Raw genomic sequence first — 57,671 nt, 5'->3', positions numbered from 1 at the left:
TTCAGCGATGATGTTAACTACGTCACCCTGACCACGACTTCGTCGGTCGGTCGGGTGGTAAACAGCAACATCATCAACGGGGTTAACTTCTACTCGGTATTTGGTCGCCTGAACTACATCTTCAATGATAAATATATCGTAACGGGCGTGGTTCGGCGCGACGGTTCGTCACGGTTCGGGGCGGCCAACCGCTACGGAGTGTTCCCGGCGTTCTCGGCTGCCTGGCGGATTTCCGGCGAAGAGTTCATGAAAGGTGTAACGTTTATCACCGACCTGAAACTGCGCGGGGGCTGGGGCCAAATGGGGAACTCCAACAACGTTGATCCCAACAACCAGTACAGCCTGTTTGCCACCAGCGTAGCCAACTCCTACGACATCAGCGGCAGCAACAGCACGGTTGATCCTGGTTACTTCCGGAGCCGGATTGGTAACCCGAACGCCAAATGGGAAACCAGTACGACGACCAACCTCGGGATCGACGCCACCTTCCTCAACGGCAAGCTGGATTTAGTGTTCGATATCTGGCGGAAAGATACCAAAGACCTGCTGTATCAAGTCCCCATTCCGGGGGTAATCGGGATCCGGGCCACGGCCCCGTCCGTCAACATCGCCGGCATGCGGAACCAGGGGATCGACCTTCTGCTCGGCACAAAAGGCCGGTTGAGCAGCGATGTTACCTACGAAGTTAACCTGACGGGTAGCGTACTGAGCAACCGCATCCAGTCGCTGGCCCCGGGCGTTCCTTACTTTGATGTCGCTCCTTCATCCAACCGGTTGAGCCTGCCCGCTACGCGGAACCAGCCCGGTCAGTCGATTGCGTCCTTCTACGGTTTCCAGGTGATTGGTCTCTTCCAGAATCAGGAAGAAGTGAAAGCCGCTCCGGCGCAAACCGGTGCCGGTATTGGTCGCTTCCGGTTTGCCGATATTGACGGCAACGGAACCATCGACAACAACGACCGCACCTTCATTGGTAGCCCGGTTCCGAAATTCACGGGTGGTCTAAACATTCAGTTGAACTACAAAGGCTTCGATTTTGCAACCTATCTGTACTCATCGCTGGGGAACAAAATCTTCAACCTCTCGAAATGGTATACGGACTTCTATCCGTCGTTCCCCGGTGCTGCCGTTAGCGCGCGGGTGAAAGACTCCTGGTCGCCCTCGAATACGGGAACCTCACAGCCGATTTTCGAAGACGTTTCGAACTTCAGTACCAACACCCAGCCGAACTCCTTCTACGTCGAAGATGGTTCGTACCTGCGGATGCAGAACATCACCATCGGTTACACCATCCCGGCAGCGGTGTTAAGCAAACTTCGGTTGAATCGGGTCCGGTTCTCCGCTTCCGCGAACAACATCTTCACGATCACGAAATACCAGGGCTTAGACCCCGGTGTTGGTGGAGCTGCTGACCAGAACTTCGGTATCGATGTGGGTAACTATCCCTTAACCCGCAGCTATAACTTCGGTCTTAGCCTGGCCTTCTAATTTCAACCAACCGAATACGAACTTTTTAGAAAATGAAAGATATAGTCACAAGAGGAACACTACTGGCGCTGGTTTTTACCTGCTTCACACTGGCCTGTAAAGACAGCTTCTTAAATGTGCAGCCGACGGGTACGCTGACCAGTTCCCAGTTAAATACCAAGGCGGGTCTGGAAGGGTTGCTGATCAGCGCGTACACGGAACTCAACGGCCGGGGCTTCAGCCAGACAGCCAGTTCGACCAACTGGATGTACGGTAGCATCATGGGGGGCGAAGCCAACAAAGGCTCCAATGCCGGGGACTTTAACTCCATTACCCCGTTCCAGCGGTACGAAATGCTGGCTTCCAGTGGTGAACTTACCGCCCGCTGGCAATGTATGTACGAAGGGGTCAGCCGGGCCAACTCGGTGCTGCGCCAGTTGAAAACAGCCGACGCTACCGTATCGGAAGCGGATAAGGCCCGGATCGGAGCCGAAGCCAAATTCCTGCGCGCCCACTACTACTTCGAACTGAAGCGAACCTTCAACATGGTGCCGTTCATCGACGAAAGTGTTGATTACGCGGCCGGGATTACGGAGGTCACTAACAGCACCGATATCTGGCCAAAAATTGAAGCCGACTTCAAAGCCGCTTACGATGTCCTGCCCGAAACGCAGAGCGCCATTGGCCGGGCCAACAAATGGGCGGCTGCTTCTTATCTGGGGAAAACGTATCTGTATCAGAAAAAATACGCCGAAGCAAAGACGATTTTTGATGCGGTGATTGCCAGCGGCAAAAACTCGGCGGGTGTTAAATACGCCCTGTATCCGACCTACTGGGAGGTCTTCAGCGCCGACAATGAGAAAAACACCGAAATTATTTTCTCGACGCAAAACGTCGCCAATGCCGGGAGTTCCGATGCGGCTTCGGGTGACTTGAACCTGAACTGGCCTTATAACACCGGTCCGGCGGGTCCGGTCGGTTGCTGCGGTTTCTTCCAGCCAAGCTTCGAACTGGCCAACTCGTTCCGGACAGATGCCAAAGGGTTGCCCCTGCTGGATGGCTCCTACAATGTTGGCGCAAATCAGTTGAAAACCGATCAGGGTCTGGCTTCGTCAGCCGCCTTTACGCCGGATGCCGGCAACCTCGATCCGCGTCTCGACCATTCGGTTGGCCGTCGGGGGATTCCGTATCTGGACTGGCAGGTTTTCCCGGGTCAGGACTGGATTCGTGACCAGGCTTTCGGTGGTCCGTATGCGCCCAAAAAATACATCTATACCAAGGCCCAGGAAGCCCGGATTGCCGACGTTTCGAACTGGACCAAAGGCTGGACCGGTATTAACGTGATTCTGATTCGTTACGCCGACGTGCTGTTGATGGCGGCCGAAGCCGAAATCGAAGTGGGTAGTCTGGAAAAAGCCCGTGAGTATGTCAATCTAGTTCGGACCCGGGCTGCGAACCCGGCCGGTTTCGTGACGATCGGTGGCAAACCGGCTGCCAACTACGTGATCAGTACCTACTCGACCCCCTGGACCGACAAAGCAGTAGCCCGTACGGCGGTGCAATTTGAACGGAAACTGGAACTCTCCGGCGAAGGTCACCGGTTCTTTGACCTCGTTCGCTGGGGAACGGCCGCTACGGTGCTGAACGCTTACCTGACGTACGAAGGAGCTAAACTGAGCAACGCCTTGGGAGGAGCGAAGTTCACGCCGAACAAAAATGAATACATGCCGCTGCCCCAACGGGAAATCGACTTGCAGGGTACTACCGTGCTGAAGCAGAACCCCGGTTATTAATTTTTAACTACCAATCTCTATAATCACAGCGGTGGGGCCGGTTGCTCCACCGCTTTTTTTGTGCTTTCCGGCGAAATGACAAAATCCTGTACAGGAACCCAAAATCCTGTACTTGTTTTTTCTCCCCCTATCCGCTACTTTTGACCCGTCATGAATCGCACTCTCGTCAAATACGTTAACCTCCTGATGGCCTGCATCGTGCTGCTGAGCAGTACAGGTTTTGGCCTGATTGAGCACACCTGCCAGCTGCGCGGGAAGAGAGTGTCGATGGTTATTCATCAGGAGTCAAAATCGACCTGTCCGGTTCACAGCAAAAAGTTTTCGGTCTCCAATCAGCGTTCCATCGGGCCGGTTTTGAAACGAACCGACTGCTGCAAGGAAGAGCAGAAATACGAAAACGTCGATTTTTCGTCGTCGCTGACCCAACTGGTGGCGAAGTTTCTCAAATCGGTGACCGATGTGGCCGGTGCCGGCATGGCAACGCTGATCAGCTGGCTGCTCAACGATCTGTTTCCAGTGGTCACCGAGTCAGTAACAATCCGGACCGATTCCCCTCCCCTGCATTACGGGCGCAGCCTGCTCTCGTTTGTCCAAAGTTTCCTGCTATAGAATCCGTTTTGTGCTGAATCTGGGCTGTGCTTTCGAAGCATGGGCTATTTCGTTCTATCACCACCAAACGACTTTTATGGATCCACATTCCACCTTTAAAAAGGAGGTAGCGGTGTTTACCTTCTTCATTTTCGCTTCCCTACCAATACACGCGCAAACCATCAGCGGTACGGTTTCGGAGCGCGTCACGAATCAGACGGTTCCCCTCACCGGCGTTACGATTTACTGGGCCGGAACCGCCGTATCGACCACGTCCAACCCGCAGGGGCGGTTTGAAATCGCACGATCCGGGGCAACAAACCGGCTGGTTTTTAGCTTCATCGGCTTCAAACCCGACACGATTACCATCACGGATCAATCATCCGTAGACGTGATTCTGACCAGCCAGAACACCTTGCAGGAAGTGACGGTGCAGGGCGCATCGTCGCAGATCGACCGGATGTCCCCCATCCAGAACGAAATTCTGACCACCCGAACCCTGGCCAAAGCCGCCTGTTGCAACCTCTCGGAGTCATTCGAAACCAATGCGTCGGTCAACGTTTCCTACAGCGATGCCGTCACCGGTGCCAAACAAATCCAGATGCTGGGGCTGAGCGGCAATTACGTCCAGACCAATGTCGAGAATATCCCAACCATTCGTGGGCTGGCTTCAACCTTCGGACTGAATTTTGTGCCCGGCACCTGGATTTCGTCCATCGACATCGGGAAAGGCGCGGGGTCGGTCGTCAACGGGTACGAGAATATGGCGGGCGCCATCAACGTTGAACTACAGAAACCGGATGCCCAGGAACGCGTGTTTGCCAATGCCTACGCCAACAGTTTCGGCCGGTTTGAGGGCAACCTGAATCTCTCGCGCCCGCTAAACGAGAAGTGGAGCATCGGTTTTCTGGGGCACGCCAGTACGCTGCAAAACCGCATTGACCAGAATGGGGACAACTTCCTGGACTTACCGCTGTTTACGCAGTACAACGGAATTGTTCGCGCCAAATACGGAACCGAGCGGTTCATGACGCAATTTGGCGTCAAAGCCCTGTACGAAGACCGAACGGGCGGACAAGCGACTGAAAACCCGGGGGCCAGTCCCACGTACCGATTTACGAACCTGACGAAGCGGGTTGAAGTGTTCTCCAAAACCGCCCGTCTGTATCCCGAAAAACCGTACCGGGGGTTAGGGTTGATTCTGAACGCGGCCAATCACGAGCAGACTTCGAAGTTTGGGTTTATTCCGTACAACGGGCGGCAGCAGACACTGTACGGCAACCTGATTTACCAGTCGATCATCGACAATACAAACCATTCGTTCAAGATCGGGGCCAGTTTTCTGCTCGACGATTACCGCGAACAATACCGGGACACCCTGATGACGCGCACGGAATCGGTGCCGGGTGTTTTCGGCGAATACACCTATTCGTATCTGGAGAAACTAACGTTGGTAGCCGGGGCCCGACTGGATTTCCACAATCTCTTCGGAACGCAGTTTACCCCCCGGATTCACGCCAAATACGATCTCACCGACAACCTGACGCTCCGGGCGTCGGCCGGCCGCGGGTTCCGAACTCCCAATGCACTGGCCGAGAACTATGGGTACCTGGTCAGTTCGCGGTCGGTTATTTTCGATGACAAACTACAGGCGGAGGTCTCCTGGAATTACGGAGCCAGTCTGGCGCAGGACTTCAACCTGTTCGGACAGAAAGCGTCGCTGGTGCTGGATTATTACCGGACCGACTTTCAGAACCAGTTGATCGCCGATCTGGAACACCCCCGCGAACTCCATTTTTATTACCTCTCGAGCCGGTCGGCACCCGGTCTGAAAAGCCGCTCGTTTTCCAACAGCTTCCAGGCCGAACTGAACTACCAGCCCATGCGTCGTATGGAAGTCAAACTGGCCTACCGGCTTTTCGACGTTCGGCAAACCATGGGGATGACCTTCGGGGAAAGTCTATTGCTGCCGCGCATGATGGTCAGCCGCGACCGGGTATTGTTCAACGCGGGCTATGCCCTCCCTTACGACAAATGGAAGTTTGATTTTACGGTCCAGTGGAACGGTCCGCGCCGGATTCCGTACCTGCGCGAAGGGTACGTGCATACCAGTTACCAGAACATGCCCCGCGAAACCGCTCCCGGTTTTTACAATCTTAATGCGCAGGTTAGCAAGGCTTTCCGGTTGTGGGAAATTTATCTGGGCGGTGAAAACCTGGGCAATTTCCGGCAGAGCAATCCGATTGTTGGCGCGAAGGATCCGTTCGGTCCGGATTTCGACGCAGCGGCCCGCGTCTGGGGTCCCATCACCGGCCGCATGATTTACGCCGGTTTCCGGTATAAACTTAAAATCTAATCGCAGAACCGGGGTTTCAGGGATTAGATATGATTCGCAGGTTAGTTACTCTCAGGTAATCTTTTAATCCGTGGAATCCCCGTTCGAAACGCGTACAGGCATGAAACTATTCATCAAACATATGGTCTGCGGGCGGTGCAAGCGCGTCGTTCGGGAAATTCTGGAGGAACGGGGAATGACCGTCCAACGCATCGAACTGGGTGAAGTCGAAATTAGCGAACTCCCCGAAAACGTTTCGCTGGACGACCTTCGCCGGGTGCTGGCGGAGAATGACTTTGAACTGCTGGAAGACCGGAAAACCGTGCTGGTCGAACAAATCAAGACGCTTATTATCAACGAAATACACCACGATCGTCGCGAACGCCCGGAACACCAGAACCTGTCGGATTTCCTAACGCAGAAAATGGGCTACGACTATTCGTACCTGAGCCACCTGTTCTCGGCCATCGAAAGCCTGACGATTGAGAAGTACGTCATTGCGCAAAAAATCGAGAAAGTAAAAGAATATTTGCGCTACGGCGAGTTATCCCTCAGTGAGATTGCCTGGCGACTGGGTTACAGCAGCACCCAGCATCTCTCGAACCAGTTCAAGCAGTTGGTGGGCCTGACACCGAGTGATTTCAAACGAACCGGCCTCGAATACCGGACCGAAATCGACAAGATCGGTACCGCCAAATGATACACAACAGGGACGAAGTTTTATACGTTTAAAATCGGGCAGCCCACTAGTTTTGCTTCAACACCGTAACGAAACCCGTTAATAACCGATTGTTCAACAATTTAACTGATTAATTACGTTATGGAATCGATGCAACACCACGAACAGCATGTTCAGCTCTGTTTTGATTGTGCAGCCGCCTGCGAACGCTGCGCGACGGCCTGTCTGCGGGAAGACCACGTCATGATGATGCGCGAGTGCATCCGGCTCTGCCGCGATTGTGCCGATTTTTGCCGGATGTGCGGTAGCTTAACCGCCCGCGACTCCGCGTTTATGATGCCGTTTATGGTCCTTTGCGCCGACGTGTGCGACGCTTGTGCCGACGAATGCAGCCAACACGATCACGAACATTGCCGGGCCTGCGCCGAAGCCTGCCGCCGTTGCGCCGACGATTGCCGTCGCCTGTCAGCGACGGCCTGATGGTTGCCGTATTGATGAATTGTATTGGCCATGAATACACCGAAAAAAACGTTACTTGTACTGCTTTTTTGCGGCCTCCTGGGTTCCGCCCGGGCCGACAGCTTTCCCCCTGACACCAGCCGGAAAGCCCGCCTGCCTTCGGCAAAGGGGATGATGCGGCAGGACAGCCTGAACCATGCCGCCATGGGGCACGCCATGCACGATATGATGCAAATGCAGCAGAGCGTGTCGATGATGTCGCACCTTTACTCCCGGAACCTACCCATGAACCGGAATGCCTCCGGAACCGCCTGGCATCCCGATCACACGCCGATGTACATGTACATGTCGCATCCCACCGGGCCATCGGGCAAACCCTGGATGACGATGCTGCACTACAGCCTCTTTATCCGCCACACCAACCAGAATTTTAACAATCCCGGCCAACGCGGCCGGGCAACGGCCTTCGATGCGCCCAACTATGTGATGGGAATGGCCCAGCGACAAGTCGGTCGCCGGGGGTTGCTGGCCTTGAAAGCAATGCTTTCACTCGATCCGCTGACGGTGGGCAACAACGGTTATCCGCTGCTGTTTCAATCCGGTGAAACCTACAAGGGCGAACGGCTGGTGGATCGGCAGCACCAGCACGATCTGTTCTCGGAATTGTCGGTCGGTTATTCCTATGCGCTGTCCCGCAACGCCGATGTCTTCGGGTACGTCGGTTATCCGGGTGAACCGGCCCTGGGACCACCGGCGTTTATGCACCGGATTTCGTCGTTTAACAACCCGGATTCGCCCCTGGGCCACCACTGGACGGATGCCTCGCATATTACCTATGGCGTGGCGACGGCGGGTTTTCGGTATAAAATCACGAAATTGGAAGTGTCCAGTTTTACGGGGCGCGAACCGAACGAAAACCGCTTTGGGTTCGACCGACCGCGTTTCGACAGTTATTCCTACCGGCTGTCGGTCAATCCGTCGCCCTCACTGGCCCTTCAGTTTTCGCAGGGATTTCTCAAAAGCCCGGAAGCTATCGAGCCGGATCATAACGTCACCCGGACCACGGCCTCCCTCTTGCACAGTAAACCGCTGGGGCGCCCCGACAGGTACGTATCTTCCGCCCTGGTCTGGGGTATGAATTCGCACGACAGGCAAAACGAAAGTGCCTATCTGGCCGAAAGCAGTCTGCAACTGGGGCGAATGGCGTTGTTTGGGCGGTTTGAGAACATCACCAAATCAGTTGATGAACTCGGACTTCACTCGTATTTTTTCGATTATGATACCGACGAAACACTGCTGGCTACCATCAACAGCCTGACGCTGGGCATGAATTACCGCCTGGTCCAGCTGGCGCAGACGGATCTGACACTCGGTGCGCAGCTTACCGGCCATTTTCCCGGCAAGACCCTGGAACCGGTTTATGGCCAATTTCCGTTATCAGGACAAATCTACCTGCGCATCACCCCATCGCTTATGCCCATGAGGCTGCCTGGTAAGCACCATTAACCAACCATTTTGTAACCATACCTCGTAAACCATATATTGATGAAAAAGCACTTATTTGGCCTCCTTACCCTCGTTCTGCTCGCTTTCGGATTCACGGCCCAGGCTGGTGACGACAACGAAAAAGAAGTAAAAATCAAAACCTCCGCTATTTGCGAAATGTGCAAGTCCCGCATCGAGCGCAACCTGGCCTTCGAGAAAGGGGTTAAAGAATCGAACCTGGACCTGACCAACAAGGTCGTTACGGTAAAATACAATCCGAAGAAAACCGATGTAAACCGCATCAAAGCCACAATTTCAAAAACCGGCTACGATGCTGATGAAGTGACCGCCGACGAGAAAGGATACGCCAAACTCCCCTCCTGCTGCAAAAAAGGCGGCATGAAGCACCACTAGGAGGTAAGAATGAAGAGTTAAAAAGCTATGATTAGAAATTGGCGGCAGGTCTTTCGCCCGAAGGCTTCTATGGGATTCCAGCCGGATTCGGACCGAGCGCGTCAGACTCGAAATGTCGTCCAACGGAATAAACGTGTTCCGCATTAGCATACAGCTGGAATAGTTAAAAACAGTTAAACAACTATAAATATCGTTGCTTTTTAGAAAAAAATCTTTGTAACTTACTTTTCCTTCTAAATGAGCAAGATATGTTCCGGCTTCTCTTCTTTTTCGCCCTATTGGCAGGCATTGCCTACGGCCAAAAACCGGTTACCCGCTATACCATTACGGGGCATTTGAAGAATCTGAAGAACGGTCAGACGATTTACCTCATTCCCCGCGCCGAGTTGTTTGTGCCGAAATCGAGTCCACGCGCGCCCCAAATTGATTCGTGTGTAGCCAGCGAAGGACGTTTCACCCTGGAAGGCATGCTCGGCGAACCCAATTATTACGCTCTTGGCATCAAAGGACAGCCGCACGCCCGGTTCAGGTCGTTTATTCTGGATGGTCCGCTGATTTCCATTATTGGCGACGCCGATTCGCTGGAGCGGGCGTCGATCGTGGGTAGCACGTCCCTGCGGGATCAGGTCATTCTGGCCAAATCCGTCGAAGTGTACCTGAAGCAGCAGAAAATCCTCGAGTCTTTGCTCCGGAACGCCGAGCAAAAAGCTGATAAAGACAGTTTGTTCGTTCTTAACAACCAATACCAAAAATTGAGCAACGGTATTCTGGATGTAAAAGCCACTTTTATTGGCTTCAATCCCCGCTCGTACGTCAGTCTTTTTGCGTTACAGGAAATGCTGCCAGAACTGCCGAAGGAACGAGCCCGGTATCTTTTCAACCACCTTGATTACTCCCTGCAGCAGCATTCGGTCGGCCGACAGATTCGCGAACAGGTTTTTGAACGGGTGAAGCCAGTCCGTCAATACGCCCCCGATCTGGTGTTGGCCGACAAAAACGCAAAACCGGTGCATCTACAAGCGTACAAAGGGAGCGTCCTCCTGATCGACTTCTGGGCGAGCTGGTGCAGCCACTGTCAACGGGAGCAGAAACGACTCAAAACCCTCTACAAACAATACAAAAGCAAAGGCCTTGAGATCGTTAGCATTTCGGTGGACGAAGACCCCAAGGCCTGGAAGAAAGCACTTCAGAAAGCCGGTTTGCCGTGGCCCCAGCTTTCTGACCGGGTTGATGACCAGAACGCCGTTGGTACCCACTACGGGAACAATTCGATTCCGATGAATCTGCTGATCGACAAAGAAGGGTTTGTGATCCGTAAAGGACTCCACGGCGCCGAACTCGAAAAACAGTTGGCGGTGGTTTTCAGCAATCCGTAAACCGCACCCTGCTCGTCCGGATTTGAAACCCTGACGGTTTCAGCAGCGGATTTGAAATCCGCTGCTTTTTTCAAACCGGGTGGTATGGAAATACCGCAGACCTTACGTTGTCTGTGGTACTAGGAGTGAGCCGCTACAATTTCCTTCAGGAACTTCAGAAAAGGCGCCGAAAACTCCTTACGCTTCAGAGCAAATTCAACGGTGGTTTTCAGGAAATCGAGCTTATTGCCAATGTCATGCCGTTTGCCCTCAATCCGGTGGGAATAAATATTTTCCCGCTTGAGCAGCAGCAACATCGCATCCGTCAGCTGGATTTCGTTGTTTTTTCCCTTGGGCGTTTGTTCGATGGCGGCAAAAATGTCGGGGGTCAGGATATACCGTCCGGCAATGGCCAGGTTCGACGGAGCCGCGTTAATGGCCGGTTTTTCGACCAGCGTATTCAGTTCCATGATACTGTCGCTCAGGGTTGAGCCACCCACAATTCCGTACCGGTTTACTTTGTCCGAAGGGACTTCCTCCACCGCTATGACCGTTCCGCGGTATTGGTCGTACGTGTCGATCAACTGCTGCGTCACCGGAATTACCGAATCCATGATCGTGTCGCCCAGCAAAACCGCAAACGGCTCATTGCCAACGTGGTGACGAGCATAATAGATGGCATCACCCAGACCATTCAATTCTTTCTGGCGGACAAAATGAATGTCGGCCATGTCCGACAACCGGCGCATTTCGAGCAACAGGGCTTCGTCTTCCTTCTCCTCCAGCCGGGTTTCGAGTTCGTAGTTCCGGTCGAAATGATCTTCGATGGAGCGTTTCCCTTTTCCGGTAATGATCAGAATATCTTCAATGCCCGAATCGACGGCCTCCTGCACCACATATTGAATGGTCGGGGTGTCGATAATCGGCAACATTTCTTTCGGTTGCGCTTTGGTGGCCGGTAAAAATCGGGTTCCCAGTCCGGCAGCAGGAATAACGGCTTTCTTAATCATAATTTTGAATGAGGGAATGATAGAATGCGTGAATAGCTCCAATTGACGAAGCTATTCACGCATTCTATCATTCAAAATTAAACGACGTACGGTTTAATAACGCGGGCGTTAAGTTGTTTCATGGTGACAAACAGGCGGTTCAGCATATCGTCGTCTTTGTAAATTCCGACAATAGCCCCGCCCGAACCGGCAAACGAGGCCGACGCTCCGATGCGACGGGCCGCCGAAATCATTTCCAGGTTGCTTTCGCTGATGTTGTAAATCCGCCGGCGAAGGTCGAAGTTCTGGTTCACCAGCTCGTGCAACTGTGCCTCTTCGTGGGTCATCAACGCTTCACGGCCCTGGCGGGCCACATCCGCAATCTCCTGCAACGTTTTGACAACCAGTTCCTCTCCTTTATCCCAGCGCGAACGCACATCGTTGTGAATCCGGCCCGATTGCTTACCCAGTGAGGTTTTATAGGCGATATACAGTTTGGGCAGCAGACGTGGGTCGATAGGTTCGTAAAAACCGTGTCCGCATTTTTCAATCTGTTCGCGGTCAAAATTCATGTAGACACAACCTTCGTAACACTGAATGACCCGGTCCTGCAAACCGGCCGTAATGCCCAGTTCTTCCGACTCGGTTTTCAGCACCAGCGTCGGCAGTTGCGGCAACGGGATCTCGACCTGGTAGAACTTCATCAACGCCCGAAATGTCGCAACGATGATGGCGCTGGAACCCGACAGTCCGACCTGCCGCGGAATGGAAGTGCTATACCGGATGGTAAAGTTCTTGTTCGGCAACCGAACCCCCTGCTGATCACAGTATTCACAAAACCGCTTAAGGGCGGCCTTGATCAGCGGCACACCGCCGTGGTAGCCCAGCGAGGCCACTGCATCGCGGAGGTGATAAATACTGCGGAACGAGTTCGTATCCTGCGGCTGTGGTTCAATGTTCAGTTCCGGCGATTCATACAGGGAAACCGAGGCCCCAAAATTCCGCACTGAAATCGAAATCGTTTTGCCGAAAAAACCGTCGGAGGGATTGCCCAGCAGCCCGGCGCGGGCGTAGGCGCGTGTTTCAATAATCAACTTTTTCTACTGTTGGTAACGTTGGCCGGCAAGTTAGGCGTAAAATGCCTATTGAACAATGAAAAATGAGAGATCGGGTTGCTCAGCTCCGTTTTATGGTAAAATCCAGCGTTTTTCGCCCGGCCGTTCCTCCGGTTGCTTAATTAATTTCATTCCACTGTTCTGCAAGGCGAACCCAGTAAGTAACGCAACGCAAGGGGATTCAGGTGATCGTTGTCGTAAGGCTTTACAATGGCTATCTGGCCGGTTGTCATTGCGCAAGCCCGAGCCGACTGAGCAAAACAAAAGAAGAACCAGGGAGTGTTTCGATTGCATGCGTCAGGGGGAGTAGTGCCTGACAAACCTACAAAAACGACGCAGCGATGCGTGCTGGGACTACCGGTTAAACCGGGTTAGCTCCGTCTCTGTGACCTGCCGGATCAGAGATTTGACCGACCGGTTTTCGGCCTGAAGCCGCCGGGCAATCTGACGCATAAACTCTTTAAAGGCCGGCTGGTCGGAGGCCATTGGCGCGTTATCCAGATCGGCCACAACCAGATTCAGGGTCTGCAGTAAATGCCCCAGACATTCGTCAATCATCAGAACCGTATCCAACGGACCTACCCGGTCCCGCAGCGATTCCAGCTCGTGATACAACGCAAAAGATTCCCGTACCTCCCGGTTCCATCTGGGGCTGGAATGGGGGGCGTTCGGAGTGCCGGACATGGCCAGTCGAAGTGTTGTTTCCATTTTAATTCGGCACGAATATAACTAAGTATTTTTAACAGGCAACAAACTCCGTACCACTTAGTGATAAATTCAAAAAAAAGCCTGAAAAAGACTGTATTTTGCCATAAAGCCTAAGTAAAACCACCAAATCGACCTTCTTTATTTTTTTGATAAATTTTCTCGAACTACACCAGGATGGCATATATTTTGATGCAATTCAGGAAGTAGTAAAATTTAGTAAAAATTAAATAAGTGAAGAGTAGTCACTTATTCGTTAACAATCTCCATGCAGGCCGTCTATCTTATTAGATTTTCATTAGTGCTGTATGGCCTGGTTGCGGGCTATTACGCGTATACAGCTTTTCAGAAGGCACTAAAACCGCATAAAATGCGCCGTTTACTGGCCGCATTTGCCATTGTTTTCGTGGCTGTTTTATTAGGTATAGCCTCCGTTTGAACCTTATCCAACGTGTAACACCCTGGTGTTCCGCAGTTAATTCTGTTCCACATTTATGAATGAAGATACCTGGTTGGCGGTCTTGCAGGCTCTACCTACTTCCATCGACACGCCCCTTATTTTATTCGACAATCCCGTTCAGGCACTGGCCTGGATTCAGTTCAATGCTTTCGCAGAAAGCAACCTCTGGATTGTCACCAACGATGATCTAAAGTATTGGGTCGTTACGTTCGAGGTGGGAAAACAACTGATAACCATGGGATTTAAACGCATCAAAGCGACACGCCCACCAACTCTTCCACCAACTTCAACAACTCCTTTGGATGGAACGGTTTAGATAAGTACGCGTCGGCCGGGTAGGTGGTCATTAGGTTTTTGTTGAGAATGGCCAGATCGATCGAAACGGCGATGACCGGTACAGGTGCGCCCGATAGTTTGCGAACTTCCCGAATGACTTCGGTTCCATCTCCGCTGGGCAGGTGCATATCAACAACCAGGACATCCGGTTTCTGGTGATGAAGCAAACTGTTCGCATCCCGAACATCACTAGCCTGGAATACAAGGTAACCCGCCCGCTGCAGGCCTTCCACCATGATCTTCCGCTGCGACGACTGGTCTTCAACCACCAGAACTGTTTTCTTCATCCGAAGTCAGAATTTGCCAATAACCGAAATAGTCAATTCTTTCTGAAGAACTGACTATTGTCAAATTATTTCACAAATATCAGGCCAATCCCTCAATAAAGTTCGTATTCGGTAGTGGCCCTTCCCAGCGGTACGCTCAAAAAGTTTGCCAATCAAAATTGCGGACTCAGTAGTTACCCTTACGGTCCTTCTTTTGTCGAAAATCTCCCTGAAAATTCAATGCATACCCTTTTCTCACTCCCGGTTTTTGGTGTATTATTACTGGGATGCCTGTCGGCCACGCTGGCTCCTGACCAGCCAGGAGCCTCCACAAGCACCCCTCCTCCATCACCGGCCCAAAAACGCGTGGTGTTTATCGCGGGTAAATGCAGCCACGGGCCCGGCGAACACGAACACAAAGCCGGGTGCATCCTCCTGGCAAAACGACTCCGGGAAAATGTGCCGGGTATTGTAACGGAAGTCTTTACAGAAGGCTGGCCCACCCGTTCGGAGGCACTCGATCAGGCGGCTGCCGTGGTGGTTTATGGTGATGGCGGAGAAGGTCACATGATCAACCAGCACCTGGAGAAGGTGAATACCCTGATGAAAAAAGGCGTCGGTCTGGTCTGTATCCATTATGCCGTCGAAGTACCCAAGGGAACGCCCGGCAACTACTTTATGGACTGGATCGGCGGGTATTTTGAAACGTTCTGGTCGGTCAACCCGGTCTGGACCGCGGAGTATAAAACGATCCCGTCGCACGTCATTACGCGGGGTGTCAAGCCGTTCACCCTCAATGACGAGTGGTATTATCACATGCGTTTTCAGCCCGGGATGCAGGGCGTCACGCCCCTGCTGACCACGGTGCCTCCCGCTTCGACCCTGAACCGGAAAGATGGCCCCCACGAAGGGAATCCGGCCGTCCGGGCCGAAATCAGCGAAGGAAAACCGCAACACATGGCCTGGTGCCGGGAACGGCCCGACGGCGGACGCGGTTTTGGCATCACCGGCGGTCATTTTCACCGGGTCTGGGCCGACGACAATATGCGGAAACTCGTGCTGAATGCCATTACCTGGGTCGCCAAAGCCGAGGTACCCAGGGAAGGGGTTTCGTCATCAACGCCTTCCAACGACGAAATGGGGGAAAATCGATGTCCGCATTAATGAGGCCTTACGAACAAAAACCGGATCTTCAAACCCATCAAGTGCTATTTTGCTACCTTTGAACGGCAACGCGTGACCCCTGTGGTAAACACCCAATCCGCTCATCCTACTCCAAAACCTGATTGACATCATGAAATGCTCACTTTTCTGCACCCTGATCGGCGGGGCCATCCTGACGGCGTTTACGGTTCGCGCCCCCCAAAAACCGGTGCGAATTTTCGACGGAAAAACGTTTCGCGGCTGGGAGGGCGACACCCTGAAAACCTGGCGGATTCAGGATGGAGCCCTGGTGGGCGGTTCGCTGACCGAAACCGTTCCGAAAAACGACTTCCTGTGCACAACCCGCGAATACGGGAATTTTGTCCTGCGCTGCACATTCAAGCTGCTAGGCTCCGAAGGCTTCATTAATACCGGCGTTCAGTTCCGCAGTAAACGTCTTACTAATCCTGCACACGAAATGACGGGCTATCAGGCCGATCTGGGGGATCGCTATTGGGCCAGTCTGTACGACGAATCGCGCCGGAATAAAACGCTGATCCAGCCGGACTCGAATCTGATCAAAAAAATCCTTAAACGGAACGACTGGAATACGTACGAAATCCGGGCCGAAAACCGACGCATCCGGCTGTACCTGAACGGTAAACAAACCATTGATTACACCGAGCCGGATCAAACGATCCCCCAGACCGGGCTGATTGGTTTACAGATTCACGGGGGCGGCAAGGCGCAGGTGTATTTCAAAGACCTGGTGCTGGAGGAACTGCCTTAATGACCCCGACGGTGTTGAACGCAGAAACCCGGCCGGAGCCATCAACCAGAATAGTTGGTATCTCCGGCCGGTTTTCACGGTCATTCGTCTGCTGGATCAGGACAGCCGGATCGTGTGCTGAAACGGCGTAAAACCGGTCAGGTAAACCGTGGGCGCATCCATCGGTGGCAAAGCCCCCCGCAGTACCACACCTTTGTGCAGCGCCTTGCCTGGCCCGAATGAAATGGTATCGTTTCCCACCGTATACGAACCCGACCCCCCGCTTAACAGGTGGGCGTTGGGACGGGTCGGATGTTTGGTGACCCCCGCGAACGTACCGCCCGCCCGGAAAATCAGTTCCAGCGAAACCGGAACGTTGTCAGTTCCGGTCATCTCAATCCGGGCTTCCATTCCGCTACTGGTTTCCCGAATCGTCACTTTCGCTTCGTATGACTGAATCTCGGTTTGCTTCCGTTTGGCGTGCCCCATCTTCTCCCAGTCGCCCGCCGGATCGATTTCACTTTTCGTAACCGGTTGGTAATAAGGCGCTTTTAATGTTTGCGTCAGCACCCAGCTATCCCCCTGCTGCTCGATTTTTTCGGTCTGGAACTGGCCTTTCCCGAAAAAGGAAGCCGACAGCCGCAAACCCTGCAAAACCGCTTCGCCCTTCGAAAAGGTGAGCCATACCGGGTTCATTTTCAGGATCGTGGCGTCCCAGTTCCCCCGCCGAATCCGGACCAGACCCGAATGCGGGAACGGTTTTACGTAGCTCGTCGGCAGCGGTTTGCTGGCGGGCAACTCGTTCCAGAACGCGGGATCATCCAGGAAATAATCGAGAAAATGTACGCCCTTTTTCAGGACGGTTTTTTCGATCTGCCGACACAATGCCGCCAGTTCGCCGTTCTGGTCTTTCAGCGCCATATACCGGGCCGGGTAATAATAGCCTTCCAGCGTGCCGACCAGCGCCTTGTCCTGCCGACCCGATGCTTCCGACACCACTTCCCCGTTCGGATGAATGTAATAGAGCGTCATGGCCAGATTCCGCCGGACATAATCCAGCAACTCCGGCTTGTTCATTCCCTTCGCAATCGTGATCAGCAGGCGGTCGGTCAGGGGCGAATAAATCAGCGTACTCCGCTCGTTATACTGCCCGTCGGCATCCATGTCGATGTGTTCGCCCAGCCACTGTTCAAGGCGGTTTACATAGCGTTTATCGGGCCAGAGCGTGTTCAGTTTGGTCAAAGCCGCCGATACCACCCAGCGGTGGTTGGGCGTATGAATACCGCCGACGATCAAAGCCTCGCCCGCGCGCTGCAGAAAAGTTTTCAGCGAAGGCAAAACCGTATCCAGTCCCGGCGCACCCGACCGCTCCAGCAACGCATAGCCGGTGGTTAACCGCTTGACAATAAAACCGGTATCGGGTGTTGAGTGAAAATTGGTGGCCGGCAAATCAATCGTACCGTCCGAATGCTGGATTTTCAGTAAATACTGAACGGCCTGCGCCGTTTCGCCCAACAGCTCTTTCGAGCGGTAAAACGAAGACTCCGGGCAGGAAATGGCACAGGCACAGCGCCGGACAAAATCAGCGGTCGATTGGGGATTCGGAATATCCTCGCCATCTCTGACGCCACCGAATGCCGGACTCCCGGTTTCGTTCACCCGGTAGGCCCGAATCCGGTTGATCTGCTCATCGTTGGCTTTAATGGTTTCCAGCAGCCACGTTGGTTTGGCCTGCGGGGCAACCGCAAAGGAACGGGCGCGCATGGCCACGGTCAGCGTGGGCAAACTGCAAAGCGAAACGGTTCCGATGCGGACAAAAGTTCGTCGCTCCATCTAGACTTTCTTCGGATCAGGGTGAACCCAGGGACTCCGGTACTTCCGGGCCAGCATCGCCGTCGCTTCCTTATCGCCCACCACTTCGCGTTTTTTCGGATCGTACACTAACGGGCGTTTGAGTTCCATCGAAAGGTTGGCCAGCAGACAGCTCGCCGTCGAAATATGTCCTTCCTCAATGTCGGCCACGGGGCGGCTTTTTTTCTCAATAGCCGCCAGAAAGTCAAGCATGTGGAGCCGCGTGGCCGGGGCCGCATTCAGTTCAATGCGCTCTTCGGTGTTATCTTCCGGGTACTTTTCTTTTTCGTAGACCACATCCTTGTGGATTTTCTTCCCGTCCTTATCCATCGGAATAAAGTCGTATTGCATGGTGCTGGCCCACAACGTCCCTTTGTCGCCGTAGAGCGTAAACGACCACGGATACTCCGGGTTGTTGGGGGTTCCCCAGGTACGATGCTGCCAGACGCAGTTCAGTTCAGGGTATTCGAAAACCGCCGACTGCGTATCGGCAATATTGGATTTGCCTTCTTTCTGGACGTAGATTCCGCCCTGCGAACTGATTTTCGTGGGCCAGCCGAGCTGCAGCATCCAGCGAACCGTGTCGAACATGTGAATACACATATCCCCCATGATCCCGTTTCCATACTCTTTGAAGGTTCGCCACCAGCGGATGTGCGGCAGGCCATCGTAGGGCCGTAACGGGGCCGGTCCGGTCCACATTTCGTAATCCAGAAAAGCCGGAACGGGCTGCGTTTCCGGATTGCCGTTGGCCCGCATGTGAAAGTAACAGCACATTTCGACGTGTTTCACCTTCCCGAGCAACCCGGTATCGACGATATTTTTCTTGGCATCGATCAGGTGCGGAGTGCTTTTGCGCTGCGTACCGACCTGCACCACCTTATTGTATTTCCGGGCAGCCGCCACCATCGCTTCCCCTTCCATGACATCCACGCTGATCGGTTTCTGCACATAGACGTGCGCACCGGCCTTGACGGCGTCAATCGTTTGGAGCGCGTGCCAGTGGTCAGGAGTTCCGATTAAGACAATATCCAACTGATTTTCAGCCAGCAGTTTCCGGTAGTCGCCGTACAGCTTGGGAGTTTTACCGGATTTCTGGCGCTGACTGACCAGTTTGGCCGCAGCCTCCAGCATGTTTTTGTCTACGTCGCAAAGCGCCACCACTTCGACGGGAGCAACCTGAATCAGGCGGAATAAATCACTTTTGCCGTACCAGCCGGTGCCGATCAGCGCCACCCGCCAGGTTTTGCCCTGGCTCAGGCCGTCCATTCCGTAGGCCCCTAAAGCTGAAAGCGCGAGCGAAGCCGTGGCACCTTGCAAAAAGTGACGGCGGTTCATGTTAAAAAGGTTCATTGACGTGAAGGTTTCGGCCAGTTACGCCGGGGTTGTTAATTCCGTTAAATTGTACTTGGTACATAAAGTATACACGATTCAAAAACTACCATCCTAGAAAAAGTAACTTTTTCTGGTAAGTTTACCATCCAATCAATTCGTGCCCGCAATTACAGGTAAAAACCGTATCGAACTACCATCACCGCTGGTATTTATGAAAACCGTTGTCAAAATTTTCCTCCTGCTAACACTGTTCGGAACGACGATCAACGCCCAGACCGACCACCTTGGCAATACAATTTCGCTGCCGGAGCACCCGCGAATCCTGCTCCTGAAGGGGGAGGAAGACCCGATTAAGCAAACCATCGACTCCGACAAAACCTGGGCCCGGCTACACGCCATTATTCTCGCCGAATGCAACGAACTGCTCGACGAGCGCCCCATTGAACGGATTCAGGTCGGACGGCGGTTACTCGGCAAATCCCGCGAAGCCCTGCGTCGCATCTTCTTTCTTTCCTACGCCTGGCGAATGACCCAGCAGGAAAATTATTTGCGACGGGCGGAGCAGGAAATGGTGGCTATTGCCGGTTTCAGCGACTGGAATCCCTCTCATTTTCTGGATGTGGGTGAGATGACAATGGCCATGGCGATCGGGTATGACTGGCTGTATTATGGCTTAGCGGAGCAATCACGCAAGGCTATTCAGCAGGCTATTCTCCAGAAAGGCATTGAACCTTCACTTGACCAAAAGTATAATAACTGGTTAAAAGTCAGCAACAACTGGAATCAGGTTTGTAATGCAGGGATGCTGTATGGAGCCCTGGCGGTTTTTGAAGAACAGCCGCAGCTGGCGAAGAACATCATCAACCGGGCCATTGATGCCGTGGCGCTGCCGATGACCGAATACAGTCCGGATGGCGCGTACCCGGAGGGCTACAGTTACTGGGGCTACGGAACCAGCTTTAACGTTATGCTGATCAGCGCGCTGGAAAAAGCGTTCGGCAACGACTTCGGACTGACGGCGAAACCCGGTTTTTTGAAAACGGCGGGTTATCTGGAAAACATGACCGGCCCCTCCGGCAATTCCTTTAATTATTCCGATGCCGGAAATGGAGGTGGTCTGGAACCCGCGATGTTCTGGTTTGCCGAAAAGCTGAAGGATCCTTCGCTCCTGTGGGTCGAGCGGGGCCACCTGATGAACGACAACGCCCGCCAATTCATCAAAAACCGGCTTCTGCCCGCCACCCTGCTGTGGAGCGCCGGGGTGACGATGAGCACGATGGCCGACCCGAAAACCCTGATGTGGACCGGGGGCGGCAAAACGCCGGTGGCCCTCATGCGAACGTCCTGGAGCGATCCGAATGCCATTTTTCTGGGCCTGAAAGCCGGCACACCGTCGGCGAGCCACGCCCACATGGATGTCGGCTCGTTTGTCATGGAAGCGGATGGCGTCCGCTGGGCGATGGATTTCGGGATGCAGGACTATGAGTCGCTGGAGTCGAAAGGTGTTGATTTATGGAACAGCCGGCAGGGCTCCCAACGCTGGCAGGTTTTCCGGTACAATAATTTCGTCCACAACACACTGACCGTCAACAACGAACTTCAGAAAGTCAACGGAAAAGCCGCCCTTCTCTCTTCCTCGAAAAAACCCGGTTTTATGAACGCCGTAACCGACCTGAGCACCCTGTATGCGGGCTCGCTGCAGCAAGCCGTACGCGGGGTCGCGCTGGTCGAGCAGGCTTATGTGCTGGTGCGCGACGAACTGGAAACCGCTTCGACCGAAGCCACCGTCCGGTGGACCATGCTCACGCCCGCCGAGGTAAAAATCGTTCAGAAAAACAAAGCGGAGCTAACCAAAGACGGTAAGAAACTAATACTCGAGGTGCGGGAACCGGCCAATGCGGTTTTGAAAACCTGGACCACCGATCCGCCCAATCCGTTCGATGCGCCCAACCCCGGCACCATCCGGGTCGGTTTTGAAATTCAGGTTCCGGCCCAGTCCCAAAAAGCCCTTACTGTCTTACTCGTTCCCGAAAAAGCCGCCAAACGAAGCAAAAAAAACGCTGAGCCGCTGGCAAAGTGGCCCCGATAGGTGTTTTCCGGTTTCCGGTAATCGGTTTACAGTTTTTGGTTTATGGTATCTACAGGTGTTCATGGTCCCGTCAAAGTGGCGCAATCGAAACCAGACTACCATAACCTGTAAACCGATTACCGAAAACCGCTTCCCTTCTTCTGCACAGGACGGCTGGCTATGAATTTTAGCCTCTAAGTAAATTCTAAGCAGATCTTCAGGCTAGCTTAAGAACCTGCCACCAGTTTTGAGTCGTGAATCAATCGCACGGCATCATGACTTTCCCCCTGGCTTTTCAGCGTGCACTCCATAACCGCCCGGCAAGGCTAGCGCATTTCTATAACCGGTTTTCCAAACCGGGCCGCAAAAACCCCAAACCCGTCGGTCCCGACTGGCTGGTGGTTTTCACCTTTGTCATGATTGCGATCATGTTGTTTTTCGGATAGGGGCTCACGGCTGGAAACCCTTCTTACCGGCTTCAGCCAGAATTTCCCGGCCAAATCGGGACCGCTGCCAGGTGGGTGACAGGATTTGGTACATCTCCAGGTAATCGGCTCGGGTCAGGTAATTGCTCAGTGTACACAGCGTCGGCAGGGCCGCTCCCACCGCGCTCGTACTGTACCGCCTGACGTAGGCTTTCAGCAGCCCGATCCGGTGGGCGGTCAGTTCGTCCACGATTTGTTTTAAAATAGCCGCGTTGGCAGTATCCTCTTTTGCCGATAGCGAATCGTAAACCTGTTTGATGCGGAAGCGCTGGTAGCCGATTTTCTGGTCTTCCTGCCACCACTCTTTCCACAGCCGGTCGATGTCCGACCCTTTGACCACCACGCTGTCGTAAACCGGTCGCATTCCTTCTACCTCCAGGTTTCGGTTGTCGAGCAGAATATCGGCCAGCTTCAGGCTCACGCTGCCCCGGCCCGCGTACAGATAGGTATGCGCCGGTTCCGGCAGGGTTCCATTGATCTCAAACCGCTCCTGATAAACCACCGCCGAGTCGATGATTTTCCGTTGTCCGCCATCAATCAGGTAAATTTTCGTCCGATCCGGCAACCCGCGGATATGGCCCCTGACCCGGTAACCCGAAGGGACCTGCGCGGAGCATTTGATTAACAAAAAGTAGAGCAGAACGAGCAGCAGGAGTTTCGGGAGTTTCATCCGTCGGCAGTGATTAGGTTTTCACCTGCATAGACGAAACCGCCCGGTTTTCATTACAAAACGGTTTTCGGTATACGGTTTATCTTTCGGTGCTGAAAAGTTTGCCCATCCAGCGGTTGCGAACCTTGTAAACCGTAAAATACAAAGCTCCAGCAATTGCCGGAGCCTGTGGTCAACCAACCTATGATGAATAACACGCATTCAAGACACTAGAGCCAGGCAGTTGCCGGGAATCCCTATTATGTTGAATTATTTCTTTTCGTTATACTAAAAAATAGGCAGTTGGACTATTGGCAACGGTAAATATTCTAAAACTTCAGTTTGGCAGAAGCTTCCGGAACCAGTACCCCTATTCGTTGACAATGCGCTGCTGCACCGGGCAATCGACGTATACAAGCCCGCAACGCGGCCGGTCCCTTTTCGTCCATTCGAAGGTATCCAAAAGCGACCAGGCAAAATAAACACCTGCCGAATGCCCTCCGGACCGCACTACCGGTTGGTACATCGTATGGGAAATAACTAGCTGTCCGATCCGCACGTACAGTGGTGGGATGTATTTATAGTAACCAAAACTTCGCAAACGATTTACATTGTGTTCATACTGAGGTCACTTCTATCCCAGAATTTTACGGTAACTTTTCGAATGACAGCGTGCCGTATTCCCTGCGTGTTCTTCTGCTCCGGCGACTCAATCAGACTTTCTGGCTACTTCTGTTCGTGGGTTTATCGATCTGGGCTATCTGGCGTTCCTGCAAGGTAGAAACGCCAGCTTATTCGGTTTTCTGGAAGCCCAATCCCGTACCTGTCGAACTTCAAATCCTTTATAATCAATTACTTAACTCTCTCGATCGACCCTTACCCTTCAGCGAATGGCCGTCATGTCGGGCCAGCCGGATGCGGTTTTGCTGAACCTGACCGAACAACTTCAGCAGCAGGCGCAGGAAATAACGCTATTGACGTCATCAGGAAATATATTTCCCTCAAAACCGGGTGCATCGGGTACTTCTCTGATGGATCATTGTACGACTTTCCGAAAACTGCTTTCGACGAAAGCTATGATCCGGGTACAGACCCGGCAGATTACGGCCTTTCAGTCGGAGGTTCGTCACCTGCAATACTGTGCAGACGAAAACCGCTGATTGAAAGTTTACAAAAAAACAAATCCCGGCAAAATGGCCGGGATTTGTCGTCCGGTTCGTTGAAACAGAGCCTGCCGGAAACCGTCAGACTGTTTGAATACCCAATGAACATGAGATGCGAGAGCTACAAAACTAGCACGAATCCGGTTGCTCGTGGGTTAACAAATTGTAAACGTTTGCGCAAAATCAGTTCAGCACGATCGCCCGGTAAGCAGTCGCCACGGGGGTGCTGGTCTGCACTTTCACTTCTTTCACGTCCGTTCTGACGCCGTCGGACACTTCAACTTTGTACACACCATCCCCGAGATTATTCAGGTCAAACCGGATGCTCGACGACTCGTTGTCCTTGCCCAGTTTCAAAACCGACAGCGTTTCACCGGACTCGTTCAGTAGGCGGACCTTCACCGGGCAGTCTTTCGGTTTATTGATGTTTACGCTCACTTTCATGCTGTTGGCCATCGGATAAACCGCACTCTGGAAAGTTGATTTGGTTTCAGCAGTTTCTTTGTTATCGGCGGCAAAAGCAGCCGGAGCGGTTGCGAACAGCAGGGCCATCAGGGCGGAGGTAACGACGGTTTTCATCAGTCTTGTTGTTTATGGGTTCTTCGTGCTTGTTGTTACTGGGTTGGATCGGCGTCTTGCTTCGCGGGCCGTTTGAATGACTCAAAGGTATCACAACTCCAAGGTACCTTGCTATACATAGTACTTTGGCGGCAGAAATCCTGGGATGAATGGTTGCTAGCCGGGATGATCAGATCATCCCGGCTAGCAAGGCCTGGTGATTTTCTCATTAAACCGTCTGGGAAAACAGATTTCTGGTTGCGTTAGCCCGTTGCAATCGTACATCAAAAGCCATGCAGATGTTGCGCAGAAATGGTTGACCCAGCGGCAAAACCCGCAAACCGCCATCGTCGAAGGTAATCAGCCCGTCGGCGCTGAGGTCATTTAACTTCGGTTCCAGTTGCTCCCATTCCTCTTCCGACCAGTCATCGGGCTGCCAGCGGGTTTCCGACCGACAGATGATATTCAGAATCTGCCGGCGAATAAACCGGTCCTGCCCACTGAGTTGGTGGCCCCGCAGCAGCGGCAGTTGTCCGGCCTGCACCCGATGAAGGTAAGCGTTGATCTCTTTCTCGTTCTGGGCAAAAGCGGTTCCGGTATCCCCAATAGCCGACACGCCCAGGCCGATCAGTACCTCCGTTTGCTGCGTGGTGTAGCCCATAAAATTCCGGTGCAGCGTGCCGGTCTGCTGCGCCCTGTACAACGAATCGTGGGGCAGGGCAAAGTGATCCATCCCGATTTCGGAATACCCATTGGCTTCCAGCATCGCCCGACCAGTTTCGTACAAGGCCCGTTTCTGGTCGCCGGACGGCAAATCTTCGTCGCGAAAACCGCGCTGGCCGTTGCCTTTCAGCCAGGGAACATGGGCATAAGAATAAAACGAAATCCGATCCGGGCGGAGTTGCAGGGTCTGTTCGACGGTTTGCCGGATGGATTCGATCCGTTGAAAAGGCAGGCCGAAAACCAGGTCGTGGCTGATGGAGGTATAGCCTATTTCCCGCGCCCAGGCGGTCACCTGCTGCACATTGGCAAACGGTTGGATCCGATGAATGGCCCGCTGAACGACCGGGTCATAATCCTGTACGCCAAAACTGACCCGCCGAAAACCGTAATCGTACAGAACCTGTAAATGCGCGCGGGTGGTGTTGTTGGGGTGGCCCTCCCAGCCGTATTCAAACCCGTCGGTCGGACGAATGGCCGACACGAACAGGCCATCCAGCAGCCGTTTCAGGTTTTCGGGCTGAAAGAAACTCGGTGTTCCTCCGCCCAGGTGCAGTTCCGCAATGCGCGGTTTTTCCGGCAAAAGGTCACAATAGAGATTCCATTCGGCCAGCACGGCGTCAATGTACGGTTGTTCGACCGCGTGGTTTTTCGTGATGCGTTTGTTGCAACCGCAGAACGTACAAAGGCTCTCGCAGTACGGCAGGTGAATGTAGAGACTGATGCCCTTTTCCCCGTGACTAGCCGAAAACCGCTGCTGCAACTGATCGATCCAGGCGGTTTCGCTGAATGAATCGGGCTCCCAGAAGGGCACCGTCGGGTAAGAGGTATAGCGCGGGCCGGGAACATTGTATTTCTGAATGAGCGTCGACATAAGCTAAAGAACCGGAATCACAGGAATGGAACGAAAAACCGGTTTTCGGTCGGCTTTCGAAGTTACCGGGTGTATTTCCGTCCTGATTTTTTTTCAAAGCTGCCCCAAATTCTGCTCCCGGGTTGTAAGCAAAATCAGGGTACGAACTGATTCTTCTCAGGAAAACCGGTCTGATAAACAGCGAGATTTCGGAAAATTTACAGATCATGAATACGAGTACGGTTACGAGCCTCAGTTGTTACCACTGCGGCCAGTCGTGTGACAACGGCTCCCTCTTTTTTGAAGATAAACCGTTTTGCTGCGAAGGTTGCCAAGCCGTTTATCAGGTTTTGAACAACAACCAGCTCTGTCAGTATTACGATCTGACGACGGCACCCGGCCAATCGCCCCGACTGCCCCGGCTGGAGTTTCTGGATCATCCCGATATCATCGCTCAACTCATCGAGTTCACGGATGGCCAGCAGTCACGGGTTACTTTTTACGTTCCCTCCATCCATTGCAGTTCCTGTTTGTACCTGCTGGAACACCTCTACCGACTCCACCCGGCCATCCAGCGCTCCACGGTCGATTTTCTCAAAAAGCACGTTCACGTTTCGTTCCGGCCCAAGGAGTTGTCGCTCCGGCAACTCGCCGAACTCCTGACCTCGCTGGGCTACGAACCGCTGATCAGCCTGAACGATGTGGTGCAGGAGCAGCAAAAACCGTCGTACAAACCGCAGTTGTACAAACTGGCGGTCGCCGGTTTCTGCGCCGGAAACATCATGCTGTTCAGCTTCCCCGAATACCTGGGACTCGACGACCCGGCTTTTCAGCGGCTGTTCGGCTACCTGAACTGGGCGCTGGCGACACCGGTGGTTTTTTACTCGGGCTGGGAATACTTTCAGTCGGTCGGGGCGGCCCTGCGCCGGAAGATGATCAATATCGATCTGCCGATTCTGGTTGGTGTCCTGACCGCGTATTTCCGGGGCGTCTACGAAGTGCTGACCCACACCGGGTCGGGCTATTTCGATTCGGTCACGGGGCTGATTTTCTTCCTGCTCATCGGCAAATGGTTTCAGAAACGCACCTACGATTTTCTGTCGTTCGAGCGCGATTATAAATCGTATTTTCCGCTGGCGGTGACCCGGTTGGTACCAACCGGCGAACAGTCGGTTCCGGTGGCATCCTTGAAAAAAGGCGACCGCATCCGGATTCGCAACGGGGAATTGATTCCGGCCGATGGCATTCTGTACCACGGTCAGGCGACGATCGACTACAGTTTTGTCACGGGCGAGTCGGAACCGGAGCCCAAAAAACCGGGTTCGCTGCTCTACGCGGGCGGCAAGCAACTGGGCGAAGCCATCGAACTGGAAGTGGTCCGGGAAGTCTCGCAAAGCTACCTGACTCAGCTCTGGAACAATGACGCCTTCCGCAAAAACAAACCCAGCCGGATTCGCACCTTCGCCGACGCGGTTGGCAATTATTTCACCATCACGGTTTTAACGCTGGCTTTTCTGGTCGGCACCTATTGGTACGTCAATGATCCGACGAAAGCCGTCAATGCTTTTACGGCCATTCTGATCATTGCCTGTCCGTGCGTCCTGTCGCTCTCGTATCCCTTCGCGCTCGGCAATGGCATGCGGATGCTGGGGAAGCTGAAGTTTTACCTGAAGAATGCCGACATCATGGAACAAATGGCGGCCTGCGATACCATCGTGTTCGACAAAACCGGGACGCTGACCTCCAACACCACGGCTCCGGTTGTGGAGAATTTTGAAAACCCGCTGACCGAAACCGAGCGTTCGCTGGTTGCATCGCTGACGCGCCAGTCGATTCACCCGCTGAGTCGCAAACTCACCGCTTATTTGTCCGAAGCGACGGTTTTTCCGGTTCGCAACCTGACGGAAATTCCGGGCCAGGGCATCAGGGGATTAATCGACGGGCAGATCCCCGTCCGGATTGGTTCACGTTCGTTCGTTCAACCATCCACAGGCTCCGAAACCGGGGGCGAGGGCTCCGTTGTTCACGTCAGCATCGACGACGTCTATCGCGGCTGTTTCTGGTTTCCCAATCAATACCGGCCGGGCATCCGAACCATGCTGTCGAAGTTGCGGACGAACTACTCGCTCCAGCTCCTTTCCGGTGATAACGATGCCGCCCGCGCCGATCTCCAACGCTGGTTTTCCGGCCCGAATCAGATGGTTTTCGATTGCCATCCGCAGCAGAAGCTCGATGTCATCCGCTCGTTGCAGCAAGCCGGCAAGAAGGTCCTGATGGTGGGTGATGGTTTGAACGACGCCGGAGCCTTGAAACAGGCGGATGTGGGCATTGCCGTAACCGACGACACGATTCAGTTTACCCCCGCCAGCGACGGAATTCTGGAAGCCGATGCGCTGCAAGATTTGCCCGCGTTTCTGGCCTACAGCCGGTTTGGGATGCGCCTGATCCGGTTCAGCTTCTGCATTTCCCTGATCTACAATTGCATCGGGCTATCGTTTGCCATCGGCGGAAATCTATCGCCCGTCGTGGCCGCCATCCTGATGCCGGTGAGTTCCGCCACGATGGTATTCATCGCCACGCTGGGCATGCGGTGGCGGGGCCGGAAGCTGTTAAAAACCGTTTAGGGTTACGTAAATAACAGAAAAAAAGGGGCTTAACGCCCCTTTTACATATACTCCAGATCGCGCCCCCGTCGTAGGTGCACAATTTTCAACTTATCCAGCAGCACAATCAGCGGATAGGCCGGATCAAACTCATGCCAGCGAAAACCGCCGAAGTTGGGCCGCCCGCCGAATTTGTGGTGATTGTTGTGGTAGGCCTCTCCCATCATCAGAAAATCAAACGGCAGCAGGTTTTTAGCCGTATCGTTCACTTCGAAATTGGTGTAGCCGTAGCGGTGGGAATACCAGTTGATGATGGCACCGTGAACCGGCCCCATCAAATAATGAATGGGCAGCAGCAAAAACATCCACCAGGCGGTCGCAAAATAGAGGTAAAACAGGGTATAGGCCGTTCCCCAGGCAATCCGAACCGCCCAGCGATCGCCAAACCACTCCATCCAGCGCCAGTTGGGGACGCCTTTCTTAAACTTTTCCGGGATTGTATCGCGGTTGTGGACGATATCGTTATAGAAGGATTTCGTTTTCCACATCATGTCGAAAATCCCGTTCGAGAAGTCGGGCGAATGCGGGTCTTTCTCGGTGTCGGCGTAGGCATGGTGCAGCCGGTGCATGATTCCGTAAGCGCGCGGGCTCAGAAAAGACGACCCCTGCGCCAGAAACGTCAGAACGTAAAAAAACTTCTCCCAGGCTTTACTCATCGTAAACATCTGGTGAGCTGCGTAACGGTGGAGAAAAAAAGTCTGCATCAGCACCGACAGGTACCAATGGGCCAGAAAAAACAGCAGAATGGGCATACAATAGTAGCGAGCGTGACGGGCTCTCCGTAACGTTTAGAGGTGAAACAAGTAGGCCGTAAAACCGGATTACCATACCCGCAAAGGTGCTGCCCCCCCAACGGTTTTGCCATGAGGCCCATCACGTCACCACCTGATCGCTATCAGTTACCATTATTAGGCAACTCGGTAGGAATCAAAAAAAACGGGGCCGGAACTATACGCTCCGGCCCCATCCGATCTTTTTAGAAGGGAACTTAGGGGATCAGACTCGTGGGAACCACGGCGGTGCTGGTCCGAACGGGCAAATCCTCCAGCTGAACGTAACTTAGTTTCCAGCCCGTATCGGGGCTTTTTTTCCAGAGAAGCATGAAATTGCCTTCGCCTTTGCCCTTGGGTTCGTCCGGGCTGGCGGGTAGTACCTCCACCGAGAAGGTTCCCGCTTCATACGCCGTTTGGCTATCCATGCCCGAACTCAGCGCGTAAATTTTAAGGCCCTCCAGGGTCGGAAGTGTGGTCCGGACCCATTTGGACGCCACTTCGGACTTTCCCTGCCAATGACTGCTTCCCTGCACAAACTGAACGTCCTCGGCCAGAAAGCCGGTGATTTTGTCAGCTTCTTTCGTATTCCAGGCACTAATAAACTGCTTATTAAGCTCCTGAATTGTAACGGTTTCCTGGGTTGTTGTTGAACAGGCCGTAGTCAGCATGGTGAACAACAACAGATGCAAAACAGATTTCATGATGATGGCGATTTAGTGTTAGAGATGAATGAAAACCGGGTACGGTTACCAGCTTTTTTGCCGGTATTCGGTTAACCCGTAGGGCGCATCCGACTGGCCATAAAACGGATTCGGCAAATAGCCCTGATTCAGAATGTACAACGCCGGATTCGTCTCAGCTACCGCGGCCTGCTGTGTTGCAGCGACTGGCAATTGCGGTACGGATGCGGGCGTTTTTGCGGGCAGCATCACCCGGGACGACGACTTGGTAATGGAAGGCGCTGCCCCGGTATGAGATGCCAGCACGGGACGTTCCGCAGCCCGGCGACCGGCTTCTTCCCAGGCGGCTTTTTTGCGTTTATTATCGATATGTTTACCAATGGCGTATCCGGCGGCACCACCGACCACTCCGCCGACCACACCGCCAACGACCCGGTTTCGCTTATGAATGATCGCTCCGGCGGCAGCTCCCGCTCCGGCACCGATAGCCGTGCCTTTGGCCTGTGGACTCCAGCGTTTCAAAATCTGCGCCTGTACCGATTGCCCTGCCAGCAAAACCGCCAACAGCAGCGGAATGTATTTTTTAAGAATCGTTTTCATGACGTTATGCGATTTTGTGATGAATGACTTATAGACACGCTGAAGAATATATAGTTTAAAAAATGGCAACATCGATCCGGGCAAACGGCCCGAAAACTCGACTCGGCCGGGGGGTGAACGTCGGTAAAACCGGTGGGTTGATCGATAAAAAACCAGACTTCATCGATCTTCCCGCGACTCAAAAAAAATCCCAAAAAATGACAAAAAATATTGTCGCAAATCCCCTCCTATTTGTCGCAATCACACGCTATCGCTGATGCGCAACGGTCTTACCTTTGTTAGGTAAACATTAAACCTCAAATACGCATGGCAACGAAAATCTTTGTAAATCTGCCCGTGAAAGACCTGAACAAATCCGTTGATTTTTTCACCAAACTTGGTTACACGTTCAATCCCCAGTTCACGGATGAAAAGGCAACCTGCATGATTATCAGCGAGGACATTTACGTAATGTTACTGGTAGAGCCGTTCTTCAAATCGTTTACCAAGAAAGAGGTAGCCGATGCCTCCAAAGTGACCGAATCGATTATTTGCCTTTCGGCCGATAGCCGGGAAGCCGTCGATGACGTGGTCAGCAAAGCCGTTGCGGCCGGTGGCACGACGCCGAATGAGAAGCAGGATCAGGGGTTCATGTACGGACACGGTTTTGAGGATCTGGACGGCCACTTGTGGGAAGTCATGTGGATGGACCCCAGCGCCGTTCAGGAACAACCCGCAGCCGCAGCCAGCCAATCGTAAGCCCATTCCAAAATGGAAAAAGCCGTAGCGAATTTGTCAGATCGCTACGGCTTTTTTTGGCTAGAAAAAATAGCTTACAACGCTACTTCCGAGAGCGGCTCGTTGACGGCCGCTTTTTTGGTCCGGTAGTGAATCACTCGTTGACCGAGGAGCAACCCCACCAAACCCGTCACCACACACAAGGTCATCATCCCCACCATCGGGATGGCGGTACGGTTGTGAAAAATGCTGACGGATGCCGAAACCAGCGCGCCAAATCCCATCCGGAAACTGCCCATCAGGGCCGCGGCACTGCCAGCATGGCGGGTAAACGGAGCCAGCGAAAGCGCCGACGCGTTGGGGCCCGTCAGGCTTTGCCCCAGCAGGAATACAAACAAAACCGCAATGAGTCCATACGGACCAAACCACCCTGCCCAGGTTCCCGCAAGCATCAAAATACCAACAATCGACTGCAGAACAAGGGTTGTAAAGATGATTTGTTCGCTCTGAAACCGTTTCAGCAGAATATGATTTAATTGAGATGGCGCAATGATGGCAATGGATAAAAAGGCAAAAATCCACCCGTATTGCTGCTCACTGAGGTGGTAGATATTCATGAACACGTCCGGCGAACCCGCGATGTAGGCAAAAGGCGCCGAGGTAGCAATGCCCGCCACCAGGGAGTAGGTCAGAAACTGCGGCTGTTTCATGACGGTCAGGTAATTACTCACGACCGCTCTGGGACGCAACGACAACGAAGGATCCGGTTTTTTCCCGTCCGGCAGCACGAAATAAATAGCGATGATAATCAGGGCCGTAATGCCCGCCAGAATCAGAAAGATTGAATGCCAGCCCATCGCCACGGTTGCATACCCCCCAATCGTCGGAGCAATCATGGGCGAAACGGCCACCACGAGCGTTAATAGGGAAAACACCTGGGCGATTTTTGAAACCGGAAACAGGTCACGCACCAGCGCCTGAGCCGCTACCAGACCAACACAACCACCCAGAGCCTGCAGCAAACGCATCAGAATCAACGTTTCAATCGAATTTGTCAGGGCGCAGCCTACTGAGGCAACCAGGTACAGCACCAGGCCGCCGTATAATGGGAGTTTCCGGCCGTACCGATCCAGCAACGGCCCGTATAGAATCTGTCCGAACGAAATTCCGATCAGGTAGGCTGTTAACGATAATTGAACCTGATCGATCGTGGTATGCAGGCTTTTGGCAATGGCCGGAAAACCGGGCAGATACATGTCGATGGAAAAGGGACTGATCGTTGTCAGTGTTCCTAAAATCAGAATAACAATAGCGTGTTGTCGGCGCGTCATATCCGGTAAAAATGATGGATACCTGATAGACATTCAGAAGCTGGTGATTGTTCCCATTTTTGTATTTTTTCAGGAAAATCACCAAGAATTATCCGGATAATACAGTCCGGAACGCCCCCTGTTTTCGGCCGGTTTTCTCTCAAAATAAATCCCCGAACGGCAGGCCTCCGATACACCGGACCACCGGGTTCCGGGAATTGTTTCCGGATTGGAAGGCTGAGGAAGCCCAAACCCGTACTAAAAAGTCCCTGTTCCTGCCCGACTGACTCAAATCACCCGCTCCGTTGACCAAGCTCATTCATACCCCGTAACCAATTGACCAATTTTGAACCCGTAATAGTTACTAAAACCGTCATGCAAGTCATCTTTTTCATGATCGGCATCAGCCTGGTGCTGGCCCTGGGGTTTCTGGGGGCTTTTTTCTGGTCAATGCGCCACGGTCAGCACGATGACCTCTACACCCCTTCCATCCGCGTGCTGCTGGACGATGATCCAAAACCGCACTCCCAACCACAGACAATTAACCAATCGTCCCTATGAATGTAACTCTTCAACCCGATTCCACCCCCGGAATCCCGGCGCTACCCGATTCCGGCCGCCGAATACCGATTCAACCCGCTTCGGTGGTTGAGCGCTTCGCCTATGACAACGCCATCGTCCGCAATTTTGCCGTGGCCACAGTCGTCTGGGGGGTAATCGGCATGCTGGTGGGCGTTCTTGTAGCCTCTCAGTTAGTGGCTCCGGCGGCCAACCTCGGGAATCAATACACCACGTTTGGACGCATCCGTCCCCTGCACACCAACGCCGTCATTTTTGCGTTCGTTGGCAATGCCATTTTCATGGGCGTTTACTACTCGCTGCAACGGCTTTGTAAAGCCCGGATGTTCAGCGACTTTCTGAGTAAGCTTCATTTCTGGGGCTGGCAGGCCGTTATTGTATCGGCGGTTTTAACGCTGCCGCTGGGGATTAACACCTCCCACGAATACGCCGAACTGGAATGGCCCATCGATATTGCCATCACGCTGATCTGGGTGGTTTTCGGGATCAACATGTTCGGTACGATCATCAAACGCCGGGAACGTCACCTGTACGTGGCCATCTGGTTCTACATCGCCACCTTCGTCACCGTTGCGGTTTTGCACATCATCAATTCGTTTCAGATGCCCGTCACGCTGTTCAAGAGCTATTACCTCTACGCGGGTGTGCAGGACGCGCTGGTGCAGTGGTGGTATGGCCACAACGCCGTGGCGTTTTTCCTGACAACGCCGTACCTGGGAATGATGTATTACTTCCTGCCCAAAATGGCAAACCGCCCGGTGTATTCGTACCGGCTGTCAATTCTGCACTTCTGGGCGCTGATTTTCATCTACATCTGGGCCGGACCGCACCACCTGCTCTATACTTCACTGCCCGACTGGGCGCAGTCGCTGGGTGTCGTGTTTTCCATCATGCTGATCGCACCGTCCTGGGGCGGGATGATCAACGGGTTGCTGACCCTGCGCGGAGCCTGGGATAAAGTCCGGGAAGATACGATTCTGAAATTCATGGTCGTCGGGTTGACCGCTTACGGGATGGCCACGTTCGAAGGACCGATGCTGTCGCTGAAAAACGTCAACGCCATTGCGCACTTTACCGACTGGATTGTGGCCCACGTCCACGTTGGCGCACTCGGCTGGAACGGTTTTCTGACGTTTGCGATTCTGTACTGGCTGATTCCAAGGCTGTACCATACGCCCCTGTATTCCAAGAAACTACTAAATATCCATTTCTGGATCGGTACTCTCGGCATTCTGTTCTACGCCATTCCGATGTACATCTCCGGTTTTACGCAGGGGATGATGTGGAAAGAATTTACGCCCGAAGGAACCCTGAAATACCCCAGTTTCCTGGAAACGACCCTTCAAATTCTGCCCATGCACATGATGCGGGCTGCGGGGGGAGCGCTCTACCTGATTGGTGCCATTCTGATGGCGTACAACCTGTTCAAAACGATGGCCGCCGGCTCGCTGACCGCCAACGAACCCGCCGAAGCTCCGGCCCTGGAAAAGGAATACGTGGCCAAAGGGCAGGATACCTACTGGCACCGCTGGTTCGAACGCAAGCCCATTCCGCTCCTGATTGGCTCCCTGGTGATGATTCTGGTCGGGTCGCTCATTGAACTGGTGCCAACGTTCATGGTGGAGTCTAACGTGCCAACCATTGCCACGGTTCAGCCGTACACGGCGCTTGAGGTTGAAGGGCGCGATATCTACATCAAGGAAGGTTGCGTCAACTGCCATACCCAGATGGTGCGCCCGTTCCGGAGCGAAACCGAACGCTACGGCGAGTACTCGAAAGCCGGCGAATTCGTCTACGACCACCCGTTCCTGTGGGGTTCCAAACGGACCGGTCCGGATCTGCACCGCGAAGGCGGCAAGTATCCCGACTCGTGGCACTACCACCACATGCGCGACCCAACGTCGATGTCGCCCGGTTCGATCATGCCGCCGTACCCGTGGTTGCTGGAGCAGGACCTCGACCTGTCGACCCTCTCCGCCAAGCTGAAAGCGCTGAAAGCCATCGGGGTGCCGTATGACAATCTGCAGATCGCCCATGCCGAATCCAATGCCCAGATCCAGGCGGCCGAGGTCAGTCAACGGCTGGCGAAGGAAGGCATCAAGGTCGATTCAGACAAGGAAATTATCGCCCTCATCGCCTACCTTCAGCGCCTGGGCACAGATATCAAGAAACTAGAATGATACGTGAATGAGTGAAGACGTATGAATTAATAAAAAGCGCTTCGCGCCCGAGTTCATCCCTTTTCACTCATCACTCTTAACTTTCCAACGGTATGTTCAAGCAATTCATCGATAAAATCCCGGGGGCCGATGTCTACATGGTCGCATCGTTTCTGACCTTTCTGCTCTTTTTTGTGCTGGTTGGCATCTACCTGCTGGTCGTGGACAAAAATCACATCCACAAAATCAGCCAGCTTCCGCTAGACGATCAACAGTCTTAGTCAACTCACTATGAACCGATTTACACTCCTACTCGCCAGCGAACCCACCGCCCAATGGATCAAGATTGAAAGCACGGAGGATCTGGTCCTGGTCATCGTTCTGGTACTCCTGCTCATGGCCGGCCTTGTGCTGCTGGGCGTTGCGATCTTTCTTTACAATACCCTCAAACAACTGGCGGGACCGGCAGATTCTTCCCAATCCGTCAGCGACCCCCGCAGCTTCTGGCAACGTTTTGCGGGCTTGAGCCCACTCAAACAGGAGAAAGAACTGATGATGGAGCACCAGTACGACGGCATTGCCGAACTCGACAATCCGACGCCCCCCTGGTTCATGTCCCTGTTCTACGGAACGATCGCCATCGGGATCATTTACCTGCTGGTCTACCATGTTTTCAGTGATGGCAATATCATGACGAAGGAATACCAGCAGGAAGTAGCCGTCGCCGAAAAACAGCGGGCCGCCTACATCGCCAGAGTCGCTGGATCGATCAATGAAAACTCCGTAACGGTCCTGAATGATGGCCCCGCCATCGACGCCGGCAAAACGCTTTTCTCCCAGTTCTGTGCTGCCTGCCACGGACAGAATGCGGAGGGGGTGATCGGCCCCAACCTGACGGATGAATACTGGCTGCACGGCGGTAGCATCAAGGCGATTTTTCACACCATCACCGAAGGGGTTCCGGACAAAGGCATGGTGGCCTGGAAAAACCAGCTGAACCCCCTCCAGATTCAGCAGGTATCCAGTTACATTCTATCCCTTCAGGGAACCAAACCGGCCAATGCCAAAGAACCGCAGGGCGAAAAGGCGACTGCCGAGCCGGTAGCGTTGAAGTAGCAACGTTGTTTCACCGCGTTGATCAGAGGGCATCGGAATGATCCGGTTTTCCCTGATTACCTCTGATACTCCCTGATCAACCCCGTGTTACTAACCAAGATTTCACCATGGACTCGACGATCGTACCCAAGGATAATTTTCGCAACCAGTTGCCTACTTCCGATTCCAAAGGCAATCGGACCTGGTTGTATCCCCGCATCGAGAAGGGTAATCTGCTCCGCTGGCGAACCGGCGTTGCCTGGGTATTGCTGGTGGCTCTGTTTGCCGGTCCTTTTCTGAGCATCGACGGCCATCCGCTGTTTCTGTTCAATGTGGTGGAGCGAAATTTCATCTTTTTTGGCGTTCCGTTCTGGCCGCAGGATTTTCACCTCGTCGCCATTGGCCTGCTCACGTTCATCGTCTTCATTGCGCTCTTTACCGTGGTGTATGGCCGGGTCTGGTGCGGTTGGGCCTGCCCGCAGACGATTTTCATGGAGATGGTTTTCCGCAAAATTGAAATCTGGATCGAGGGCAGTCCCAACGAACGACGCCGTCTCGATGCTGCCCCGTGGACGCGGGACAAAATCCTGAAAAAAACCGCCAAGCACACGGTTTTCTTTCTGATTTCCTTCCTGATCAGCAACCTGTTTTTGGCCTACATCATCGGGAAAGATGAATTGTTCCGGATCGCAACCGACAAGATAACCAATCACCTGGGGGGGCTGGCCTCCATTTTGATTTTCACCGGTCTCTTTTACCTCGTCTTCGCCCGTTTGCGGGAAATAGTCTGTACGACCATATGCCCCTACGGCCGGCTTCAGGGCGTGTTGCTGGACAAATCCTCGCTGGTGGTGGCCTATGACTATCTCCGTGGCGAACCGAGAGGAAAGCGGGTTAAACAGACAACGAACCTGCCCGCGCCGAGTACGCCCAAGGGCGATTGCGTCGATTGTGCGCTTTGTGTTCAGGTGTGTCCGATGGGGATCGACATCCGCAATGGGTTGCAGATGGAATGCATCAATTGTACGGCCTGCATTGATGCCTGCAACCACGTGATGGACAAAATTGATCTCCCACGCGGGCTGATTCGGGTAGACTCGCACGAGGGAATCGAACAGAAAAAACCGCTGCGGTTTACGGGGCGCATGAAAGCCTATACCGCCGTCCTGGTAGCCCTGATCGGCATTCTGGTGTATCTGCTAGTCAGTCGGCCCACCATCGAAACGACGGTTTTGCGGGCTCCGGGCCAACTGTTCCAGCGCGAACCGGGCGGGTATGTCACCAACCTGTACACGATCGAAATTATCAACAAAACGTACCAGGATTTGCCCATCTCGTTCCGGACCAATCGCCCGGATGCGCAGATTCGGCTGGTTCAACCCATAACGCATATTCCCTCCAATGCACTGGCCAAGGGGGTATTTTTTATCCGGTTACCCGAAAAATCAATCCGGCAAAACAGTACCCGGCTGGAAATAGAAATCCTGTCCGGCAACGAGGTGATCGACCGGACGTCAACCACTTTTTTAGGACCAAACTAAAAGCAGTAATGAGTTATGAGTGACGAATTGGGCTCCGCTACGGCTCAGAAATGGCAACGCCAACCGCAGAAGCGGCCCATCACCACTTGTAATTCGTCACGCATAACTTCCAAAACCATGAACTGGGGCAAAAGTATTATCGCGGTTTTTATTGTCTTCGCCGGTTTCATCGGCAGTCTCGTTTTTCTGATGAGTCGCCAGCAGGTCGATCTGGTTCGCGACGACTATTACCAGACGGAGGTCGCGTATCAGCAACACATTGATCGCATCAGCCGAACCGCCCGGCTCGGCCAGCCAGTCGAGTTTACGTATCAGCCGGATCGGCAGCAAATCCATTTTCTACTGCCCGACGGATTTCAGCGCGGAGAAATCAAGTTCTACCGTCCCTCCGACCGGCAACTGGATTCATTCGTACGGATTGAGTCCGGACCAGGCCGTCAATGGCTTTCTACCGCCAACCTGGCCAAGGGCAACTGGCGGATTCAGTTCACCTGGTCCGACGGACGGCAGGATTATTTTGTGGAGAAACCCCTTGCGATTCAGTAAGCCGGTTTCGGTTTTTCAGTACTCATTCGTTTTCCTACCATGAATCTCTGGTACTCAGCCGCCTTGCTGACCGGTCTGGTCGGTAGCCTCCACTGCGTCGGGATGTGCGGTCCGCTGGCCATGGCGCTGCCCATCGGGCGACTGAAACCCCACCTACGGTTTCCGGCGACGCTGTTGTACCATACCGGGCGGTTGAGTGCCTACGGCCTGCTGGGGCTGGCCCTGGGTCTGACGGGGCAAGGCTTCTGGCTGGCGGGTTTGCAACGCCCCCTATCCATCGGCACCGGCGCACTGCTCCTTCTCTGGACACTAACCAATCGGAAATTCGGCTTTTTACCTACTACGCTATTTTTCAAGCAATTAACTACCCCCCTTACCCGCCTGATCCGAAACCCCTCCTTACTCAATCTGGCGGCAGCCGGATTTCTGAATGGTCTGTTGCCGTGCGGTTTTGTCTATGTGGCTTTAACGGGGGCGCTGGCTCAGTCGTCGGCCATTGAAGGAGGAGTGTATATGGTCTTATTCGGCACGGGAACCTTGCCCGCCCTGCTGGGCATCCGACTCCTTCCGTCGCTGTTTCCGGCTCAGCTTCGTGCGCGCTTTGTGCGGGTGTTACCGGTTTTCACCCTCGTTCTGGCCCTGATGCTGATTGGGCGCGGCATTGGTGTTCCGGCCTGGAAATGGCCGGGGCAGGCGGCATCGACGGTTCCCATCTGCCACGGAATTCCGGGGCGGTAAAAGAACCGCCGGGGATCAGCGGTTGGTTAGAATTTTCAGGCTTTGGTTGATCCGTTGAGCAACTTTGGTATAACCGGATGTATTGAGGTGTAATTCGTCGGAACGCAGCGAGGTCGGCACCACATCGTCCGTATGATCAATAATGTCGCGGGCGCTATTGCGGTCGTACTGCGCCAGCAGATACGTGTGAATATTGACAAAATGATCGCCGTAAATTCTATTTAACTCATTGTTCAACTGCGTTATCCGTTCGTGGCCCTGGCCAAAAACCTGCTCATTGGGGGCAATGTTGTTGACAATTCCGATAACCAGATACCGCTTATGCCCCAAAGCCGCCACCATCGCTGCAATATTGGCTTTGACGTTTTCCAATTCATAGTAATTATTGCGTCCCGCCCAGATAATCGTATTGTAGGAATGCTTGTCGGTGGCCGCCAGCATCCGTTTCGCGATCTGCTGGCTGGTTTGCCCGGCAACGCCTTCGTTGATGGTCTTATAGCCCGTCATCTGTTCGAGAATCGTCAGGTAAGGCGTCCCGCCCACCCCTTGCGTCAGACTGTCTCCCCAGCCGATGATCGTGTCCGACGTGGATGTATCGGGCGCAACGGCATCACCGGTTTTGCAGGAAGCCACCGTAAAGACAAGGCAAACGACCGTCAGACGGAAAAGAGAAGAAGAAAAAAAGGCCCTGGAACGATTGAAAAGCCGAATCAGAATCCTGTGCATTGGTGGGGGCATTTACTATTTGATCGTTAAAGTAACGGTTATTTACCCCCGAAAGTGTTGTCGGGGGCGGTTTTTATTTCCTCCTCAAACCGGGTTCAGGGCCCATCAAGAGTTCACAGAGCAGGCGCGCGCTGCCTCCCCGGTTTTGAACGCTGCCTTGATCCAGCCGGTTTTTCGCCCAAATTATCGCTTTTTTTACGAACACGAAAACCACCGGATTCCGGGCGGGCAAATCAGGGTTTTGGTGATTTATTGGGTTAGGGACGCCGGGCCAGCCCCGGTCGGGTTCCTTTCCAGACCAGCTTTTCATTCGACAAAAACCAGGTGTGGCCTTTATCGTTATTTCCCTGGTAGAACAAATACGTTTGGTGATGGCGATCTTCAAAAACATGCGGATGTCCCGACTCGCTGGTGTTCCAGTCCCCCGGTTCCCCATTCTTTAGAAAAGGTGCTGTTTGCTGGCGTTCCCAGTGCAGGCCATCTTTGCTACTGGCAACGCCAATTTGCTGCGGCCAGTTGTTGTAGGCTCCGGCGTAAAACATCACCAGTTCACCGTTCCGTTCAATGATCGAAGCCCCTTCAATACACTCACCTTCCCAGGGCAGCTCCGGTTTCAGAATCGAGCCATCGGTGGAGAGTTGTTTCCATTCTTCCCGATTAAAGGATGTTTTTAATGGCGTTACCGCAACGCCCAGCATCTGTTTTTTATACCCCGGATCGCGGGTTGCAAAATACAGAAAATACTGATTTTTAAACCGGTACACTTCCGCGTCGATGGCCCGGCCACAGTTCCAGGAACCGGTCGGCCGAAAAATGGGATTGGTGGCATTGCGGGTAAAATGAATGCCGTCCTCCGACCACGCATGGCAGATGGCATCCTTAGGACCACCCCCGTAAGTCTGGTAAAACAGGTGCACCTTCCCCTCTTTCACCAGCGCACCGGGCGCGCAGATACCGGCTTTTTCATAGTCCGCTACGGGCGGAATTTCGGCAATTTTTCGCCAGTCAATCAGGTTCCGGCTTTCGGCCACGCCAATTCCCCACCCATGCTTAACACCGCTGGAGTCCGTAAAGGCCGGTACGGAAAAATACATCAGATAACGCCCTTTGTACGAAATGACGTGGGGATCTTTGGCGTAGGGCCTGCCCAGCCGGGAGGAGTCGCCATACATCATTTTGGCCCCCTCCTTCTGGTCGCGCTCAGGCAGGTGCAGCCAGCCGCTGCTTACCGTCAAAAGAAGAATCAGACACACAGGCAACCCAACAAAATAGTATTTCACGTGATTCAGGTTTAGGGGTTCGTTACGGATAAAAACGCAGTAAGAGGGTTAATGGCCAAACCGGCGACGTACTCCCCGGAAGGGCCTGTCGTTGCCCGCCGGTGCGCGGGGCAGGTTAACGGGGTAGCATGGGAAAAAGCCGCCTGATTTCTTCCGGGCCGGGCTGTCGTCCGTACTCGCAAATTTCGAAAACTTCAACCGATTTAATTTTTCCCGCCTTTTCCTGCCCATACCATTTTTCGAGGGAGGCCTTAATTTCCGGCGTCACCGAAGACCGTTTTTCCATGGCAGCCAGCAACCATTTTTTTCGCTCCGTGGGATCTTTGGGTACGTTAGCCAAATCCTGTCGGGTCCAGGGGAGCCACTCATAGAACTGGGACATGTGCGCATCCAGTCCCTCCACTTTTTTAGCCAGTGTTTCGGTAATATCGATGGCAATGTCGGGGCGAAACGGATTGGGCCGCTGAAAACCGTCGCGAAAATAGAGAAAAACCGGGTTTTTGGCCAGCGGGGGCACACTACTCAGAATATTGGGAACGATGACCAGGTAGGCGGCATCCTGCACAATAATGCCCGTGTTTCGGTGATCCGGATGATAATCGTTGGTGCGTGGAGCAATTACCAGATCCGCCTTCCATTCCCGGATTTTGCGAATAACCGCCAGCCGGTTTTCCAGGGTGGGCATCAGTTCACCGTCGTGATTGTCGAGCACGTCGTAGGTAATCCCCAACCTTCTGGCCACCTCCTGGGTTTCTTTGTACCTTCGTTGGGCCAGCTCGCCCCCGCCCATGTCCTGATGCCCGGCGTCACCGTTGGTCAGCGAGACAAATTTCACCTTGTGCCCCATGGAGGAGTACTGGAGGGCCACCCCGCCGGCCCCCAGGTCGCAATCGTCCGGATGGGCGCCGATAACGATGACGCGTAAAGGTGTGGCTGGGGTTTGGGCAAACGTACAGGTAGTGCTCAGGCAGAGGGTCAGAAGCAGCAAAAACCGCATCGACAGGGTCATCCGATTGTACATAGTGATCAAAAATTAAGGGTTTTGCGGCCTTTCTATTCCCGTCCGAATCAGCCATTTGCCGACCCGGTTTTGCGTAGAAAATCCGATGCGTTCAAAAACGGCATTTTAACCGAATTTTTAAAACAATTCGGTTAAAGACTTTGCCCTCCGATCCGAAAACAAGGGTCTTTTCCTGAGGGAGCGTCAAAGGATCGACTGCGGGCACAGGTGTACCCTGAAGAATCAGGCTGGTTCGTCTGGCGGCCTGATTGCAGAGTAAAGGCAAAACCGGGTTGGCGCTCCGGCCAACCCGGTAAGTTTTTATCGGAAGCAAGGGAGCGAAGCACTACCCGCCGACGCTGTTTAGAGCGCAACACCAGCCAGGGCGGCATCACAATTGGGCTCCACAGTATTTGCAGAAAACCGCATCCGCATCATGTCCTTCCAAACCACACGAAGGGCAGGCTTGGGAACTGACTTTATTCAATTTCCGGGCAGCCTGGGAAATCTCAACGGTGACAATGCCAGTAGGAACCGCAATAATGCCATACCCCATCACCATGACTAATGAAGCTAACACTTTGCCGGCGGGTGTTTGGGGGGACAGGTCGCCATACCCCACGGTCGTCAGGGTCACAATGGCCCAGTAAATGCTCGTCGGGATGCTATCGAAACCGTTTTCTTCCCCTTCGATGATATACATTAGCGAACCCAGAATGATAACTAACGTCAAAACCGTTAAGATGAATACACTGATTTTGCGCTGACTCGCCCGCAAAGCACTCGTCAAAATGGTGGCCTCTGATAGGTATTCTGACAATTTCAGGACGCGAAAAACCCGGAGCAGCCGCAGGATGCGGATCGTAAACAGGTACTGGGTACCTGGTATGATCAAACTCAGGTAGGTTGGCAACAGGGCCAGAATATCGACTACCCCAAAGAAACTACGGGCATAGCGCAAGGGACGTCGCACACTCACCAGCCGCAGAAGATATTCAATCGTGAACAGGCCCGTAAAAAACCACTCGACCCCGTTCAACACCTGGCCGTAGTGAATTCGCACACTCCTGATGCTCTCCAGCATCACCGTAGCCACACTCAGGAGAATGCTACCAATAAGAACGATATCGAACGCTTTTCCGGCGGGGGTATCGGCTTCAAAGATGATTTCGTGCAACCGGATGCGCCAGGGGCGTTCAGGTCGGTCAGGTTCATGTAAGGCCATCTCCTTTGTTCAATTCCATAAAAAGTCCGGTCACCCCGAACCTCAATCCGGGGCACAACTTATCAGGTTCCGGAATGAAAAACAAACCGCCCGGCGTTTAGAAAAGTAGCCCTCAGCCCCTGCCGCTATACGTCGTCCAGTAAACGTGGACAAATGAGGTATGTAAATGGTAGCCAATCCGTTTAAACCGATTGAAAACCCAGACAATGACAACGGATTACACTCGAAATTTGGGAAGGGGTATTGCCCCGTCTATTGGACGCTTTAATACTACTTACAGGCTTCGGTATGCGATTTGAGCACATAGGTTAAACTTCGGCTCTCCGACGTGGTGCCGGTGGTAAAAATTGCCGACCAGGCACCTTCATAATCGACCCGGGCTTCGTAGGTGGTATTGGGTTTTAAGCCGACCAGCTTCCCCTGGCCATTTTCCAATGTAACACCGGCAAAGGTAGCGAGGTCAGCTCCGGGTTTACCATATCGAACCAGAGTCGTGGGATAAACTTCGATGTTTTTGCCATTTTCGCACGTGGCCCGGATGGTAAAATCTACATCGATTGTGCCAGAGGGATGGGGCACTGTTACAAGGTGCTCCCCGGAAAGATTTTGACCAGAGGTCTGACTCAGCAGATTCCCTAAGGCATCATATATATTCAAAGTAAAAGGTACACCGACCGGCGCCCCAGTACCAATGTTATTGTTTCCCGCTGTACCTGCAGCCGCCACAATGGTATTGTCATCAGGCCGCGACACAGTAGGCACAAAAACATTCAATTCATAAAGTACAGAAAAAGTTGAGGGTAACCCGACAAATGTAAAGAAAGCAGGTTGAGTAGCTAGACTACCACCAACGGCATAATCCGTAAAATGTGAAACGGGAAAGCTAACCACGAAGTCTGAGCCTTTGGCTTCGACCTTCACCTTCTGAACGGATTCCCAGCTTCCCGTTTTTTCATTGCGGGCGTAGACGGTCAATTGATCACCCGCTTTAACTGGCTGGCCCGTCGACAAATTCGGAAAACCAGCTGCGATTCCCATTTTGATCTCAACCGGTTTGGTAAACGAGGTGACACTTTTGCCGTCCTTGGTAGCCAGGTTCACCGAGATGTAATTGGCCAGGTGGAGCGTTACGTCCTTAGCGTTGCCATTCTCGATCACTTTCGTCGTTAAACCAACGGGTATACTCTTAGCCAGGCGCGAATAAACCGCTATCGTAGCCGCTACCGTGCCCGAAACCGTATTTCCCTGCTCATCTTTCATTACCGTTCCGCTGGCAAACTGAATCGTCGCGGGGGCTGTCAACGATGTGGCGGCCAGTACGATTTCTTTTGCTGCTGGCAGGGTTCCATTCGTCGCCAGGGTAAGCTGATCCTGTTTGACGATGACTCCCTGCGGGGGATCGGTTTCCTTCACCAGACGAATGATGAAGGGATAATTAAGGTCTCTCGTTAATTTCAGATCAACAGCCGACGGAATGTAGCCAGCCGCATCAACGACCACCCGGAGCTCAGCCGCTGCCTGACGGGTCGGGACGTCCCCTTTCAGGCCGATGAATAGATCACCTTTCGGGCTACTATACGTCGTTTGGGCCTTTCCATTAAAATTGACAACGCGGCTGGCATCTTTTCCCAGAATCGTTACCTGAACCGGAATGGTGAGGGGCTGACCGGTTTTGGCATCAATTACCAACCCCTGTATTTGCGTAGTGGTGGGTCGATAATTCAATTTATAAATAATGCCCTTCAACGGGTCAAGGTTCTTCAAATCGTTACAGCTGCCGAGTAAAATAGCCAGAACTATAGCTACCAGTAGGGTAGTTCCGTGTATCAGGGCACGTTTGGGTAAACTTGATTGCAGATTCATACAGACAAAAAGGTAAAATAAAAAACTACAAACGATAGGAAAGGCCCAGATTCAGAATGGGATAAAACGTCAGGGGCTGCAGATTCTGCTCAATCACCGCTCCCTGATCGCTGGAGGGTTCGAGCATGCCGGTCGTGACGAATGTGACCTGAGGGGATTGCTGGTAGAAAAGGCCCAGATCCACCATAAACTTGAGTTTGGTACCCCGAAATGGATGGCCCCAGCCCAGGCCGGCGTAAGGCGCGATTCTGTTAAAATCAGCCTTTCCGTTGATGGTGCCGACCTGCTCTTTGGTGAAGATCACATCATTAAACCTCACCTCTTTCATGGGCGTACCGTCGAAGGTTAACTGGTTAAGGTTATAGAAGACACCCGTCGTCAGTCGAAAACCGGCTCGTTTGAAGGGGTAGAAGTCGACCAGGGCATTGATGGAGGCCAATTTAAGTTCGTAATCGTATGCTATCTGGACTACATCGGTCGGCTTACCGCTGTCTAATTGACCCTGATAGGAAAACAGACTGGCTCCGGCCCGAACCGTAAACCGGGGCACAATGGATTTAAAAACATCGAACCCAACGCCCGCCGTACCCGCTCGGATTGCCACCGCCAGACCGGGCTGATAACGAGGCAAAGAAGGACTCTTTCCAAACTGTGCCCAGCCGGACAATGGAAATAAAAACAGGGTTAAATACAGTAAAGCAATTTTGTTCATCGTAACCATTTTAAATACATATACCCGATATAGTTTGCTTAAATATTGTCTGAAAACAATCAAATAACTAATATAAAAATAGGCACATAGCTTTATGTTAGTTTCTGGTATAAAATAGTTGATTAGCAGATTGGCGCTCATGGCGTGATCGGTAAGCGGAGCCACCATGAGGCAATCAGAGAATGAAAGATGATTTTCTCTTCTGAAAAAACACAGCCCCACATCAATGCGGGGCTGTGTCGGAAAGGCTGAGTAAATTCTAGAGGGTAAATGATACAAACAAAGTACGGCCCATTTCGAGATAATGCGTAACGGCAAACGGGTCTTGTTTAAAACGGAACCAGATTGTGAACCGGCAAAGTGAACGTCAGGCATTTCAAACGCGCGACGTTACGTTGATTGCCAATTCCCCCGAAATCGAGGGTTTTAGAATTTCCCGCAGATTTGCAGACAAAGCATAACTTGCTGGTAATCAACGTCGTTTAAATCGCGTTTTTTTTACCAAATTTGGGAATAAGCTAGCCGTGTAGAGGTATGCAAGATTTACAAATAACTTAATCCCGGACCAGACGAACCGAGACTCCGTTAGCAACATCGACATCGAAACGAAATGCTTTTGTTAAGTTTTGTTTATTGCTACTGGGAGGGCCACCATAGTGGAAGTTCCATCCCCAGGCTTTACCTTCAGCGCCCGCGGGTGAGGACGTCCAAAAGAAACCGAAAAAACCCAAGACGTGATAACTGCCTTTTCTGCGAATACCTCCCGGAAGAGCGTTAAAGCCGCTGCTGTTCGTGCCGTTACCGTCTTCACTCCAACCCTTGACGCTTTTTAGAGCTTCACCGGCCCTGTCCATACCGCCAAACTGATTCACAAGCATAGCCCATTCGCTATCCGTCGGTAAATGCCAACCATTGGGACAGGCTTTTTTTGCTGCCTCCCAAGTGTAAAGCAAGCCCATTACTTTTCGATTATTCTCATTATCATCATAAGCATAACTACCTTCACCTTTGTAGTTCAGGTTTTGTGCCATCCAGGTAACGGTTTTACCCGTCGAAGCTTCTTGAAAGCTGATCGTTTTATACGTTTGACCATCTCGCGCGTCAGTGAAGGTGCCGCTAGATTGGGCAATCCCCCCTTGTGTAAAAAACAAGGCAGCAATTAAGGTAAGAATGTGTTGTTTCATCTTTTACAAATCGTATGCGAGCGTAAAGGATTTGTAATAGTAGATGTGCACAATGTACGTACGTTTAACTCCCTGATTTATATGTACGTTATGCCTTTTTCACTATCTTTAGTAATACACAATGAACTTACTAAGGCAATGAAAGACAGCCGTTTGAATATCAAACTTAGCAGCAAGCTCAAAGCCGGATTTATGGCCGCTTGTGAAGAACGCGAAATAAGCGCATTCGACGCCCTGCGCAATTTGATTGCAAATTGACAAGTTAAAGTGTCAGGAATTACCGAAACGGGCGAGCAAAACCGGGCATTTTGGCTGGCTAAAGTCGTCAATGATATAGTCAACAATAAAAATAGCAAGTATCTAACTAGTTAACTTAGAGATACTTGCTATCAATTTTCGTGATCCCGTTTGGATTCGAACCAAAGACCGTCTGCTTAGAAGGCAGATGCTCTATCCAACTGAGCTACGGGACCCTAAACCCATTCCAAAAATCCTCGGATGGGTTCTTCAAGGCCCAAAAGTACGGCAATACCCGCAATTCCACAAGAAACCGGGCCGTGATTCTGCCGGGAGTCCACCATGCGTCCGGTTTTGCCGGCCTGTTTCGCAAAGAACCGAACCAAAAACCGCCGGTTTGCGGCCCTGTTTTCTTCTCCGGTGCAGATAACGGCAACGGCCCGCGCCGGTAGTCAGCCAGGGTTCCCTTTCCGTTTCTTTGACCGGCGTTATCGGTATAATCCGTACTGCCCAAAAAAGCAGCCACGAAAGAACGATCAAATCTAATTGTGATCATTTTTATATTGCAAAAAGCTATATTTATGCCTGGTAACGTGGATAGCAGGCTTCGATCAGCAGAAGTTCCAAGAATAACGCTAAACAGTATTGTAACAATACAAGGATCAATTTGAAATCTATTCCAAGTGGGCTCTTTAAAACGTATCGCTCACAATAGTGTCAAAAAGGTAAGTGTGATTTACTGTTTTTTCAAACCCCAGCCTTTAACGTTAGCGAATCAAGCTACCTTTCCGTCACAAAAACGTGATCGTCAACAATCTGCCATATTTGCCGTTGCAATTCAGGAGATTTTTAACGAGCGGTTTTTTGTAGGGCTGGCGCTCATGGCAGGCATTTGGATTTGCTCGTTAATCAAGGCCAATGCCCAGGCTCCTTTGAATTTATTGCCCCAGATTCAAGCCGAAAAACCGGTTACTTTAACTTGTCAATATCTGATTGATTCAACGGACCACCGGACAATTCATCAGGTCACCGATCCAGCACTTTCCTGGCAATCAAGCGTTGATCCGACCCTGATTCTGGGCTTTACTCCGCACCCGGTTTGGTGCCGGTTTACCCTTCAGCCATTAACCAGTGCGTCACGAACCTACGCACTGGAATTGACCAACTTCTATGTCGATAGCTTAACCCTCTACCAACCGGATTCGCTCAGCGGCTGGCGAATTCAGCACTCCGGCGATCTCATACCGTTCGCCCAACGAACTCCCGCAACCCGCTATCCGACGGTTTATGTAACCCTGTCCGGAACCGTCCCCCAAACGTTCTTCGCCCGTATTCAATCTTCGCAGCACCACAGCTATCATTGGCAGGTCTGGAATCAGGCGACCTTTGCCGCAAAGCGCCTGCCTGATTTTGAGCGCTATATCCTGTTTACCCTGGCGTTCATTCTGGCCTTATTCCAGGTTGCCCTCCTGGGGTTCATGTATCAATACGTGATTCTGCGCTCGTACGCCCTCTTTGCCCTTGCCGTCTGCCTGAGTGTTCTGTTTGCCAGCGGATTTTCAGGAATTTTATTTCCCCTGTCGCCCTATTGGGTTCATGTCAGTCATTACGCGACAGTGGGTTTGTTGTTGCCAACGATGGCGTATTATGTCATTCAAGCCTTCCAGCTGCCCCTCTACATGCCGCGTCTGGTGTGGTTATACGTCGGTTTTGGCGGAATTGGGCTCCTGTATGCGGGGTTAAGTTTTTTCGTCCGGCATCCGTATATCACCCGAACCTTGATTGGATCGTTCGCCATCATGCTCGGGTTTACGATGATCCTCATGTTTCTTTTTTTCATCCGGAGAATCCGGCCCGTGATCTGGAATGTGCTGGCGCTGGTGTTTACCCTACCCGTTTATACCTATTTCTACGGCCGGAATGCCGGTTTTTTTACCGGCTCTCTCAAAGAAGAAACCCTTCAGGGCCTGATGATCCTCTGCTTTGTCAGCGAACCGTTTTTTATCGTGGTCATGCTGTGGCAGGCCACGCGCGAACGCATCCGGACGATGGAAATTCTGGCGATTGAAAAGGAGCGTCGGACTTATATCCAAACACTGGATCAACTCAAAACCGACTTCTTCACGAATGTTTCCCACGAACTTCGTACGCCGGTTACGCTCTTGCTGGGGCCGCTGGAAGGGCTGCATCGGCGGTTTCCGGATAATGAGTTGTACGCGCTCATGTACCGCAATGCAAGCCGGCTCCAGACCCTCATCGACCAGCTCCTCGATCTGGCCAAGCTGGATGCAAGCCAGATCAAGAATTCGCCAACTCTGGGCAATTTAACGGAAGATATACGCATCTGGGTCAGACAGTTCGATGGGCTGGCCCAAAGCCGATCGATTTCATTAACCCTGCACCAAAACCGGTCAAACTGGTCGGGATTGTACGATGCCGACAAAGTCGAGAAGATTCTGTTCAATCTGCTGAGTAATGCACTCAAGTACACCCCGGCGGGTGGAGCGGTCACCGTCGAAGTCCTTTACACGAAGGAGGACGTTACCATCGAAGTACAGGATACGGGCATTGGTATGGAGCCCGGGGTAGTCGCTCATTTATTCGACCGGTTTTATCAGGCCGAAGGGACCGGGCGGCAGAAAGCGGGCACGGGGGTCGGACTTGCCCTGACGCATGAGCTGATTCAATTGCTGAACGGCACCATTTCGGTTACCAGCCAACTGGGCAATGGATCGACGTTTTGCGTCTATCTACCCATGGTAGAACAGCCCGGTTTGTCATTGAATAAACCCGGATCGTCTCCCGAACCAGTGAGAAGTGCATCCTCCGGAGCGTTGGTTCAAAAGGTGGATAACGGCCAGGAAGAAATTACCGGGCAACCTGAACTCCCGGACCGGGAGAAACACACCGCAAAACCGCTGTTGCTGCTGGTGGAGGATAACGAAGATTTGCGGTTGTATATCCGCATGATCTTGTCGGCGGATTACACGCTGCTCGAAGCCGAAGATGGTCAGCAGGGATTGGAAATGGCTCTTGATGCGGTTCCTGACCTGATTGTGACGGATTGGATGATGCCCCAGCTCAGCGGTATCGATCTGTGCCATGCCTTGCGGACTGATTCGCGGACCGATCACATTCCGATCGTGATGCTTACGGCCAAAACAGCCGTGGAAGACCGGCTCTCGGGCCTGAAAACGGGGGCTGACGACTACCTGACCAAACCGTTTCTACCCTCTGAGCTGACCGTTCGGTTACAGAACCTGCTCCGGCGGCAGGCCTCCCTTCGAACCCACTGGCAGCGTTCCCTGGCCAATCCGCCGGAATCGTCGGAAAGAAACCCGTCGGTTGCAGAGACGCCACTTTTCCTACAGCAGTTGTTCCCGATTCTGGAACAATACCTCGATCAGCCTGATTTCGAGGTCGAGCAACTGGCGGAGGCCCTTGCCCTGAGCAGTCGCACGCTGACCCGCAAACTCAAGGCGTTGCTGGGCCTCAATGCCCGCGAAACGATTCGCAACTACCGGCTTCGGCGGGCGGATGAGTTGCTGCAGGCGGGAATGCTCCCGACCCAGGTCGCCGATGCCGTCGGTTTCGGGAGTTTGTCTTCGTTTGGAAGAGCGTATAAAGAGCAGTTCGGACAAGCACCTTCGGAACGGAAAAAGTAATCCCACCAGCGGTTTGCAAGCCTGCAACGACCGGAAAAATTTGCCAAAAATCATCAGTGGCGGATTGAGTAGAGTTTTTGTCCGATTGGGTAGAGTCCGTTGCCGATGCGCTTCCGAACTTTGCTCCCAGTCACATACCCCATCTTTTACCTTTTTCTCTCATCCAATGGCCAGGGCTTTTCCTTGCCCTTTACGTTAAACCTACAAGATATGACGACATCTTTACTCCACCTGCGCACCGGGTTGGCGCGGTATCTTTTTGGCTTTTTTCTGCTGACCAGCACCACGCTGATCGCCCAGACACCCACCAAACTCTGGGACAAATCACTCGGTGGAAGTCATGGAGATGATGGGCGGGTTTTATTGAAATTACCCGATGGGGGGTATCTGGTGGGGGGGTACTCGCTTTCTTCCCCCCACGAACCGGGGGAGAAGTCCGCTGAGCATATGGGTGGTGGTGATTTCTGGGTCATTCGCTACCGGGCCGACCACACCAAACTCTGGGACAAAACCTACGGGGGGCTCCTTCGAGATTATTTAATGAACATTGTGGCGGCTCCCGATGGCGGGTTCTTACTGGGAGGAGAATCCAATTCTGATCCTTTGGAAGGCAAAAAGCAGGCCCCAGCCTACGGTTTCGGGGATTTTTGGGTCGTCAAAATTGACGGGGACGGCAACTACCAATGGGACCAAAGTTACGGCGGTTCAAAACGCGACATCCTCACCGCGATGGTGGTGACACCGCAACAGGACGGCTATCTGCTGGGAGGGAATACCGGTGAGGATTATAGGGTCATCAGGATTGATCTAAAAGGAAAACTGCAATGGGAGAAGACGTATGGGGGAAGTGGCACTGACTATTTATCCGCCATGGCGCCAACACCGGATGGGAATGTTCTGTTGGCAGGGCATTCGAACTCGCCCCAAAGCGAAGATAAAGAGGCTGAACACTATGGCGGTGGTGATTATTGGTTGGTGAAGATTGATCTCGATGGCACCAAACTGTGGGATAAAGCCCTGGGCGGGACAAGTTCGGATAATTGCAATGCCCTGATTGCCACCTCCGACGGTGGATTTTTGCTGGGTGGAAGTTCCTTTTCAAACTCCAGTTCAACTAAATCGGAGCCGCCCCTCGGTCACTTCGATTTCTGGATTGTGAAACTCGATGGCCAGGGAAACCGGGTCTGGGATCGAACCCTGGGAGGAGGAGGGTATGATGAGTGTCGAACGCTTCTGGAAACCCCGGAGGGAGGTTATTTGATAGCTGGATCTTCCGCATCCGATCAAAGCCCGACCAAGTCAGAAAATAGTCGGGGCGAGAGCGACTACTGGCTGGTCAAACTGGCCGCTGATGGGCAGGTGCAATGGGACAAAACCCTGGGATCGAATTCCGATGAAAGCGTTAGTGCTGTATTGCAACGGCAATCCGACGAATTTCTCCTCCTGGGATATAGCGAGAGCTATTCCGGGGGAGATAAGGAGGCTGAGTTTTGGGGTGCTTCAGATGCCTGGCTGGTGGCGGTGAAGGTGCCATCCTGTACCAATCCCACCATTACAATGACCTCGAATGTAACCACCCTGCCGATTCTGCAAAACACCCCCGGAGTTTCGCTGGCTATTACCGGCTGTGAGAGTGGCACCATCCGTTGGGCGGGGCCCAACGGCGTCAGTGGCACCACCCCCCTGATTCCGGTTTCCACCACCGCCATTGGCTCGCTGGTTTACTCGGCGACCTGTACCGTGGGTTCTTGCACCGGGTCGGCTTCCACGACCCTGACGGTGGCGGCTCCCTGGGTCAATGCCAGCCTCGATGGCTACATCTACGGCGCCGATTGCGCCAGCTTCCGGGGCTGGGCCTGGGACCGCAACAAGCCCAATGCCGCCGTCTCCATCGATATCCTGGAAGGGCCCAATGTGATTGCCACTCTTTCGGCCGACGGCTTCCGCCAGGATCTGCAAACCGCCGGCAAGGGCAACGGCAAACACGCCTTTAGTTTTACGATTCCGCCCGCCCTGAAGGATAATGTCCCGCATACGTTATACGCCCGGGTGTCGGGCAGCAGCTTCCTGCTGAAAGACTCGCCCAAGGCCATCGTTTGTCAGAGCAGTGGCAGCCCCGGCAACCGGGCACCGGTGCCCCCCGCGTCGAGTGTCATCAATACCCCACTGGCGGCCCAGGTCGGTGTCCCCTTCTCGACCACCCTGGCGGCTTTTACCGATCCCGACGGCGATGCCCTGACGTATCACCTCAGCGGGTTACCCGATGGGTTGTCGATCCAGGCGGGCACGCGGGTGCTCAGTGGCACCCCCACCCAGGCGGGCACCTTCCTGCTGGCCTATGCGGCCACGGACACCAAGAATGCCACCAACTCGGTGAGCTTCCCCTTGACGGTCCACCCGGCTCAGACCACGACGGTGACGGGCAGTTTCGAGGGGTATCTGGACAAAGTGGAATGCGGCACGATTCGGGGCTGGGTCTGGGACCGCAACAAACCCAACAGCCCGGTGACGGTGGAGTTTTATTCGAAAACCGAAGGAGGCCTCGAAACCGTCTGGGGCAGCACCGTAGCCAATATTTACCGGGATGATTTGAAGAAAGCCGGTAAGGGCAATGGTTCGCACGGCTACAGTTTTGCAGTTCCCAATGGGTTGAAGGATGGCAGACGTCGGGTGATGTACGGCCGGGTGCAGGGCAGCAGCTACACCCTGAAGGATTCGGGCAAACCGCTGACGTGTGGTTCGCCGGCCCGCCTGTCGGCGGAAGCGGATTCGGAGCTGCAGGTGCGGGTGTTGGGCAACCCGGTTTCGGATCAACTGACCGTCGAGATTCGGGGTATGGAAAACCAGTCGGTCCGGCTGCAATTGACGGATGCCAGCGGGCGGCTGATCAATCAGCGGCAGATCGAAGGGGCAAAACCGGTTGAGCAGCAGACCTTCATCGTCCGTGAGCAACCGGCAGGGTTGCTGCTGCTGCGGGTGAGCAGTGGCCTGAAAAGCCTGACACTGAAAGTGCTGAAGCAGTAGAGTAATTAACATGGAAGGAAAAGGCGCCGGTCATTGATCGGCGCCTTTCGGTTGCTTTTCAATTGGGGAATACTGGCAGATTGACCGTCCCCTCCTGGACTGTACCTAAGGCGGTATATTCGCTCTAGGCGATCAGTTACCAATGATACAACTGTTCCATGATGCAGGTTGGCTTTGTTGGCAATCGAAAGAAGTGCGTACTTTGACGTTCCGTCTGAATAGACTGGACGGAAACTTATATAAACCGGATTATCACCTTCCTACTGTTAGCCATTCTCTTTGTAGCTGTTGCCTGTAAGAAAACAGAACAACCAGTACCTGATACCTCCATATCCCCCCGCGATGCCAACTTAGCGCTGGGTAATCCCAGCAATGCAAATACCAGCCAGGAAAACAACTACCTCATCGAGCGGCCGCCTACACCCTAAACTATACCCGTAGCACCGGCATTGCCAACTGGTGTTCGTGGCATTAACCACCGCCTGGAAAGGGTCGGCCAAACGGTACTCGGGAATGACGTTTCCCCATTTGGGATTTACCCAGCGATCTGCAGTTCAATTTGTATGTAGCTAATGGTTGTCTGTTGAGAGGGCCCATCCGCTATAAAACCATCGAGGAACGCAATCAGGTTATTCAAAACGTCGCGAATGGGATTTGGCTCAGGCCCCCACCCGAGAACTCAATCAAAAGCCAGGATTGGTATTGGCAGCATAAAAAACACCGAATACTTCCAGGTGCGCCGACTGAACCGGATAACGTATCCAAAACAATTCATGACTTACCGTTAAATAAAACGAGCATATTGATAGTCGTTGAATTTTGTAAATTGTACTATAAGTCAAGTGTTTAGCCCATAGTTGCTGGTACTCTTAAACTGTCCTTTTACCATTTAATCCTCAATCTCATGGAAACGGTAGAAACGATTGTTGAAACGGTTAAACAGTCTGAAATAAAAAAACCAGCATCAACTAAAAAAGAAGATGAGAAAGGTCAAAAGGCTCACTGGCCTTTTGAAGTAATGGATCCTTGGCAAAAATTTGTCAGAGTCTTTTTTATTGGCTTTTTCTTTCTGTGCTGGCTGGCTCTGTTATTCTTTGGATTGAGCTATGATTCATCTTATTATCATGATTTGATTTTTGGAGTCATATATGATCCGGCCCAAGAAAAACTAAAAGATCCGGCAGAAGCAATTATCAAGTTTTATGATTTTACCGGACAGCCCTGGAAAAAGTTGCCATACCCATCTCTCAAACACTATATCATTTATCTTCTGAGTCTAACACCACTTAATGTCGCATTGCTCTCCGCGCTATCGGCCGCAATTGGAGGGCTGGCGAGTAACCTGTCAGCCAGTAATAAATTAGCTCATGAATGGCGAAAGTATATTAAACCTAACTCGGCGGAGTTTCGTAGCTACGTATGTATGACTGAGAGTCCAGCCGTTTCAATGCTTCGCGGTTTTATTGTTTACCTACTGGTTATCACAGGCGCATCCCTTACGAATTTTACTTCTGCTATTGACACGACTTCAAAGTTTGCCTTTGCCGGAACATCTGCACCGGCCTATTTTAAGTTTGCTGTAACCATAACGTTATTATCATACCTGGCAGGCTATGACTCAACTCGACTAAAAAGCCTTTTGCAAACGATCAACATCACTAAAAAAGAGGAAGACCCATCGGAGAATAATCAGAAAATGCTGGAAGTTATTCATACGCTAGCAATTAAACGGAAAAGTAAGCCTGATAGAAGTCATCACAGTAAATCGAATAATAGGACCGATCAAATCGGTCAGTTAAGATCAAAAGAGGATACTTTAAATGGAAATGCGGTAACGTCAGGTAAATCTAGTGATCTCGGTGCAATATGAAATAGGAAAACAGTAATTGCTTATGTCAGGGTAAAAATCCCATGGACATCGATTCTATTTCTTCATCACCTCCGCATTCATTTCATTCTCATCAAGCGACTGCATCAGTTCACTGATTTCGTATTTGGTTAAATTCGGATTGATCCAGCGCCGTTCGTCGACTGAGCATTAAAGGCATCCGCCAAAATCCACTTATTGGTACGATACAAGCTCTTGACCAGATAATTCAAGCGATCAGGAGTAATATACGGAGGCTAGAATATCCAATTGGTCGGAAAATTGCCCTATGTTCGTCGTTAATAAAAATGACCGAAGTGCTGGGTCGAGTAGGTGGGATTACTTGTGTATCAACTAAAATAGCCGCCCCTAAGAGAGACGGCTAAGTGCTTGATCTTGAAGAGCCCCCAGTCGGGATCGAACCAACGACCTACTGATTACAAGTCAGTTGCTCTACCAGCTGAGCTATGGAGGCAAAACGATTTAGCTGGTGGTAAATCTGGTGCAAAAATAGGGAATTTGCCGTTTCAATCCAATAGTACAGTCTTTATTTTGCGGATAAAAACCGTTGGCTGTCTTACTGCGCTTCCCGAATGACCTTCAACTGGTGTTTGAGTTCTTCCAGTTGTTTCTGCGCCACCTGAATTTTCTTGTCGATATCAGCCCGTAATTTATCGGCCCCTTTCGACCGGCTAAAGAACTCAATGTTGTTGTTATACACCGCAATATCGTTCTCCAGCGTCGTCATTTTCCGGCGAATATCGCCCTCTTTTTTATACAAATCACGCGAAGAACCGGTCTCCCGGATCAGCTCCGCTTCGTTTTCCAGCACCAGGCGTTCTTTCTCCTTGGTGGAAATTTTCCCATTGGCTCCTACAAACGTGTTCACGGCATTTATATACCGCTTCTGAATTGACTGCATGTCCTTTTTCGGCACGTAACCGATTTGGGCCCACTGTTTTTTGTAGTCGTTTAACTGCGCCAAATCGGCATTACCACTCACAGCGGCAGCTTCGATCTGTTCACAGAGCGCAATTTTTTTCGACAGGTTTTCCTCAAATTCCCGTTCAACCTCCTGGTTCCGTGACCGCTTTTTATTGAAAAAGGCATCACAGGCAGTTTTAAACCGCTCAAACAGGGAATCCTTGAATTTTTCCGGAACCTGACCGATTGTCTTCCATTCCCGCTGAAGCTCGATCACTTTCTGGGTCGTTTCGGCAGATTCTTCTCCTGAGGCCAGGATAGTTTCCACTTCTTCGCACAGCTGTGTTTTCGCTTTCAGGTTCTGCTCACGCTTGCCTTCCAGCTGTTTGAAAAACTCTCCTTTGCGGTGGAAAAACTGCTTCAGAGCCGCCCAGAACTTTTTACTCAATTCTTTCCCTTCTTCCCGGGGCATCGGTCCACGGATCGCATTCCAGCGGTCCTGAATCGCCATCACCTCGCGGGTTTT

At 52.6% G+C, this 57,671-nt stretch carries 49 protein-coding genes and 2 tRNA genes (2 of these 51 running past the window's edge); 27 read left to right on the top strand and 24 right to left on the bottom strand.

Annotated features, from left to right (window positions below):
* The 9 genes from ACFPMF_RS00935 to ACFPMF_RS00895 all read left to right on the top strand — a co-directional run.
* Positions 1–1,485 carry the end of a SusC/RagA family TonB-linked outer membrane protein gene (locus ACFPMF_RS00935; protein ID WP_379840542.1) on the top strand. It extends 1,773 nt beyond the left edge of the window, so 1,485 of the gene's 3,258 nt are visible here — the last part of the coding sequence; its start codon lies beyond the left edge, outside the window; its stop codon occupies positions 1,483–1,485.
* A 32-nt stretch (positions 1,486–1,517) separates the two neighbouring features.
* Positions 1,518–3,257 carry a RagB/SusD family nutrient uptake outer membrane protein gene (locus ACFPMF_RS00930; RefSeq protein ID WP_379840541.1) on the top strand — a complete coding sequence of 580 codons (1,740 nt, stop codon included), beginning with the start codon at positions 1,518–1,520 and terminating at the stop codon, positions 3,255–3,257.
* Between the two features lie 150 nt (positions 3,258–3,407).
* Positions 3,408–3,866 carry an HYC_CC_PP family protein gene (locus ACFPMF_RS00925; RefSeq protein ID WP_379840540.1) on the top strand — a complete coding sequence of 153 codons (459 nt, stop codon included), beginning with the start codon at positions 3,408–3,410 and terminating at the stop codon, positions 3,864–3,866.
* Between the two features lie 76 nt (positions 3,867–3,942).
* On the top strand, positions 3,943–6,201 hold the full coding sequence (locus ACFPMF_RS00920; RefSeq protein ID WP_379840539.1) for a TonB-dependent receptor: 2,259 nt from the start codon (positions 3,943–3,945) through the stop codon (positions 6,199–6,201).
* A gap of 100 nt (positions 6,202–6,301) precedes the next feature.
* A complete protein-coding gene (locus ACFPMF_RS00915) occupies positions 6,302–6,880 on the top strand; it encodes a helix-turn-helix domain-containing protein (RefSeq protein ID WP_379840538.1) in 579 nt (192 codons plus the stop codon).
* Positions 6,881–7,000: 120 nt separating this feature from the next.
* Positions 7,001–7,339 (top strand): four-helix bundle copper-binding protein, encoded by a 339-nt coding sequence (locus ACFPMF_RS00910; protein ID WP_379840537.1) that lies wholly within the window; start codon positions 7,001–7,003, stop codon positions 7,337–7,339.
* Between the two features lie 30 nt (positions 7,340–7,369).
* Positions 7,370–8,824, top strand: a complete 1,455-nt coding sequence (locus ACFPMF_RS00905; protein WP_379840536.1) for a hypothetical protein — start codon at positions 7,370–7,372, stop codon at positions 8,822–8,824.
* 39 nt (positions 8,825–8,863) lie between these two features.
* Positions 8,864–9,217, top strand: a complete 354-nt coding sequence (locus tag ACFPMF_RS00900) for a heavy-metal-associated domain-containing protein (protein WP_379840535.1) — start codon at positions 8,864–8,866, stop codon at positions 9,215–9,217.
* 248 nt (positions 9,218–9,465) lie between these two features.
* Entirely contained in the window at positions 9,466–10,593 is a 1,128-nt protein-coding gene (locus ACFPMF_RS00895) for a redoxin family protein (protein WP_379840534.1), read from the top strand.
* Between the two features lie 119 nt (positions 10,594–10,712).
* On the opposite strand, the gene galU is transcribed toward ACFPMF_RS00895, so the two are convergent.
* The 4 genes from galU to ACFPMF_RS00875 all read right to left on the bottom strand — a co-directional run bounded on the left by galU (position 10,713) and on the right by ACFPMF_RS00875 (position 14,464).
* Positions 10,713–11,582, bottom strand: coding sequence for a UTP--glucose-1-phosphate uridylyltransferase GalU (gene galU / locus ACFPMF_RS00890; RefSeq protein WP_379840533.1), 870 nt, complete (start codon positions 11,580–11,582; stop codon positions 10,713–10,715).
* Between the two features lie 77 nt (positions 11,583–11,659).
* On the bottom strand, positions 11,660–12,655 hold the full coding sequence (locus ACFPMF_RS00885; protein WP_379840532.1) for a mevalonate kinase family protein: 996 nt from the start codon (positions 12,653–12,655) through the stop codon (positions 11,660–11,662).
* A 375-nt stretch (positions 12,656–13,030) separates the two neighbouring features.
* On the bottom strand, positions 13,031–13,384 hold the full coding sequence (locus ACFPMF_RS00880; protein ID WP_379840531.1) for a hypothetical protein: 354 nt from the start codon (positions 13,382–13,384) through the stop codon (positions 13,031–13,033).
* Positions 13,385–14,092: 708 nt separating this feature from the next.
* Complete coding sequence (locus ACFPMF_RS00875; RefSeq protein WP_379840530.1) at positions 14,093–14,464, bottom strand: response regulator transcription factor; 372 nt, start codon at positions 14,462–14,464, stop codon at positions 14,093–14,095.
* Between the two features lie 219 nt (positions 14,465–14,683).
* On the opposite strand from ACFPMF_RS00875, the gene ACFPMF_RS00870 reads away from it, so the two are divergent.
* Together ACFPMF_RS00870 and ACFPMF_RS00865 are read left to right on the top strand one after the other, a co-directional pair.
* Positions 14,684–15,607 (top strand): ThuA domain-containing protein, encoded by a 924-nt coding sequence (locus tag ACFPMF_RS00870; protein ID WP_379840529.1) that lies wholly within the window; start codon positions 14,684–14,686, stop codon positions 15,605–15,607.
* A gap of 130 nt (positions 15,608–15,737) precedes the next feature.
* Positions 15,738–16,376: a 3-keto-disaccharide hydrolase gene (locus ACFPMF_RS00865; protein ID WP_379840528.1), complete on the top strand. Its 639-nt coding sequence runs from the start codon at positions 15,738–15,740 to the stop codon at positions 16,374–16,376.
* Positions 16,377–16,472: 96 nt separating this feature from the next.
* Here the strand turns inward: ACFPMF_RS00865 and ACFPMF_RS00860 are convergent, their stop codons facing one another.
* The gene (locus ACFPMF_RS00860) at positions 16,473–18,188 is read right to left on the bottom strand and encodes a hypothetical protein (RefSeq protein ID WP_379840527.1); all 1,716 of its coding nucleotides are present in this window, start codon (positions 18,186–18,188) and stop codon (positions 16,473–16,475) included.
* Positions 18,189–19,559 carry a Gfo/Idh/MocA family protein gene (locus tag ACFPMF_RS00855; protein ID WP_379840526.1) on the bottom strand — a complete coding sequence of 457 codons (1,371 nt, stop codon included), beginning with the start codon at positions 19,557–19,559 and terminating at the stop codon, positions 18,189–18,191.
* A 193-nt stretch (positions 19,560–19,752) separates the two neighbouring features.
* Between ACFPMF_RS00855 and ACFPMF_RS00850 the strand changes: the two genes are divergently transcribed.
* Positions 19,753–21,630, top strand: a complete 1,878-nt coding sequence (locus ACFPMF_RS00850; protein ID WP_379840524.1) for a heparinase II/III domain-containing protein — start codon at positions 19,753–19,755, stop codon at positions 21,628–21,630.
* 254 nt (positions 21,631–21,884) lie between these two features.
* Entirely contained in the window at positions 21,885–22,055 is a 171-nt protein-coding gene (locus ACFPMF_RS00845; RefSeq protein ID WP_379840523.1) for a hypothetical protein, read from the top strand.
* 4 nt (positions 22,056–22,059) lie between these two features.
* Here ACFPMF_RS00845 and ACFPMF_RS00840 read toward each other — a convergent pair whose 3' ends face one another.
* Both ACFPMF_RS00840 and ACFPMF_RS00835 read right to left on the bottom strand, forming a co-directional pair.
* Positions 22,060–22,764, bottom strand: a complete 705-nt coding sequence (locus ACFPMF_RS00840; protein ID WP_379840522.1) for a DUF4369 domain-containing protein — start codon at positions 22,762–22,764, stop codon at positions 22,060–22,062.
* Positions 22,765–23,113: 349 nt separating this feature from the next.
* Complete coding sequence (locus tag ACFPMF_RS00835) at positions 23,114–23,269, bottom strand: family 1 glycosylhydrolase (RefSeq protein ID WP_379840521.1); 156 nt, start codon at positions 23,267–23,269, stop codon at positions 23,114–23,116.
* A 364-nt stretch (positions 23,270–23,633) separates the two neighbouring features.
* Between ACFPMF_RS00835 and ACFPMF_RS00830 the strand changes: the two genes are divergently transcribed.
* Positions 23,634–23,903, top strand: a complete 270-nt coding sequence (locus ACFPMF_RS00830) for a hypothetical protein (RefSeq protein WP_379840520.1) — start codon at positions 23,634–23,636, stop codon at positions 23,901–23,903.
* Between the two features lie 186 nt (positions 23,904–24,089).
* On the opposite strand, the gene ACFPMF_RS00825 is transcribed toward ACFPMF_RS00830, so the two are convergent.
* Positions 24,090–24,485, bottom strand: a complete 396-nt coding sequence (locus ACFPMF_RS00825) for a hypothetical protein (protein ID WP_379840519.1) — start codon at positions 24,483–24,485, stop codon at positions 24,090–24,092.
* 208 nt (positions 24,486–24,693) lie between these two features.
* A complete protein-coding gene (gene hemN, locus ACFPMF_RS00820; RefSeq protein ID WP_379840518.1) occupies positions 24,694–26,058 on the bottom strand; it encodes an oxygen-independent coproporphyrinogen III oxidase in 1,365 nt (454 codons plus the stop codon).
* A 206-nt stretch (positions 26,059–26,264) separates the two neighbouring features.
* Between hemN and ACFPMF_RS00815 the strand changes: the two genes are divergently transcribed.
* Positions 26,265–28,661, top strand: coding sequence for a heavy metal translocating P-type ATPase (locus tag ACFPMF_RS00815; protein ID WP_379840517.1), 2,397 nt, complete (start codon positions 26,265–26,267; stop codon positions 28,659–28,661).
* Positions 28,662–28,702: 41 nt separating this feature from the next.
* Here ACFPMF_RS00815 and ACFPMF_RS00810 read toward each other — a convergent pair whose 3' ends face one another.
* From ACFPMF_RS00810 to ACFPMF_RS00800, 3 genes are all read right to left on the bottom strand, one after another.
* Entirely contained in the window at positions 28,703–29,452 is a 750-nt protein-coding gene (locus ACFPMF_RS00810) for an acyl-CoA desaturase (RefSeq protein ID WP_379840516.1), read from the bottom strand.
* 236 nt (positions 29,453–29,688) lie between these two features.
* Positions 29,689–30,174 (bottom strand): YybH family protein, encoded by a 486-nt coding sequence (locus tag ACFPMF_RS00805; RefSeq protein ID WP_379840515.1) that lies wholly within the window; start codon positions 30,172–30,174, stop codon positions 29,689–29,691.
* A gap of 45 nt (positions 30,175–30,219) precedes the next feature.
* Positions 30,220–30,753 carry a YMGG-like glycine zipper-containing protein gene (locus ACFPMF_RS00800; protein ID WP_379840514.1) on the bottom strand — a complete coding sequence of 178 codons (534 nt, stop codon included), beginning with the start codon at positions 30,751–30,753 and terminating at the stop codon, positions 30,220–30,222.
* A 62-nt stretch (positions 30,754–30,815) separates the two neighbouring features.
* Between ACFPMF_RS00800 and ACFPMF_RS00795 the strand changes: the two genes are divergently transcribed.
* Positions 30,816–31,010, top strand: a complete 195-nt coding sequence (locus ACFPMF_RS00795; protein WP_379840513.1) for a hypothetical protein — start codon at positions 30,816–30,818, stop codon at positions 31,008–31,010.
* A gap of 49 nt (positions 31,011–31,059) precedes the next feature.
* Complete coding sequence (locus tag ACFPMF_RS00790; protein ID WP_379840512.1) at positions 31,060–31,491, top strand: VOC family protein; 432 nt, start codon at positions 31,060–31,062, stop codon at positions 31,489–31,491.
* 74 nt (positions 31,492–31,565) lie between these two features.
* Here ACFPMF_RS00790 and ACFPMF_RS00785 read toward each other — a convergent pair whose 3' ends face one another.
* The gene (locus ACFPMF_RS00785) at positions 31,566–32,801 is read right to left on the bottom strand and encodes a multidrug effflux MFS transporter (protein ID WP_379840511.1); all 1,236 of its coding nucleotides are present in this window, start codon (positions 32,799–32,801) and stop codon (positions 31,566–31,568) included.
* Between the two features lie 354 nt (positions 32,802–33,155).
* Here ACFPMF_RS00785 and ccoS point away from each other — a divergent pair, with 354 nt between their 5' ends.
* The 7 genes from ccoS to ACFPMF_RS00750 all read left to right on the top strand — a co-directional run bounded on the left by ccoS (position 33,156) and on the right by ACFPMF_RS00750 (position 39,438).
* Complete coding sequence (gene ccoS / locus ACFPMF_RS00780; RefSeq protein ID WP_379840510.1) at positions 33,156–33,341, top strand: cbb3-type cytochrome oxidase assembly protein CcoS; 186 nt, start codon at positions 33,156–33,158, stop codon at positions 33,339–33,341.
* Positions 33,338–35,539, top strand: a complete 2,202-nt coding sequence (ccoN, locus tag ACFPMF_RS00775; RefSeq protein ID WP_379840509.1) for a cytochrome-c oxidase, cbb3-type subunit I — start codon at positions 33,338–33,340, stop codon at positions 35,537–35,539. Before ccoS ends, ccoN begins: the two co-directional genes overlap by 4 nt.
* 92 nt (positions 35,540–35,631) lie before the next feature.
* The gene (locus ACFPMF_RS00770) at positions 35,632–35,799 is read left to right on the top strand and encodes a hypothetical protein (protein WP_379840508.1); all 168 of its coding nucleotides are present in this window, start codon (positions 35,632–35,634) and stop codon (positions 35,797–35,799) included.
* Between the two features lie 10 nt (positions 35,800–35,809).
* Positions 35,810–36,634: a cbb3-type cytochrome c oxidase N-terminal domain-containing protein gene (locus ACFPMF_RS00765; protein WP_379840507.1), complete on the top strand. Its 825-nt coding sequence runs from the start codon at positions 35,810–35,812 to the stop codon at positions 36,632–36,634.
* 107 nt (positions 36,635–36,741) lie between these two features.
* A complete protein-coding gene (gene ccoG, locus ACFPMF_RS00760) occupies positions 36,742–38,154 on the top strand; it encodes a cytochrome c oxidase accessory protein CcoG (RefSeq protein ID WP_379840506.1) in 1,413 nt (470 codons plus the stop codon).
* A 15-nt stretch (positions 38,155–38,169) separates the two neighbouring features.
* On the top strand, positions 38,170–38,700 hold the full coding sequence (locus tag ACFPMF_RS00755) for a FixH family protein (RefSeq protein ID WP_379840505.1): 531 nt from the start codon (positions 38,170–38,172) through the stop codon (positions 38,698–38,700).
* 39 nt (positions 38,701–38,739) lie between these two features.
* Positions 38,740–39,438 (top strand): sulfite exporter TauE/SafE family protein, encoded by a 699-nt coding sequence (locus ACFPMF_RS00750; RefSeq protein ID WP_379840504.1) that lies wholly within the window; start codon positions 38,740–38,742, stop codon positions 39,436–39,438.
* Positions 39,439–39,453: 15 nt separating this feature from the next.
* On the opposite strand, the gene ACFPMF_RS00745 is transcribed toward ACFPMF_RS00750, so the two are convergent.
* The 8 genes from ACFPMF_RS00745 to ACFPMF_RS00710 all read right to left on the bottom strand — a co-directional run bounded on the left by ACFPMF_RS00745 (position 39,454) and on the right by ACFPMF_RS00710 (position 47,901).
* Positions 39,454–40,164, bottom strand: a complete 711-nt coding sequence (locus tag ACFPMF_RS00745) for an SGNH/GDSL hydrolase family protein (RefSeq protein ID WP_379840503.1) — start codon at positions 40,162–40,164, stop codon at positions 39,454–39,456.
* Positions 40,165–40,421: 257 nt separating this feature from the next.
* Positions 40,422–41,444 (bottom strand): family 43 glycosylhydrolase, encoded by a 1,023-nt coding sequence (locus ACFPMF_RS00740; RefSeq protein ID WP_379840502.1) that lies wholly within the window; start codon positions 41,442–41,444, stop codon positions 40,422–40,424.
* Positions 41,445–41,559: 115 nt separating this feature from the next.
* Positions 41,560–42,465: a PIG-L deacetylase family protein gene (locus ACFPMF_RS00735; RefSeq protein ID WP_379840500.1), complete on the bottom strand. Its 906-nt coding sequence runs from the start codon at positions 42,463–42,465 to the stop codon at positions 41,560–41,562.
* Between the two features lie 370 nt (positions 42,466–42,835).
* Positions 42,836–43,669, bottom strand: a complete 834-nt coding sequence (locus ACFPMF_RS00730; protein ID WP_379840499.1) for an ion transporter — start codon at positions 43,667–43,669, stop codon at positions 42,836–42,838.
* Positions 43,670–43,939: 270 nt separating this feature from the next.
* A complete protein-coding gene (locus ACFPMF_RS00725) occupies positions 43,940–45,433 on the bottom strand; it encodes a hypothetical protein (protein ID WP_379840498.1) in 1,494 nt (497 codons plus the stop codon).
* Positions 45,434–45,557: 124 nt separating this feature from the next.
* Positions 45,558–46,163: a hypothetical protein gene (locus ACFPMF_RS00720; protein ID WP_379840497.1), complete on the bottom strand. Its 606-nt coding sequence runs from the start codon at positions 46,161–46,163 to the stop codon at positions 45,558–45,560.
* A 635-nt stretch (positions 46,164–46,798) separates the two neighbouring features.
* The gene (locus ACFPMF_RS00715; protein ID WP_379840496.1) at positions 46,799–47,428 is read right to left on the bottom strand and encodes an FISUMP domain-containing protein; all 630 of its coding nucleotides are present in this window, start codon (positions 47,426–47,428) and stop codon (positions 46,799–46,801) included.
* Positions 47,429–47,827: 399 nt separating this feature from the next.
* Positions 47,828–47,901, bottom strand: a tRNA-Arg gene (locus tag ACFPMF_RS00710).
* A 645-nt stretch (positions 47,902–48,546) separates the two neighbouring features.
* On the opposite strand from ACFPMF_RS00710, the gene ACFPMF_RS00705 reads away from it, so the two are divergent.
* The 3 genes from ACFPMF_RS00705 (at position 48,547) to ACFPMF_RS00695 (ending at position 56,224) form a co-directional block, all read left to right on the top strand.
* Positions 48,547–51,330: an ATP-binding protein gene (locus tag ACFPMF_RS00705; RefSeq protein ID WP_379840495.1), complete on the top strand. Its 2,784-nt coding sequence runs from the start codon at positions 48,547–48,549 to the stop codon at positions 51,328–51,330.
* 210 nt (positions 51,331–51,540) lie between these two features.
* A complete protein-coding gene (locus ACFPMF_RS00700; protein ID WP_379840494.1) occupies positions 51,541–54,354 on the top strand; it encodes a putative Ig domain-containing protein in 2,814 nt (937 codons plus the stop codon).
* A 904-nt stretch (positions 54,355–55,258) separates the two neighbouring features.
* A complete protein-coding gene (locus ACFPMF_RS00695) occupies positions 55,259–56,224 on the top strand; it encodes a hypothetical protein (RefSeq protein ID WP_379840493.1) in 966 nt (321 codons plus the stop codon).
* Positions 56,225–56,623: 399 nt separating this feature from the next.
* Here the strand turns inward: ACFPMF_RS00695 and ACFPMF_RS00690 are convergent.
* Positions 56,624–56,696 (bottom strand) — tRNA-Thr (locus ACFPMF_RS00690).
* 102 nt (positions 56,697–56,798) lie between these two features.
* Positions 56,799–57,671, bottom strand: the final stretch of a protein-coding gene (locus ACFPMF_RS00685; protein WP_379840492.1) for a DUF349 domain-containing protein. 1,341 nt of this gene lie beyond the right edge of the window; only the last 873 of its 2,214 coding nucleotides appear in the window; the start codon falls outside the window, past its right edge; it ends in the stop codon at positions 56,799–56,801.

Source organism: Larkinella bovis, from assembly GCF_042655385.1.
Classification (GTDB): domain Bacteria; phylum Bacteroidota; class Bacteroidia; order Cytophagales; family Spirosomataceae; genus Larkinella; species Larkinella bovis.
This window is presented reverse-complemented; position numbering and strand designations above follow the sequence as displayed.

What these genes read in the sequence shown, in the direction of transcription:
- ACFPMF_RS00930 (WP_379840541.1), top strand. Translation starts at nt 1,518, where the DNA reads ATGAAAGATATAGTCACAAGAGGAACACTACTGGCGCTGGTTTTTACC.
- ACFPMF_RS00925 (WP_379840540.1), top strand. Translation starts at nt 3,408, where the DNA reads ATGAATCGCACTCTCGTCAAATACGTTAACCTCCTGATGGCCTGCATC.
- ACFPMF_RS00920 (WP_379840539.1), top strand. Translation starts at nt 3,943, where the DNA reads ATGGATCCACATTCCACCTTTAAAAAGGAGGTAGCGGTGTTTACCTTC.
- ACFPMF_RS00915 (WP_379840538.1), top strand. Translation starts at nt 6,302, where the DNA reads ATGAAACTATTCATCAAACATATGGTCTGCGGGCGGTGCAAGCGCGTC.
- ACFPMF_RS00910 (WP_379840537.1), top strand. Translation starts at nt 7,001, where the DNA reads ATGGAATCGATGCAACACCACGAACAGCATGTTCAGCTCTGTTTTGAT.
- ACFPMF_RS00905 (WP_379840536.1), top strand. Translation starts at nt 7,370, where the DNA reads ATGAATACACCGAAAAAAACGTTACTTGTACTGCTTTTTTGCGGCCTC.
- ACFPMF_RS00900 (WP_379840535.1), top strand. Translation starts at nt 8,864, where the DNA reads ATGAAAAAGCACTTATTTGGCCTCCTTACCCTCGTTCTGCTCGCTTTC.
- ACFPMF_RS00895 (WP_379840534.1), top strand. Translation starts at nt 9,466, where the DNA reads ATGTTCCGGCTTCTCTTCTTTTTCGCCCTATTGGCAGGCATTGCCTAC.
- galU (WP_379840533.1), bottom strand. Translation starts at nt 11,582, where the DNA reads ATGATTAAGAAAGCCGTTATTCCTGCTGCCGGACTGGGAACCCGATTT.
- ACFPMF_RS00880 (WP_379840531.1), bottom strand. Translation starts at nt 13,384, where the DNA reads ATGGAAACAACACTTCGACTGGCCATGTCCGGCACTCCGAACGCCCCC.
- ACFPMF_RS00875 (WP_379840530.1), bottom strand. Translation starts at nt 14,464, where the DNA reads ATGAAGAAAACAGTTCTGGTGGTTGAAGACCAGTCGTCGCAGCGGAAG.
- ACFPMF_RS00870 (WP_379840529.1), top strand. Translation starts at nt 14,684, where the DNA reads ATGCATACCCTTTTCTCACTCCCGGTTTTTGGTGTATTATTACTGGGA.
- ACFPMF_RS00865 (WP_379840528.1), top strand. Translation starts at nt 15,738, where the DNA reads ATGAAATGCTCACTTTTCTGCACCCTGATCGGCGGGGCCATCCTGACG.
- ACFPMF_RS00860 (WP_379840527.1), bottom strand. Translation starts at nt 18,188, where the DNA reads ATGGAGCGACGAACTTTTGTCCGCATCGGAACCGTTTCGCTTTGCAGT.
- ACFPMF_RS00855 (WP_379840526.1), bottom strand. Translation starts at nt 19,559, where the DNA reads ATGAACCTTTTTAACATGAACCGCCGTCACTTTTTGCAAGGTGCCACG.
- ACFPMF_RS00850 (WP_379840524.1), top strand. Translation starts at nt 19,753, where the DNA reads ATGAAAACCGTTGTCAAAATTTTCCTCCTGCTAACACTGTTCGGAACG.
- ACFPMF_RS00845 (WP_379840523.1), top strand. Translation starts at nt 21,885, where the DNA reads ATGACTTTCCCCCTGGCTTTTCAGCGTGCACTCCATAACCGCCCGGCA.
- ACFPMF_RS00840 (WP_379840522.1), bottom strand. Translation starts at nt 22,764, where the DNA reads ATGAAACTCCCGAAACTCCTGCTGCTCGTTCTGCTCTACTTTTTGTTA.
- ACFPMF_RS00835 (WP_379840521.1), bottom strand. Translation starts at nt 23,269, where the DNA reads ATGTACCAACCGGTAGTGCGGTCCGGAGGGCATTCGGCAGGTGTTTAT.
- ACFPMF_RS00830 (WP_379840520.1), top strand. Translation starts at nt 23,634, where the DNA reads ATGGCCGTCATGTCGGGCCAGCCGGATGCGGTTTTGCTGAACCTGACC.
- ACFPMF_RS00825 (WP_379840519.1), bottom strand. Translation starts at nt 24,485, where the DNA reads ATGAAAACCGTCGTTACCTCCGCCCTGATGGCCCTGCTGTTCGCAACC.
- hemN (WP_379840518.1), bottom strand. Translation starts at nt 26,058, where the DNA reads ATGTCGACGCTCATTCAGAAATACAATGTTCCCGGCCCGCGCTATACC.
- ACFPMF_RS00815 (WP_379840517.1), top strand. Translation starts at nt 26,265, where the DNA reads ATGAATACGAGTACGGTTACGAGCCTCAGTTGTTACCACTGCGGCCAG.
- ACFPMF_RS00810 (WP_379840516.1), bottom strand. Translation starts at nt 29,452, where the DNA reads ATGCCCATTCTGCTGTTTTTTCTGGCCCATTGGTACCTGTCGGTGCTG.
- ACFPMF_RS00805 (WP_379840515.1), bottom strand. Translation starts at nt 30,174, where the DNA reads ATGAAATCTGTTTTGCATCTGTTGTTGTTCACCATGCTGACTACGGCC.
- ACFPMF_RS00800 (WP_379840514.1), bottom strand. Translation starts at nt 30,753, where the DNA reads ATGAAAACGATTCTTAAAAAATACATTCCGCTGCTGTTGGCGGTTTTG.
- ACFPMF_RS00795 (WP_379840513.1), top strand. Translation starts at nt 30,816, where the DNA reads ATGGCAACATCGATCCGGGCAAACGGCCCGAAAACTCGACTCGGCCGG.
- ACFPMF_RS00790 (WP_379840512.1), top strand. Translation starts at nt 31,060, where the DNA reads ATGGCAACGAAAATCTTTGTAAATCTGCCCGTGAAAGACCTGAACAAA.
- ACFPMF_RS00785 (WP_379840511.1), bottom strand. Translation starts at nt 32,801, where the DNA reads ATGACGCGCCGACAACACGCTATTGTTATTCTGATTTTAGGAACACTG.
- ccoS (WP_379840510.1), top strand. Translation starts at nt 33,156, where the DNA reads ATGCAAGTCATCTTTTTCATGATCGGCATCAGCCTGGTGCTGGCCCTG.
- ccoN (WP_379840509.1), top strand. Translation starts at nt 33,338, where the DNA reads ATGAATGTAACTCTTCAACCCGATTCCACCCCCGGAATCCCGGCGCTA.
- ACFPMF_RS00770 (WP_379840508.1), top strand. Translation starts at nt 35,632, where the DNA reads ATGTTCAAGCAATTCATCGATAAAATCCCGGGGGCCGATGTCTACATG.
- ACFPMF_RS00765 (WP_379840507.1), top strand. Translation starts at nt 35,810, where the DNA reads ATGAACCGATTTACACTCCTACTCGCCAGCGAACCCACCGCCCAATGG.
- ccoG (WP_379840506.1), top strand. Translation starts at nt 36,742, where the DNA reads ATGGACTCGACGATCGTACCCAAGGATAATTTTCGCAACCAGTTGCCT.
- ACFPMF_RS00755 (WP_379840505.1), top strand. Translation starts at nt 38,170, where the DNA reads ATGAGTGACGAATTGGGCTCCGCTACGGCTCAGAAATGGCAACGCCAA.
- ACFPMF_RS00750 (WP_379840504.1), top strand. Translation starts at nt 38,740, where the DNA reads ATGAATCTCTGGTACTCAGCCGCCTTGCTGACCGGTCTGGTCGGTAGC.
- ACFPMF_RS00745 (WP_379840503.1), bottom strand. Translation starts at nt 40,164, where the DNA reads ATGCACAGGATTCTGATTCGGCTTTTCAATCGTTCCAGGGCCTTTTTT.
- ACFPMF_RS00735 (WP_379840500.1), bottom strand. Translation starts at nt 42,465, where the DNA reads ATGTACAATCGGATGACCCTGTCGATGCGGTTTTTGCTGCTTCTGACC.
- ACFPMF_RS00730 (WP_379840499.1), bottom strand. Translation starts at nt 43,669, where the DNA reads ATGGCCTTACATGAACCTGACCGACCTGAACGCCCCTGGCGCATCCGG.
- ACFPMF_RS00715 (WP_379840496.1), bottom strand. Translation starts at nt 47,428, where the DNA reads ATGAAACAACACATTCTTACCTTAATTGCTGCCTTGTTTTTTACACAA.
- ACFPMF_RS00705 (WP_379840495.1), top strand. Translation starts at nt 48,547, where the DNA reads ATGGCAGGCATTTGGATTTGCTCGTTAATCAAGGCCAATGCCCAGGCT.
- ACFPMF_RS00700 (WP_379840494.1), top strand. Translation starts at nt 51,541, where the DNA reads ATGACGACATCTTTACTCCACCTGCGCACCGGGTTGGCGCGGTATCTT.
- ACFPMF_RS00695 (WP_379840493.1), top strand. Translation starts at nt 55,259, where the DNA reads ATGGAAACGGTAGAAACGATTGTTGAAACGGTTAAACAGTCTGAAATA.